The sequence below is a fragment of the Novosphingobium guangzhouense genome, from assembly GCF_002896965.1.
GTDB lineage: Bacteria > Pseudomonadota > Alphaproteobacteria > Sphingomonadales > Sphingomonadaceae > Novosphingobium > Novosphingobium guangzhouense.
In genome coordinates this window covers 225,882-278,548 of the sequence record NZ_LYMM01000040.1, presented here as the reverse complement: position 1 = coordinate 278,548, position 52,667 = coordinate 225,882, and the positions used below count along the sequence as shown (strand labels likewise).

The window sequence follows — 52,667 nt, the reverse complement described above, 5'->3', positions numbered from 1 at the left end:
GCGCCGCCGTGCTGCTGGCCGGCGCCGCCCGCGCCCGCGCCGCGCTTGACGGGCGCGACTACGTGGTGCCTGACGATGTCAAGGCGCTGGCCACTTCCGTATTGCGCCACCGCCTGCTGCTCAGTCCGGCGGCCGAAATCGAGGGCAAGCAGGTCGAGGCGCTCGTTGCGCAGCTGGTCGAGCAGACCGAAGCGCCGCGCTGATCCGGTGAAGGTCCGCATCGCCTCGATCATACCGACTGCCCGCGCCGTGGTGACGCTGGCGGCGATTGCACCGATCGCGCTGGTGATCGCGGCGGCGCGCCCGGCCTTGTGGGTGATCGCCCCGGTGGCGGCGATGGTGGTGCTGGCTCTGGTGGTGGTCGATGCCCTGCTGGGCGGCCGGGTAGCGGACTTTCGCGTTACCGTGCCGGGCGATGTCGAAGTCGGCGCCGAGGGGCGGATGGCGGGCGAAGCGTCCGTGCGATCGGGGAACCCGTCGCGCATGGACCTCGCCCTGGAATGCGATCCGCGTCTGGTGCCCGGCGGGCGGCTGGTGTTTCCGTTGTCCGCCGATGACGGCGGCTGGCGCGGTTCGGGCGGTTTCACTCCGTCACGGCGCGGCACGGGCAAGGTCACGCGCGCATGGCTGCGCTGGACCGGGCCGCTGGGCATGGGCGCGCGGCAACTGGCGGGGCCGCTGGATGAAGCCGTGCGGGTCTGGCCCAACGTTGCCGCCGTGCGTTCGCCCAGCCTGCAGACTTTCCTCAAAGATGCGCAGTACGGCTTGCTGGCCCGCCGTATCCGGGGGGAGGGGACGCAGTTCGAATCGCTGGCGGAGTACCAGCCCGGCATGGACCGCCGCCGGATCGACTGGAAATCGTCGGCTCGACACGTCCACCTCTATGCCAAGGAATACGAGGTGGAGCGCAACAACCAGATCGTCTTCGCTTTCGATTGCGGGCAGGCGATGTGCGAACCGATCGCGGATATGCCGCGCCTTGATCGCGCCGTCTCGGCCGCGCTGGCGACCGCCTTCGTGGCGCTGAAAGGGGGCGACCGCGTTTCGCTGTTCGGCTTCGCATCGCGGCCCGAGGTAGCGACGCCCTTCGTCACCGCCAGCAGCGATTTCCACCGCCTGCAGCGCGCGGCGGCGGGGCTGGAGTACCGCGCGGAAGAGCCCAACTTCACGCTTGCCCTTGCCACGCTGGCGGGGCGGTTGCAGCGGCGGTCGCTGATCGTGATCTTCTCAGACTTCTCCGATCCCACCAGCGCCGAACTGATGATCGAGAGTATCGGGCGGCTGGTGTCGCGCCACGTGGTCCTGTTCGTGACGATGACGGACGAGGAACTGGAAACGCTTTCCACCGCAGAGCCTGACGATATGGAAGTGCTGTCGATGGCGGTGGCGGCGGACGGGTTGTTGCGCCAGCGTGCGCTGGTTACCCGGCGGCTGCGGCAGATCGGCGTTGACGTGATCGAGGCGCCGTGGCGGCAGATCGGCACCCGGCTGATCGACGCCTACCTTGCCATCAAGCGCTCGGGAGCGATCGGATGAACGCCATATCGAACAGCGCCGCCAATGCTGCCATCGAAATCGCCGCGCTGCGTTCGGACCGCTTCCGGCTGGAGCGCGAGGCGGACTGGCAGCGGCTTGAGAACATCGTCGTGCGGATGGAAAAGGGGCGCCTGCGCGGCATCTCCGACGAAGACCTGCTGGCGCTGCCCGGCCTTTACCGCACCGTCGCCTCCAGCCTCTCCATCGCAAGGGAAACCTCGCTCGATGCGGCGACGCTGGGCTATCTGGAAACGCTGGTGCAGCGGGCGTGGTTCGTGGTCTATGGCCCGCGCTCCTCGTTGTGGGAATGGCTGCGCGGGTTCCTCGGCGGCGGCTGGAGCCGGGCGGTGCGCGGCATCGGCTTCGAGATCCTGATCGCGCTGCTCGTCATGGTGGCGGGCACGGTAGTCGGCTGGCTGCTCGTTTCGCACGACCCTGAATGGTACTTCGCGCTGATGGGGCGTGAAATGGCGGGCGAGCGGGTTCCCGGCGCCAGCGCCGAAGTGCTGCGCGGGACGATCTTCGGCAATACCGAGAAAGCGGGGATGAGCGTTTTTGCTGCGCAGCTGTTCAGTAACAATGCGCAAGTCTCGATCCTTGCGTTCGCGCTGGGCTTTGCGCTTGGCATCCCCTCGCTGCTGCTGCTGGTCCACAACCTTGCGGGGCTGGGGGCGATGGGCTGGGTCTATTGGAAGGCCGGGCTGCTGATTGACTTCGCGGGGTGGATCAGCATTCACGGCACGACCGAACTGTTCGCGATCCTGCTTTCCGGCGCGGCGGGGCTGCATGTCGGGCGCGCGATCGCCTTTCCCGGCAACCGTCCGGTGCTGACGGCCACGGCAGAGGCCGGACGCCGCGCGGCAGTGGTGATGGTCGGGGTGGTGCTGATGCTGGTCGTTGCCGCACTGCTCGAAGGTTTTGCGCGCCAGTTGGTGGACCAGACCCCCGCTCGTCTCACCGTGGGCGGGTTCATGCTGCTGGCGTGGAGCGCCTACTTCTTCGCTTTCCGCGGAAGGGCCGGGCGATGAAGGGGCTGCCCCGTCGTCGAAGGACGAATAAAGGCCGCGCAGGCAAGCAGCGCGTGCTGGTGACGCCCGAAGGCATCGCGCTGCCGGTCACGGTGGCGGGGCGGGGCGCGCGCGTGGGGGCGTTGATCCTCGACCTCATCATCATCTTCCTGCTGATGCTGGGCACTTCGCTGGCGCTGATGCAGATCGCGGGCGGCGCCGCGCAGATCGGCCAGATGGCGCAGGGCAAGGGTGTGGCAGCACAGGCGCTGCAGTTCCTGATCGTCGTGTGGATCGTGGCGATGTTCCTGTTCCGCAACGCCTATTTCCTCTTTTTCGAACTGGGCCCCAGAGGCGCGACGCCCGGCAAGCGGATGACCGGCATCCGCATCGCCGCGCGCGACGGCGGGCGCTTGACCGCAGAGATGGTGATCGCCCGCAATCTTCTGCGCGATATCGAGATGTTCCTGCCCATTCCGCTCATCGCCATGGCCGGGGTGGATAACGGCATGGCCTGGCTGGCGGCGGCGGGGTGGCTGGCGATCTTCCTGCTGTTCCCGCTGTTCAACCGCGACGCCCTGCGCGCGGGGGATGTGATCGCGGGCAGCTGGGTGCTCGAACGCCCGAAACAGAAGCTGCAGGCGGCGATGACCACATCCGAGGCCGGCTCCGGATCCGGCGCGGCCGAGCGTTTCCAGTTCCGCTTCGAGGAGCACGAACTGGCTGTTTACGGCGAATTCGAGCTTCAGGCACTGGAGCGCGTATTGCGCGAGGACCGGACCGATGCGGTGGAGACGGTTTACCAGACCATCGCCGAGAAAATCGGCCGCAACGACGGCTGGGGCACGGAACGGCGCTTCCTTTCGGACTACTACACCCAGTTGCGGGCGCGGCTGGAAGCGGGCATGCGGATGGGGCGGCGCAAGGCCGACAAGCACGCAGAGTAGAGCATGAACATTACCATCAGGCCCGATGACCTCACCGCCGATGCGGTGCTGGCGCTGCTCCAGTTCCATCTCGACGAGATGCACCGCTGGTCCCCGCCCGAGAGCGTCCACGCCATGCCCGCCACCCGGCTGCGCCAGCCGGACGTTACATTCTTCTCTGCCTGGGATGGCGATGTGCTGGCGGGGTGCGGCGCGATCAAGCACCTTTGCGAAGGGCACGGCGAACTCAAGTCGATGCGCGCGGCGCCCGAATATCGCGGCAAAGGCGTGGGCAAGGCACTGCTGCTGCGCCTGCTGGAAGAGGCGCGCGCGCGTGGCTATGCCCGCGTCAGCCTTGAAACCGGGCGGCCTGAGCCGTTCCATCCAGCGCACGGCCTCTACCGCGCGCATGGCTTCGTGGAGTGTCCGCCGTTCGGGGACTATGTCTCCGACGATTTCTCCATCTGCATGACGAGGGAACTGTGATGGACCTTCGCGTCGCAGCCCTTACTGATGCCGCCGCGCTGGCGCGGCTTGGCGCGGATGCCTTCGTGGCCAAGTTCGGGCACCTCTACACGCCGGATAACCTCGCCAACTTCCTTGCCGATGCACATAGCGAGGCAAAGGTGGCGAAAGAGATCGCCGACCCTGCGATGCGCGTGATGGTGGCGGAGCGGGACGGAAGGCTGCTCGGCTATTGCAAGCTGGTTATGATCTGCGGCTGGCCGGAACATGCGCGGGCGGCGACGGTGATTGAACTCAAGCAGCTCTACACCGCGCCCGAGGCGACCGGGCAGGGTATCGGCGCGGCGCTGATGGACCGGGCGATGGAGGAAGCGGCGGCATTCGGGGCAGGCGAAATCCAGCTGTCGGTCTATTCGGAGAACCCCGGCGCGCAGAAGTTCTATGCGCGCTACGGCTTCGCGAAAGTCGCCGATATCCATTTCATGGTCGGCGAACAGCGGGACGAGGAATTCCTGTTCGCGAAGCTGCTCTAGAACGTCAGAACCACTTCAACCGCCGCAGCAGGATGATCTCCACGCCAAGGATCGCGGCGCAGAGCCCGGCGATGATCCAGAAGCCGTGGGAACCCTGCTGCGAAAGTGGAATGTCGCCCACGTTGATGCCCAGCAGCCCGGTGATGAAGGTCAGCGGCAGGAATACCCCGGCGACCACTGCCAGTACATATTGCGTGCGCTGGCTGTTCGCCGCCGCACGGGCGCGGATATCGTCCTGCAGCACCACCGCCGATTCCTTGCTGATGTCCAGATCGTCGAGATAGCGGCGCAGGCGGGCGATCGATTCGGCGATCTCGCGCCGGTCATGTTCCTCGAACCAGCCGGGCGCGCCGGTAGAGATCGCCATGAGCGCTTCGTGCTGGGGCGACATGTGGCGCTTCAGGGCCAGGCAGTTGCGGCGGATCGTCACGATCTTGTCGAGCGTCTCCTCCGGGGCGTTCTCGGTCGTCTCGTCCTCAAGGTCGTCGATTACCGCGTTCATGTCGACGATGGCGTGGCTCATGCGGTCGATCAGGTGCTCGGTCAGCGCGGTGATCAGGGCACCGGCGTCTTCCGGCCCGTCGCCGCCGTCGAGGTCGTCCGCGACGAGGCGCGGCGTCTGCAGCGGGGCGCGGCGCAAGGTGACGACGCGGTGGCCATCGCTCCACAGCTGCAGCGAAAGCATGTCTTCGGGCGCGGCACCGGGGTTGAAGTTGATCCCGCGCAGTGTCGCCACCAGCGTCTGTCCTTCGCGGAAGGCGCGGGGGCGGCTGGCGTCACTGGTCAGCAGTTCGGCGGTGGGCTCTGGAATTGCGCAATGGGTTTCCAGCCATTCCTGCACGCCGGGGTGCGTGCGCAGCAGGTGAATCCACAGCACTTCGCCCTCGACGCCGGGGCTCCAGCGCTGGGCTTCCTTCCAGTCGACCACCCGCGCGCCGCCGCGCCCGTCAAGCACGCGCCCGAACAGCAGGGGGAGTTCGCAGGTATCGTCGTCAGTCAGGGGCTTGGCGCTGGCATGGACCGTCATGCAGGGGTGAATGCCCGAAATCGGCGGAAGTCTCCAGAGCGGCGCAAATCGTCTTCAATCCGCAGCCTCAAGCGCCTATAGAGGGACCATGTCTTCCGTTCGTCCATGGCGCGATATCGAGCGCCGCAAGAGCCGCCAGATCATGGTCGGCAGTGTCCCCGTCGGCGGCGATGCGCCGATTACGGTCCAGACCATGACCAACACCCTGACGTCCGACGCGAAGGCGACGATCGATCAGATCCGCCGCTGCGAGGATGCCGGGGCCGATCTGATCCGCGTCTCCTGCCCTGACGTGGAGAGCACGGCGGCCTTCCGCGAGATCGCGCGCGAGGCCCGTGTGCCGCTGATCGCGGACATCCATTTCCACTACAAGCGCGCGCTCGAAGCGGCGGATGCGGGCGCGGCCTGCCTGCGCATCAACCCCGGCAACATCGGCTCGTCAGACCGCGTGGCCGAAGTGGTGCGCGCGGCCAAAGCCAACGGCTGCGCGATCCGCATCGGCGTGAATGCGGGCAGCCTCGAAAGGCACCTGCTGGAGAAGTACGGCGAGCCTTGCCCCGAAGCGCTGGTCGAATCGGCGATGGATCACATCAAACTGCTGCAGGACCACGACTTCCACGAATACAAGGTGGCAGTGAAGGCCAGCGACGTGTTCCTGGCCGTCGCCGCCTATCAGGGGCTGGCGGACGCGGTGGACTGCCCGCTGCACCTTGGCATCACCGAGGCGGGCGGCCTGATCGGCGGCACCGTCAAGTCCTCGATCGGCATGGGCATGCTGCTCTGGTCCGGCATCGGCGACACCTTGCGCGTTTCTCTTTCGGCCGAGCCGGAAGAGGAAGTGCGCGTTGGTTTCGAGATGCTCAAGGCGCTGGGCCTGCGCACGCGCGGCGTTCGCGTGGTGTCCTGCCCCAGCTGCGCGCGTCAGGGTTTCGACGTGATCCGCACGGTGGAAGCGCTGGAAGAACGCCTGCAGCACATCAAGACGCCGCTTTCGCTTTCGGTGCTGGGCTGCGTGGTCAACGGCCCCGGCGAAGCGCGGGAAACCGACATCGGCCTTACCGGCGGCGGCAACGGCAAGCACATGGTCTACCTGTCAGGCGTGACTGATCATACCGTGCAGAGTGAAACCATGCTCGACCACATCGTCAGCCTCGTGGAAGCCAAGGCAGCCGAGATCGAGGCCGCCAATGCCGCGCAGGAAGCCGTCGCGGCAGAGTGATTTTCAGCCGGAGCTTTCGAGTTCCGCCAGCAGCCACGTTTCGAACGCCCGGATGATCGGGCGGTCGGCGTGGATCAGCGGATAGACCAGCGAGTGCAGAGTCTCCCGGATCGTGCATCCGGGTAAAGCCGCGACCAGTCTACCCTCGGCCAGTTCGCGCTGGGCAAGGCGCGTCGATTCAAGCGCGACGCCAAGGCCGTTGGCGGCGGTGGCGATCACCATGAAGCTGCGGTCGAAACGCATCGCATAGGCTGTCGGCGCGGGAACACCGGCAAGCTGCGCCCAGCGCGCCCATGTCACCCGGTTGCGATCGCCGTTGATCAGCGGCAGCGCCATGACGTCCGCCGCGCAGGTGATGGATGCCGCCATCTGCGGCGTGCAGAGCACCGTCACGTCCTCTTCCCCCAGCGGGATCGCCTTGACCGGACCGGGCAGCGGCGGGCCGTTGACGATATCCGCATCCACTTCATCGGCGGCGAAGCGTGAATAGTCGGTGCTAGCGGTGATGCGGATATCCATGCCGGGATGGTTGTCGAGGAAGGCGGGCAGGCGCGGGGTCAGCCACAAGGCCGCGAAGCTGGGAGCCGCGTGAAGACGCAGGAAACGCGCGCGTCGGGCCGAGACCTCCTCCAGCCCGCGCCGGATTTCCACGAACCCGGCAGCGACATGGCGATAGAGCGCTTCGCCGTCCGCGCTCAGCTTCACCTGCCGCAAGCTGCGGTCGAACAGGCGGGTGCCAAGGCTGTTCTCCAGCTTGGTGATCGCATGGCTGACCGCGCTGGGCGTGAGGCCAAGTTCGTCGGCGGCCTGACGGAATGAGCCCTGACGGGCAGCGGCTTCGAAGACGCTGAGAGGCTGTAACGCGATCGGCATGGGTGAATCTCAGTCACCTTATAGAGAGAAACGTCCATTTGTCATAGATGCATGTGCGATTGATAAAGCGGCAACAGATCAGAAAAAACTGACGTCGAGAGGATCGCACTAAGCGCCCGCAGACCGGGGCCAAAGGCATCTCCTCGCGTCGTGAGGAGAATTGATGACCGTTTCCGCAACCAACATGCCGGTAGAGGAGCTTTCCCGCCGTGCCTACAACATCCGTCGCCATGCGCTGAAGATGGGGCAGGTGCAGGGGCAGGGCTATGTCGGGCAGGCGCTGGGCGTCGCCGACGTGCTCGCCGTCTCGTACTTCCGCGCACTGACCTACCGCCCCGGCGAGCCGGAGTGGGAAGGTCGCGATCGCTTCCTGCTGTCCATCGGTCACTATGCCATCGCGCTTTACGCCGCGCTGATCGAGGCGGGGGTGATCCCGCTTGAGGAACTGGAAACTTACGGTTCGGATGACAGCCGCCTGCCGATGTCGGGCATGGCTTCGTACACGCCGGGCATGGAAATCTCGGGCGGTTCGCTGGGACAGGGTCTTGGCATCGCGGTCGGCATGGGCCTCGGCCTCAAGCGCAAGGGCACCGGGCAGTTCGTCTACAACCTGATGTCGGACGGTGAACTGGGCGAGGGATCGACCTGGGAAGCCGCCGCTTCCGCCGCGCACTGGAAGCTCGACAACCTCATCACGATCGTCGACTTCAACAACCAGCAAGCCGACGGTCCTTCCACGCAGGTGCTGGGCATGGGCGATATCGCCGCCAAGTTCGCCGCCTTCGGCTGGCACGCACAGTTCGTCAACGGCAATGACATGGAAGCGCTGGTCGAGGCGTTCGACAAGGCCCGCGAACTGGACGATCCGCGCCCCCGCGTGATCGTGGCCGACACTCTGATGGGGCGCGGCGTGCCGTTCCTGGAAGCCCGTGAGAAGACGCACTTCATCCGCGTCGACGAAGACGAATGGGACAAGGCCATCGATGTGCTGGACGCCGGCTACGCCGCTGCGACCGCCTGATCCTGCCCTCCGATTTACGAAAGATCCTGCCTCATGTCCGTTGAAGCACCCGCTAAACCGCGCCTGAAGACTTCGGCGATGATCGCCTCGATCGCCGCCGAGGGCCAGCGCACCGTCTCCGCCCCGTTCGGCCACGCGCTCTCGAAGCTGGCCGAGACGAAGCAGAACATCGTCGGCATGTCCGCCGACCTTGCCAAGTACACCGACCTGCACATCTTTGCGGCTAATCACCCTGACCGGTTCTACCAGATGGGTATGGCCGAACAGCTCCTGATGATGTCGGGCGCGGGTATGGCGCGCGAGGGTTTCCAGCCCTGGCTGACGACCTATGCCGTCTTCGCTGCCCGCCGCGCCTACGACTTCCTGTGTCTTGCCATCGCCGAGGAGGGGCTGGACGTGAAGGTGTGCTGTGCGCTGCCCGGCCTCACCACCGGCTACGGACCTTCTCACCAGGCGACCGAGGATCTGGCGATCTTCCGCGGCATGCCGGACCTGACCATCGTCGACCCGTGCGACGCGATCGATATCGAGCAGGCCGTGCCGCAGATCTCCGACCACAAGGGTGCTGTCTACATGCGCCTGCTGCGCGGCAAGGTGCCGGCGGTGCTTGACGAGTACGATTACAAATTCGAACTCGGCAAGGCGAAGATGCTGCGGGATGGGGCGGACGTGTTGTTCATCTCATCTGGTCTGATGACCATGCGGGCTCTGGAGGCCGCAGACCGCCTGCGTGCCGACAAGGTGGAAGCCGCCGTGCTCCACTGCCCGACGATCAAGCCGCTCGACGAAAAGACCATCATCGAAGCGGTCGCCGCGAAGCCCGGCCGCCTGGTCGTGGTGGCAGAGAACCATTCGGTGATCGGCGGCCTGGGCGAAGCGGTTGCCGCCTGCCTGCTCGGCAGCGGCACGGTGCCTTCGGGCTTCCGCCAGATCGGCCTGCCCGACAAGTTCCTTGATGCGGGCGCGCTGCCCACCCTGCACGACCGCTATGGCATCTCGACCGATCAGGTCGTGGCCCGAACCCTTTCCTGGCTGGGCTGAGTTCCTTCCGGGTCGCAACGGGAGCGCATCCCGGCCGTTCCTCCCACCGGTCGAAGATGCGCTCCCGCCAACAGAACTGAAAAGAACATAAAAGGAGAGAGGCTGTGAGTCTCGCAACCGAGATGCCGCGGGACGTTCCCGTGGTGAAGGACGAACGGCGCGAAAAGGTCTATGCCAGGATCACCTGGCGCCTGATGCCGTTCCTGTTCTTCTGCTTCTTCGCCGCGTACCTAGACCGGGTAAACGTTGGCTTCGCGAAGCTGCAGATGGCGGACGAACTGGGCCTCAGCGAATACGTCTACGGGCTTGGCGCGGGCATCTTCTTCATCGGCTATGCGCTGTTCGAGGTGCCGAGCAACCTGATCATGCACAAGGTCGGCGCGCGGCTGTGGATCGCGCGGATCATGATTACCTGGGGTATCATCTCCGGCCTGTTCGCCTTCGCGCAGACGCCGATGCACTTCTACATCCTGCGATTCCTGCTGGGCCTTGCCGAAGCCGGGTTCGCGCCGGGGGTGCTGCTCTACGTCACCTACTGGTTCCCTTCGGCCCGCCGGTCGCGCGCGATGTCGATCTTCTTCATCGCCATTCCGATCTCGGGCGTTCTGGGTTCGCCGCTGTCGGGCTGGATCATGGACACCTTCCATGGCGCCTCGGGCTGGGGCGGCTGGCGCTGGCTGTTCCTGCTCGAAGCGATCCCCGCCCTAATCGCCGGTATCGCCACGTTCTGGATGCTGCCCAACCGCCCGGCCGACGTCGACTGGCTGACCGCCGAGGACAAGCGCATGATCGCGGCCGATCTGGCCGAGGACAACCGCGAGAAGACCGCGCACATGTCGGTCCGCCAGTTCCTGGCCGACAAGCGCCTGTGGCTGCTCAGCCTGCTCTATTTCTGCATCGTCATGGGGCAGTACGCGATCTCGTTCTGGCTGCCTACGATGGTGAAGGCGGCGGGCGTCACCGATCCGCTGGAGAACGGCCTGATCAGCGCGATCCCGTTCCTGTTCGCGGTCGTCGTCATCCTTGTCCTTGCCCGCAGCGCCGACTTGCGCCGCGAGCGCCGCTTCCACCTGATGCTGCCGATGGCGATGGGCGCGATCGCCCTTGCGCTCTCGCCGCTGGCGATTGGCAACCTGCCGCTCTCGGTGCTGATCCTCTCGTTCGCGACGGCGGGCCTGCTGACCCAGACCGCGCAGTTCTGGTCGATCCCGCCTGCCTTCCTCGGCGGCGTCTGGGCGGCGGCAGGCATCGGCGCGATCAACGCGATCGGCAATGTCGCGGGCTTTGTTTCGCCATTCGTCATCGGCTGGGTGGTGGATGCCACCAAGTCGCTGTCGGCCGGGCTCTACACCATCACCGCGGTCGAACTGATCGGCGTGGCCCTGGTGCTGCTGATCCCCGCCCGTCAGGTCAATCGCTGAGGAATTTGATACAATGAGCAAGGTAGCATTCGTCGGCCTGGGCGCCATGGGCATGCCGATGGCCCTCAACCTCCTGAAAGCGGGCCATACGGTCACCGGCTTCGATTTGCGCACCGAACCGATGGAGGAACTGGTCAAGGCCGGCGGTTCCTCCGCCACCAGCGCAGCGGGCGCAGCCACGGAAGCCGACGTGCTGATGCTGATGGTGGTCAATGCCGCGCAGGCCCGCTCGGTCCTGTTCGACGGCGGCGCGCTGGCGGCGCTGCCCGAAGGCCGCGTGGTCCTGCTGACGGCCACCTGCCCGCCGATGGAAGTCGCCGCCATCGCATCGGAAGTAGAGGCGGCTGGCCGCCGCTTCGTCGATGCGCCGGTTTCGGGCGGCACGGCGGGGGCCAAGGCCGGGTCGCTGTCGATGATGGTCGCCTGTTCGGATGAGCTGTTCGCCGAGCTGAACCCGGTGCTGTCGGGTGTCGGCGGCAAGCTGTTCCATGTCGGCCAGAACGCGGGGCAGGGGTCGGCGGTGAAGGTCGTCAATCAGCTGTTGTGCGGCGTTCACATCGCCGCCGCTGCCGAAGCGCTGGCGCTGGCAAAGCAGGTCGGCGTCGATCCCGCGCTGGCGCTGGAGATACTTGGCGGATCGGCGGCGGCCAGCTGGATGCTGGGCGATCGCGGCCCGCGCATGCTGCAGGCCGAACCCGAAGTCACGAGCGCCATCGACATTTTCGTCAAGGATCTCGGCCTTGTGCTGGAGGCCGGGCGCGGTGCCAAGGCAGCGACCCCGCTGGCAGCACTGGCCCACCAGTTCTTCCTGAGCACTTCGGGACGCGGCGACGGCACCGTCGACGATAGCCAGGTGATCCGCGCCTACGACCTGCTCAACGGGGCCTGAGCGCGCAAGCTCGCCCTAACCCCTAATCCACGCTGAGACGGGCTGCCGGAACCACCGGCACGCCGCCGGGCGCGCCTCATGCGTCCGGCGAGCGGCCCGCTGCGCCTATCCGAGAGGACACTGAATTGCCCGCAGCCACACTCCCCCCGCCGCCGCCCTCGATCGAGGTCGTGCAGGTCGCCGCAAGGGATACCAAGGACCAGACATGGTCCACCGAAACCACGCCCAGGCAGTCCGAACCGCTGGAACGCGCCGGCCCGAAGACCGCCGCTGCTTCCGCTCCGGCTGATCAGCCGCATTTGCTGGGCGACTGGGCCGGTATTCGCACCTCGCTTGAGGATGTCGGCATCAAGCCCACCGTCAGCTATATCGGCTTCGTTGCGGGCAACCTCAATTCGGGCACTAGCAAGGAGGCGCAGTACGCCGGGCAGCTGGGCGCCAGCCTCGATTTCGACATGGCCAAGATCGCCGGGATCGAGGGCGGCACGTTCCGCGCCGCCGTCACCAATCGCCACGGTAACAACATCAATGACACCAACGGGCTGGACTTGCTGCAGTACCCGCAGGGCGTGTTCGGCGCCGGGCAGATCTGGCGGCTGGCGGGCCTGTGGTATCAGCAGAAGCTGGGCCCGGCGGAGATCAAGCTGGGCAAGGTGTCGATGGGCGAGGATTTCGGATCGACCACCTGCCACTTCCAGAGCCTCTACTTCTGCGGGGTCGTGCCGGGGCACACCAGCTTCAACTACTGGTACAACTTCCCCGTCACCACCTGGGGCGGCCGGGTGAAGGTGAAGGACAATCTGGGCTATACGATGGTCGGCGTTTACCAGCGCAACGACAATGTGTTCCCGCAGAACAAGGGTTTCTACATGGGCTTCAAGGGCGGCAAGGGCGCCTTCGTCGCCGTGGAGCGCGGGTTCGACGTGAAGCTGGGCGGCAATCCGAAGCTGGCGGGCACCTACAAGATCGGCGCCTTTTTCGACACATCGAAGAGTGACAATCTCGTCTACGATGAAAACGGTGGTTTCGCCGAACTGACGGGCGACCCGCTGGCACGTGAACGCGGCCGGGCCAGCATCTACGCCGTTGCGCGCCAGCAGCTGCTTGCCGCCGATTCCGAAGGGGCCGGCGGGCTGGAGGCTTTCTTCAACTTCGTCGGCGCGGATCATCGCACCAACAAGCTGGTCAATGTAATCACCGCCGGGGTCACCTATTCGGGCCTGATTCCCGGCCGCCCCAAGGACCAGATCGGCCTTGCCGTGGGCCGGTCGCGGATCAACCGCAACTTGCGCGACCTGCAGCTGGCCCGCAACGAGGCGCTGGGCGAAGACCTGGAGCCGCGCAGGAACGAATACGCGATCGAGGCGAACTATTCGATCGCGCTGATGCCTGGGCTCAGCCTCCGCCCGAACCTTCAGTGGTACATCAATCCGGGCGGCCGTCAGGGCGCGAAGAACGTGCTTGTCGCGGGTACAGGGATCTTCGCCAACTTCTGAGGCCGCAAGTGCCGTGGCTCATTGCGGGGGAACGTAGCACGCAGGAAGTTCGGCGTGGTCGGCATCGCGCTGAAATCCAGCGAGACGGGCCTGATGCAACCGCATGGGCAGCTCAAAGAAAAAGCCCCGCCGGATCGCTCCGGCGGGGCTTTTCTTTGGCCGTCAGGCGCGAGGCCTATTCGGCCTCATCACCCTTCAGCAGATAATCGCCGGCGTCGGCGTCGGTGCCGTGGGTCTCGCCCTCGACTGCCGCCAGCGGGCTGTCGCCCAGATCGTCGGCCGGATCGCGCGCCAGTTCGGCCTTGTGCTCTTCCTCGGCCGTGTTGGCGAGGATCATGGCCTCCTGCATGCGGCGGGTTGCCGCACGAAGGGCCGCGTCACGGCTGGAAGCCGCCACGCGCACGCGGTTCATGCCTGCACCAGTACCGGCCGGGATCAGGCGACCGACGATGACGTTCTCCTTGAGACCGATCAGCGAGTCCTTCTTGCCCTCGACCGCCGCCTGCGTGAGCACGCGGGTGGTTTCCTGGAACGACGCCGCCGAGATGAACGAGCGGGTCTGCAACGAGGCCTTGGTGATGCCCAGCAGCACCGGCTTGCCCACCGCAGGGCGCTTGCCCTCGGGAAGCTTGCCGTTGATCTCGGCCATTTCCTCGTAGTCGACCTGCTCGGCCGCCAGCAGCGTGGTGTCGCCGCCGTCAGTGATCTCGACCTTCTGCAGCATTTGGCGAACGATCACCTCGATGTGCTTGTCGTTGATCTTCACGCCCTGCAAGCGGTAGACTTCCTGGATTTCCGCAACCAGATATTCCGCCAGCGCTTCCACGCCGAGGACTTCCAGGATGTCGTGCGGATCGGGCGAGCCCGAAACCAGGTTGTCGCCCTTCTTGACCCAGTCGCCTTCCTGAACGTCGACGACCTTCGACTTCGGGATCAGGTACTCCACCGGATCACCCTCTTCCGGGATGATCGCGATCTTGCGCTTGGCCTTGTAGTCACGGACGAATTCGACGCGGCCGGAAACCTTGGCGATGACCGCGTTGTCCTTCGGCTTGCGAGCTTCGAACAGTTCGGCAACGCGCGGCAGACCACCGGTGATGTCGCGGGTCTTGGCAGCTTCGCGGCTGGCACGTGCGACGATGTCGCCCGCTTCGACCATCTGGCCGTCCTCGACCGAGAGCGTGGTGCCCGGAGCCAGCATGTAGCGGGCCGATTCGCCGCTCGCGTCGTCGAGAAGGGTGATGCGCGGACGCAGGTCTTCCTTCTTCTTGGCGCGGGCTGTCGAACGGTCCTCGGTGACGACGCGGCTGGTCATGCCGGTGGCGTCATCGACGTGCTCGGTCAGGGTGCGGGTGTCGATCAGGTCCTGATACTTGATGATACCCGAAGTCTCGGTGATGATCGGCAGGGTGAACGGATCCCACTCGGCCAGGCGTTCGCCCTGTTCGACCTTGGCGCCGTTCTTGTGCAGCAGCACCGTACCGTAAGGGACGCGGTGCAGTGCACGTTCGCGGCCTTCGGTGTCGAACAGCACGATCTCGCCGTTGCGAGCCAGCGACAGGGTACGGCCACGCTTGTCCACGATCGTCGGGATGTCGCGGTATTCGACATGGCCCGCGCTGATCGCTTCGAGGTGCGAGGTTTCGTTCAACTGCGCCGCACCGCCGATGTGGAAGGTACGCATGGTCAGCTGCGTGCCCGGTTCACCGATCGACTGCGCTGCGATGACGCCGACGGCTTCACCGATATTCACCGGCGTACCGCGAGCAAGGTCACGGCCGTAGCAGGTGCCGCAGACGCCTTGGGTAGCTTCGCAGATCAGCGGCGAACGGATACGCGCCGACTGCAGGCCCGTCACTTCGATCGCAGCCACGGCGGCTTCGTCGAGGAGTTGGCCCTTGGTCGCGATGACGTTGCCTTCCTTGTCGACGATGTCTTCGGCCAGGGTACGGCCCAAGATACGCTCGGCAAGCGAGGCGATCACCGAACCACCCTGCACGATCGAGCGCATTTCCAGCGCACGGTCGGTGCCGCAGTCATCGACAACGACGACGCAGTCCTGCGACACGTCGACCAGACGGCGGGTCAGGTAACCCGAGTTTGCCGTCTTGAGCGCCGTATCCGCCAGGCCCTTACGAGCACCGTGGGTCGAGTTGAAGTATTCAAGAACGGTCAGACCTTCCTTGAAGTTCGAGATGATCGGCGTTTCGATGATCTCGCCCGACGGCTTGGCCATGAGGCCGCGCATACCGGCAAGCTGCTTCATCTGCGCCGGGCTACCACGCGCACCCGAGTGGCTCATCATGTAGATCGAGTTGATCTGTGCCATGCGGCCGGTTTCGGGGTCGATCGGCTGGGCCTTGATCTCGTCCATCATGGCGTTCGCCACCTGGTCGCCGCAGCGGCTCCAGGCGTCGATCACCTTGTTGTACTTCTCCTGCTGGGTGATCAGACCGTCCTGGTACTGCTGCTCGTAGTCGGCAACCAGTTCCTTGGTCTCGTTCACGAGGGCTTCCTTCGAGTCCGGGATGATCATGTCATCCTTGCCGAAGGAGATGCCTGCCTTGAACGCGTTGCGGAAGCCCAGCGACATGATCGCGTCGGCGAACAGCACCGTGTCCTTCTGGCCGGTGTGACGGTAGACCTGATCGATGACGTCACCGATTTCCTTCTTGGTGAGAAGGCGGTTGACGACGTCGAAGGGCACCGTGTGCGACTTGGGCAGGCATTCGCCCAGCAGCATGCGGCCCGGCGTGGTTTCGAAGCGCTTCATGTACTGCTGACCGTTCTCGTCGGTCTGCGGCACGCGGGCTTCGATCTTCGAGTGCAGGGTCACCGCACCGACGTGCAGCGCCTGATGCACTTCGGCCATGTCGGCGAACTTCATGCCTTCGCCCGGCTCGCCGGTGCGATCCAGCGAGAGGTAGTAGAGGCCCAGGATCATGTCCTGCGAAGGCACGATGATCGGCTTGCCGTTTGCGGGCGAGAGGATGTTGTTGGTCGACATCATCAGCACGCGCGCTTCGAGCTGGGCTTCCAGCGAGAGCGGAACGTGGACGGCCATCTGGTCACCGTCGAAGTCGGCGTTGAAGGCCGAGCAGACGAGCGGGTGCAGCTGGATCGCCTTGCCTTCGATGAGGACCGGCTCGAACGCCTGGATGCCCAGACGGTGCAGCGTCGGCGCGCGGTTCAGCATGACCGGGTGCTCGCGAATGACTTCGTCGAGGATGTCCCAGACTTCCTTGCGTTCCTTTTCGACCCACTTCTTGGCCTGCTTCAGGGTCATCGAAAGACCCTTGGCGTCCAGACGGGCGTAGATGAACGGCTTGAACAGTTCGAGCGCCATCTTCTTGGGCAGGCCGCACTGGTGCAGCTTGAGTTCCGGGCCGGTCACGATGACCGAACGGCCCGAATAGTCGACGCGCTTGCCGAGCAGGTTCTGACGGAAGCGGCCCTGCTTGCCCTTGAGCATGTCGGACAGCGACTTCAGCGGACGCTTGTTGGCGCCGGTGATGACGCGGCCGCGGCGGCCGTTGTCGAACAGGGCGTCGACGGCTTCCTGCAGCATGCGCTTTTCGTTGCGCACGATGATGTCCGGCGCGCGCAGTTCGATCAGGCGCTTCAGGCGGTTGTTGCGGTTGATGACGCGGCGATACAGGTCGTTGAGGTCCGAAGTCGCGAAGCGGCCACCGTCCAGCGGCACCAGCGGGCGCAGTTCGGGCGGGATGACCGGCACGACGTCGAGGATCATCCACTCGGGGCGGTTGCCCGAATCGATGAACGATTCCACGACCTTGAGACGCTTGATGATCTTCTTGGGCTTGAGTTCCGACTTTGTCGTCTCAAGTTCCTGAAGCAGATCCGCGCGCTCCTGTTCGAGGTCGAGGTTCATCAGCATGTGCTTGACGGCCTCGGCGCCGATGCCGGCCGAGAAGGCGTCTTCGCCATACTCGTCCTGCGCGTCGAGCATCTCGTCTTCGGTCAGCAGCTGGTACTTCTCGAGCGGGGTCAGGCCCGGCTCGATGACGATGTAGCTCTCGAAGTACAGGACGCGCTCAAGCAGCTTGAGCTGCATGTCGAGCAGTAGGCCGATGCGCGAAGGCAGCGACTTGAGGAACCAGATGTGCGCGACCGGCGCGGCCAGTTCGATGTGGCCCATGCGCTCGCGGCGCACCTTGGTGACGGTGACTTCGACGCCGCACTTTTCGCAGACGACGCCCTTGTACTTCATGCGCTTGTACTTGCCGCACAGGCACTCGTAGTCCTTCACGGGGCCGAAGATGCGGGCGCAGAACAGGCCGTCACGCTCGGGCTTGAACGTGCGGTAGTTGATGGTTTCCGGCTTCTTGATTTCGCCGAAGGACCAGGAGCGGATGCGCTCGGGGCTCGCCAGTCCGATCTGGATCTGGTCGAACGTCTCGGGCTTGGCCATCTGGTTCGTGAACTTGGTCAGGTCGTTCATAGTTTTATCCCTCTAGAGGGTGAATTCTTGTCTGGGCGGGGAGGAGTGGGCGAGGCCGAAGCCCCGCCCTTGCATCCTTATTCCGCCGCCAGCGCCACGCCGTCGTCGTCCTCGTCGTTATCGAGCGAGGAGAGTTCGACGTTGAGACCCAGCGAGCGCATTTCCTTGACGAGAACGTTGAAGCTCTCGGGAATGCCGGCCTCGAAGGTATCGTCGCCCTTGACGATCGCTTCGTAGACCTTGGTGCGGCCGACAACGTCGTCCGACTTCACCGTCAGCATTTCCTGCAGGGTATACGCCGCGCCGTAGGCCTGGAGAGCCCAGACCTCCATCTCACCGAAGCGCTGGCCACCGAACTGCGCCTTACCACCCAGCGGCTGCTGAGTGACGAGAGAGTACGGACCGATCGAACGGGCGTGGATCTTGTCGTCGACAAGGTGGTGCAGCTTGAGCACGTACTTCATGCCCACGGTCACCTTGCGGTCGAACTTGTCGCCGGTGCGGCCGTCGAACAGGTTCACCTGGCCCGATTCATCGAGCCCGGCAAGCTTGAGCATGTCGGACACGTCCTTCTCGACCGCGCCGTCGAACACCGGCGAGCCCATCGGCACGCCCTTGCGGACGGAGTCGGCGAACTCGACGATCTGGTCGTCCGTGCGGCTTGCGATGTCTTCGGCGTAGTTGTCGCCGTAGATTTCGGTGAGCAGTTCGCGCACGGCCTCGGGCGGCTGCCCTGCGACCGGGTTCGGGTTGGCCACGCGCCATGCGTCCAGAGCTTCGCCGATGCGCTTGCCCAGGCCGCGCGCGGCCCAGCCAAGGTGTGTTTCGAAGATCTGACCCACGTTCATGCGCGAAGGCACGCCCAGCGGGTTCATGACGAAGTCGACGGGGGTGCCGTCTTCGAGGAAGGGCATGTCTTCCAGCGGCAGGATGCGGCTGATGATGCCCTTGTTGCCGTGACGGCCGGCCATCTTGTCGCCCGGCTGCAGCTTGCGCTTCACCGCGACGAAGACCTTGACCATCTTCAGGACGCCCGGAGCCAGCTCATCGCCGCGCTCCAGCTTTTCCTTGCGGTCCTCGAACTTCTCCTGGATCGCCTTGACGGTCAGGTCGTACTGGGTCTTGACCGCTTCGAGCTGGCCCTGAACGTGGTCGTCGGCGACCGCGAACTTCCACCACTCGTGACGCTCTACCTCGTCCAGCACTTCGTCGGTGATCTCGACGCCCTTCTTGAGGCCCTTGGGCGCGGCAGTCGCGACCTGGCCGAGGAGCATGTCCTTCAGACGGTTGTAAGTGGCGCGGTTGAGGATCGCACGTTCGTCCTCACGGTCCTTGGCGAGGCGTTCGATTTCCTCGTTCTGGATCGCGCGGGTACGGTCGTCGACTTCGATACCGTGGCGGTTGAAGACGCGCACATCGACGATGGTGCCCGAAACACCCGGCGGCAGGCGCAGCGAGGTGTCGCGAACGTCCGAAGCCTTTTCACCGAAGATGGCGCGCAGAAGCTTCTCTTCCGGCGTCATCGGGCTTTCGCCCTTCGGAGTGATCTTGCCGACGAGGATATCACCCGGATGCACTTCGGCGCCCACGTAGACGATGCCCGCTTCGTCGAGGTTGCGCAGGGCTTCCTCGCCGACGTTCGGGATATCGCGGGTGATGTCTTCCGGCCCCAGCTTGGTGTCGCGGGCCATCACTTCGAACTCGTCGATGTGGATCGACGTGAACACGTCGTCCTTCACGATGCGCTCGGAGATCAGGATGGAGTCTTCGTAGTTGTAGCCGTTCCAGGGCATGAACGCGACGAGCACGTTGCGGCCCAGCGCCAGTTCACCGAATTCGGTCGAGGGACCGTCTGCGATGATCGTGCCGGCTTCGACCAGCTCGCCAACCTTCACCAGCGGACGCTGGTTAATGCAGGTGGACTGGTTGGAACGTTCGAACTTCTGGAGGCGATAGATGTCGACGCCCGACTTGCCGGGTTCGATATCGCCCGAAGCGCGGATGACGATACGGGTCGCGTCGACCTGGTCGACGATGCCCGCGCGCAGGGCCGAGATCGCAGCGCCCGAATCGCGCGCGACGGTCTCTTCCATGCCGGTGCCGACGTAAGGCGCGTCGGCCTTAACGAGCGGCACGGCCTGACGCTGCATGTTCGAGCCCATGAGGGCGCGGTTGGCGTCGTCGTTTTCGAGGAACGGAATGAGCGAGGCTGCGACCGAGACGAGCTGCTTGGGCGAAACGTCCATCAGCGTGATCTGGTCGCGCGGGCTCATCACGAATTCGCCGTTCTGGCGAGCCGAGACGAGTTCTTCCACGAACGAGCCGTCAGTGTTCAGCTCAGCCGAAGCCTGCGCAACGGTGTGCTTCTGCTCTTCCATTGCCGAAAGGTAGACGACGTCCTTCGTCACCTTGCCCTCGTTGACCTTGCGGTACGGGGTTTCGATGAAGCCGTACTTGTTGACGCGTGCGAAGGTCGACAGCGAGTTGATCAGACCGATGTTCGGGCCTTCCGGCGTTTCGATCGGGCAGATGCGGCCGTAGTGGGTCGGGTGAACGTCGCGGACTTCGAAGCCGGCGCGCTCACGGGTCAGACCGCCCGGCCCAAGTGCCGAAACGCGGCGCTTGTGGGTGACTTCCGACAGCGGGTTGGTCTGGTCCATGAACTGCGAGAGCTGCGAGGAACCGAAGAACTCGCGAACGGCGGCCACGGCAGGCTTGGCGTTGATGAGGTCGTTCGGCATGACCGTCGACACGTCCACCGACGACATGCGCTCCTTCACGGCGCGCTCCATGCGCAGCAGGCCGACGCGGTACTGGTTTTCCAGAAGCTCGCCCACCGAACGCACGCGGCGGTTGCCGAGGTTGTCGATGTCGTCGATTTCGCCCTTGCCGTCCTTCAGGCCGACAAGCTCCTTCACCACGGCGAGGATGTCCTCGACGCGCAAAGTGGTGACGGTGTCCTCGGCATCAAGGCCAAGGCGCATGTTCATCTTGACGCGGCCCACGGCCGACAGATCATAGCGGTCAGCGTCGAAGAACAGACCGTCGAACAGAGCTTCGGCGGTTTCCTTCGTCGGCGGCTCGCCCGGACGCATGACCTTGTAGATCGCCTCCAGGCCCATGTCGCGACCTTCGGCCTTGTCGGCCTTCATGGTGTTGCGGATCCAGGGGCCGGTGTTGATCTCGTCGATGTCGAGCAGGTCGATCTGGTCGAAGCCCGCCGCGTCAAGCGCTTCGAGGTTTTCCGGCGTCACTTCGTCGCCGGCTTCGATGTAGATGCGGCCGGTCGACTCGTCGATCAGGTCCTTGGCGGAATAGCGGCCGAAGATTTCCTCGGTCGGCAGCAGCAGTTCTTCCAGACCGTCCTTCTGCGCCTTGTTGGCGGCGCGGGGGCTGATCTTGGTGCCGGCGGGGAACACGACTTCGCCCGATTTCGCATCGACGATGTCGAAGGTCGGCTTCGCACCGCGCCATGCCTCGGCTGCGTAAGGCAGCTGCCAGCCGCCGGTGCCGCGCTTCCACGACATGGTGGCGTAGAAGTGATCGAGGATCGCTTCGCTGTCGAGGCCTAGGGCATAGAGCAGCGAAGTGACGGGCAGCTTGCGCTTGCGGTCGATACGGACGTTGACGATGTCCTTGGCGTCGAACTCGAAGTCCAGCCAGGAACCGCGGTACGGGATCACGCGGGCAGCGAAGAGGTACTTGCCCGAAGCGTGAGTCTTGCCACGGTCATGGTCGAACAGGACGCCCGGCGAACGGTGCATCTGCGAGACGATGACGCGCTCGGTGCCGTTGATGAAGAAGGTGCCGTTCTCCGTCATCAGGGGCATGTCGCCCATGTAGACGTCCTGCTCCTTGATATCGAGCACCGAACGGGTTTCGGTTTCGGCATCGACTTCGAACACGATCAGGCGCAGCGTGACCTTCATCGGCGCGGCATACGTGATGCCGCGCTGGCGGCATTCGGTCACGTCGTACTTGGGGTCTTCCAGCTCGTAGTGGACGAAGTCCAGTTCGCTGGTGCCCGCGAAGTCGCGGATCGGGAACACCGAGCGCAGGGTCTTCTCGAGGCCCGAAACGTAGCCGATCGACGGGTCCGAGCGCAGGAACTGCTCGTAGCTTTCGCGCTGGACTTCGATCAGGTTGGGCATCTGGACGACTTCGTGGATGTCGCCGAAGATCTTGCGGATGCGCTTCTTTGCAGTGCGCACCAGCGGGGTGGTGTCGATGGGCTTGGTGGCCATGAGCTGGTCTTTGCCTCTTCGTGTGAGGGCCGAGTCGAAAAGACCACGACCTTCGTAAAAATTCGTCGTCGCGAGTGACGGTCACCTGCCCGAAAGCAGGCCATCCGGAACGCAAGAAAGGCCGCTCGGCACGCGGATTCCCTTGGATTGGGTTTCCATGCGGCCTGCAGCCTTCCACGTCGGATGAAATCCCGATCGCCTCCTTCCTTGGCGTGTCCCCGCGCATGGACATGCCTTGCTCGAAGCGGTCGAGCGAACGCGCCATATAGAAGTCGGCTTAAAGGGTGTCAAACGGCAAGGAGGCAATGCGCCCGCGTTAATCTGGCGTAAATCGGGGAAAGCTGCGAGACGCTCTCGCAGCGCGGCGCAAGCTTCGGTTCGTCGTATTCCAGAACTCGGCCCGCCCCGTATTCCGCAGTTGCGAACGGTCTTTCCAGCGTTGAGCGCATTGTTTTCTGCATGAGAAACATTGCTGTCCCCCGCTCGCCCGGCGCCCTGACTGCGATTGCCGCCGTCCTCGCGCTTTCCGCAATCCCGGCCTTTGCGCAGGAGATGGAGCCGCCGCAGGACAATGCATCGGCGCAAGCCGCACCGCCTGCGGTGACGCCGACGCTCACGCTGCCGCCCGAATCCATTGCGCCGACGAACGTTCTGAGCGGCTCCGAGACGACCGCCGGCACATCTCCGCAGCCTTCGTCCCCTACGACGCAGCAGACGGTCTTGCTGCCAGACGTGCCGCCTCCGGCGACGCCTTCCGAAGCGGCGGCTCCGGCCCGCAGCGGGCCAAGTCAAGCGGCAGCGCCCCGCGCCGAGGCTGGGCCGACGATGGCCCCAGAACAAACCTTGGCCGCGCAGCCCAACGTGCCGACTGCGCAGAACAGCGGATCGTCAGCCAATGGCGCCTTGGCGCAAGGTTCGGTGCCACCCGCCGCACCTGCCCCCGCGCGTGACGTAAGCGCTCCGACGGCTCAGCCATCAGTGGCCCCGGCACCGGTGGCCAGTACCGCCGACCGGTTTCCGATAGCGGAGGTCGCCGGAATTCTGGCCGCGCTGGGAGTGGCGGCACTTGGTATCTTTGCGATGCGTCGCCGTCGCAGCGAGCCGGTCTATGAAGAAGCCGATTACCCTCCCCCTTCGCTTGAACCGGCGCGCACTCCAGCGGCCGCAGCAGAGGCGGCGGTGCCGGTAGTTCGTGAACCGAGCCACGCAACGTCGGCGACGGCCGGGAATTCCGCCACCGCCATCCTGGCGGCATCGCCTTTGCCGCAGAGCCCTGAGGAGCGTTACGAGCTGCTCGATGCCATGGCGGCTGCCGCTCCGGACGAAGGCAACCCCTTCACGTCGCGCAAGGGACGGTTGCGCCGCGCGCGGCTCCAGCTTCAGCATCGCGAACATGAGGAGGCCAGCGGTCGGACAAGGCCATTCGATTTCCGTACTTACAGGCCCACAGTGAAGGATGCCGTGTCATCAGAGCCTGCAGCGCGCCGGGAAACTGCTGAAGTCTGAATTTCGAGAAGGCTTGCCAGCCGGCTGTCACGCCCGGTGGCCAGCCTGCGACGGGGAGGGGCGGTTCCGCAAGGGCCGCCCCTTTTCATATCCTGTCCCCGTGCAGAGCAGCTTGACTTCGCTGCGCCGATCCGCCATTGGCCCGCTCCGACTGATGGGGTGATTCCCGTCTGTCATCCGTCCGAGACCGCTGCCGAGGGTTACCCTCTTAATCTGCAGCCTAGACGGGGACAAGGAAATCACCCGGCCTGCACTCCTTAGGAGAGTGGCGCCAACTTCGTGTAAGGACCTTAGTGTCTGGCACGAAACTCCTTCCCCTTCGACGGACTCGCCCGAGGTGCTTTGGCACCCTGGACAATACGTAGCCGGCTACGGGGGCTCGCCTTTCGTAGCCATTGTGAAGGAGTATGGCATGGATCGTTCGCAGAAAGCCGAATCGGTCGCCTCGCTCAACGCGGTTTTCGCAGAGGCCGGCGCGGTGGTCGTCACCCGCAACCTCGGCATGACGGTGGCTCAGTCCACCGCCCTGCGCGGAAAGATGCGTGATGCAGGCGCGACCTACAAGGTTGCGAAGAACCGTCTTGCCAAGCTTGCTATCGCGGACACCGACTACGTCGGTATCGGCGACTTCCTGACCGGCCCGACCGCGATCGCCTCTTCGGTGGATCCTGTCGCAGCTGCAAAGGCCGTTGTCGACTTCGCCAAGACGACCGACAAGATCGAGATCGTCGGCGGCGCGATGGGTTCGCAGGTTCTGACCCCCGAAGGTGTCAAGGCTCTCGCCTCGATGCCCTCGCTCGACGAACTGCGCGCCAAGCTCATCGGCCTTGTTCAGGCTCCGGCGACGAAGATCGCCCAGCTGCAGACCGCTCCGGCGGCAAAGCTGGCCCGCGTTTTCGCTGCCTACGCCGACAAGGCTGCTTGAGCTTAAGCCCCAAGCGATTTCTAGTCGGGTTCGCCCGGCAGCTCGGAAATCGCGGAAGGCCAAGCCAAAGCAACACGTTTCTTACGATTTATTCCACCGCCGGGCATGAGGCCCACGGTGGACCACAGATCAGGAGTTATAATCATGGCCGATATCGCCAAGCTTGTTGAAGAACTGTCGCAGCTCACCGTTCTGGAAGCCGCTGACCTCGCCAAGGCCCTCGAAGAAGCATGGGGCGTTTCCGCCGCTGCTGCTGTTGCTGTTGCTGCTCCGGCAGCTGGTGGCGACGCTGGCGCCGCTGCTGAAGAAAAGACCGAATTCGACGTGATCCTCACCGGCGACGGTGGCAAGAAGATCAACGTCATCAAGGAAGTCCGCGCCATCACCGGTCTGGGCCTGGCTGAAGCCAAGGCTCTGGTCGAAGGCGCTCCGAAGCCCGTCAAGGAAGGCGCTTCGAAGGCTGAAGCCGAAGAAATCAAGAAGAAGATCGAAGAAGCCGGCGGCACCGTCGAGCTCAAGTAATCTTCTTCCCGGTTCGCCCTCCATCAGGAAGCGGGCCGAGTTGATAACGGAAAGGGCGGTGCCGCAAGGCGCCGCCCTTTTTGCATGCAAGTCCTGTAATCGTGCGTTCAGCTTTCGGAGGGCAGCTTCGGGCTCGCAAAGGGTCGAGTCACGAAGGAGAACATCCCCAATGCGAATGCCCCCCAGAACGTATCTTGTCGGTGCCGCCGTGCTCGCCCTGCTTGCTGCCGGAGCGGCAGAAGCTGCCGGCACGCAGTCTCACACGATGAAGGTCGATGCACCCGACGGCACCGTCGTCCACGTCCGGTATAGCGGCGATGTGGCGCCCCAAGTCCAGTTCTTGCCCGCCGACGCCCAGCAGCAGGTGTCGCAGCAAGCCGACATGCCGGTTATGGCTGATCCTTTCGCGCATATGGCGCAGGTTTCTGCAATGATGGACGCGCAGATGAATGCGATGATGCAGCGCGCGGCGCTCATGCAAGCGCAGGTTGCGCAGGTTCACAGCCAGATGCAGCAACATGCGGTGGCGGCAGACGCGGGCGCGGCGTCTATTCCCGGCCTCATGATGGTTGGTGACGTCCCCAAGGGGGCTCGCGTAAGTTATTATTCGTCCAGTACGGACGCCAATGGCTGCACCCGCTCGGTTTCCTACAGTTCGGACGGTTCCGGCGCGCAGCCGAAGATGACGCAGGCCGCATCCGACGGCTGCGATGCGGCAAAGGCTCCCTCACAGGCAATTCCAGCCAAGGCTGAGGCCCCGGCAGAGCAGGCGCCGCCGCCCGGCCGCAAGGTCTGATCTCCAACGCCAACTCCCGCGGCGTCCACGCCCCCGGACGTCGATCGGCAGGGCCTTGCGCACGGGAGCGCGCAAGGCCCTTTCGCTTATCTAGCTTTGATGAAGTACACTTGTCGGGCTGACCCACAGGGTGCGCGGTTTGCGGTGCGCGATCAGCCATTGGTCGCTGCGGCACTGCAGGCGGTCGAGGTAAAAGCCGTTGTGATCGATTCCCGCAGCGCTCGTCACCAGCCAGTAAGTCCGCGCGGTGGCCTCATCCGGTCCGCCGAACTCGACATGGCAGGTGGTCAGGTGGTGGCTGACGAAACCGGGCGCGCCATTTGCGGGCGGGGGGATCACCGATGGCGCAGTCATCCAGGCGTGGATCGCTTCGCGCCCCGTTATCGTCTGATGCGCCAGTTCCAGCACGCCGTCCGTCGTAAAGCATTCGGCATAGGTGCGGGCCTTGCGGGCGTCCCCAGCCTGCGTGCAGCGGGCCAGATGCTGCTGGATCTCGGCAAGGGCATGAACCTGAGCGGGGGTCACTTCAGCGTTTCGAGGTAATCAATGATGGCCTTTCGCTTCTGCGCGTCCGGCACGGGAAGCACCATTCGGGTGCCGGGAACCATCTTCATGGGCCCCTGCAGCCAGGTGTCCAGGCTCTGACGATCCCAGGTGATGCCTGAATTCTTCAGCGCCGGGCTGAATGCGAAGCCCTCTACCGCGCCGGCTTTTGATCCGACGACACCATGCAGCGTCGGACCGATACCGTTCTGCCCGGCCTGCGTCGAGTGGCAGGAACGGCAGGTGGCAAAGGCCATCGGCGCCGGGTCTGTCACAGCGTCAGTCGTCGCAGCAGCGCCGGGGAGAGCGGCCGATCCGTTGGCGGACGCGGCGGATGTCTGCTCCGGTGCCTTGTCTCCGCAGCCTGCTAGCGTTGCGGTAAGGGCGAAGACGCCGATGATCGCGATCTGCTTCATGCGGGCGGGGTTAATACATCGGCCCGGTCCTTTAAAGGCCCGGATGAAATCGCTTCCCCTCTTCACGGGCAGCATCTATCGCGCAGTCGATGCGGGAGAGTACAAGAAACCACCCCTTGCGCGACGAATTGCGCGCGACCCTGCGGCTTGCCGGGCCGCTGGCGCTTGCCAACATGCTGCAGATGGCGGTTTTCGCCGTCGACGTGATCTTCGTGGCGCGATTGGGCCAAGAGGCGCTTGCGGCATCCAGCCTTGCCGTGGCGATCATCGCGGTGGTGATGATGGGGCTCAACGGCGTTACCGGGGCCGTGGCTCCGCTGATCGCGGCGGAGATCGGACGCAAACGCAATTCGGTACGCGAAGTGCGCCGCTCGGTACGCATGGCGTTGTGGCTGGCGATCGCGCTGGGTCTGGGCGCGGTTATGATCTGCTTCTTCGGAGAGTGGATCATGCTGTTGACGGGGCAGAATCCAAGGGTTTCCGCTCTTGCGGGGCACTTCATCCGGGTCGCCTCGCTGGCGCTGGTGCCGATGGCTATCGCCAACGTGCTGCGCACTTTCGTGTCCGCTCTGGGCAGGCCAATGTTCGCCACGGTGATCACGGCCTTGTCGATCCTCGTCAACGTGCTGGGCAACTATGCCCTTGTGTTCGGCAACCTGGGCATGCCCGCGCTGGGGCTTACCGGCTCTGCTTTGGCGAGTGCGATCACCACCAGCACGACCGCGCTGGCCTATGTCGCGGTGATCCGCGCCAATCGCAACTTCCGCCGCTATCACATCTTTGGACGGTTCTGGCGGCCCGAATGGCAACGGCTGGTGCAGATGCTGCGGCTTGGCCTGCCTATTTCCGCGACGCTCATTGCCGAAGGCGGGTTATTTTCCGGCGCGGCGTTCCTGATGGGCCTGGTGGGAGAGACCGAACTGGCTGCCCATACCGTCGCGCTGCAGATCGCTGCCTTCGCTTTTCAGGTGCCTTTCGGAATCGGACAGGCGGCGACGATTCGCGTCGGCTATCATTATGGAGCGGGCAACCGCGCGGCGATCGGCCATGCGGGCTGGGCGGCGCTGGGCATCGGCATCGCCTTCGTGTGCCTTTCCGCGCTGGCGATGCTGGCAATTCCCCGCACGATCATTGCCGCTTATGTCGATATCTCGGACCCGGCGAATGCGGCGATGGTGGTGCTGGCGGTGAAGTACCTGTTCGTGGCGGCGGTCTTCCAACTGACCGACGGCATTCAAGCCATAGCCGCGGGAGTGCTGCGCGGGGTACAGGACACGCGCATTCCCGCCGTGATCGCCATCGTCGGCTACTGGCTGGCGGGCTTCGCGACCTCGGTTGCGCTGGGCCTGTTCACGTCGCTGAGAGGCGTCGGCGTGTGGATCGGGCTGGCTGTGGGGCTGACCGTCGCGGCGATCTTGCTGCTCGGCCGTTGGCACTGGCGCGGGCGGTTCGGCCTTGTGCCGGAGCAGCCTGCCCCTATCTCCGCGACTGCTGCATCTGCGCCGGTCGCCTCGCTGTCATAAGACGATCACCTTGGCGGCGCACCAGTTCGCCGAGCGGTTATCGATGGGGCGAATTTTTTCTGCCACGGCCCCATTGACGGCCCCATGGCACCGGACCATATCTCCGCCGTTGGCACTCTCCATTGCTGAGTGCCAAGCCAAGTTTCTATTCGTTGGATCTAGGGAGACACCCAATGACTTTCCGCCCGCTGCACGACCGTGTTCTCGTGCGCCGCGTCGAAGCCGAGGAAAAGACCGCCGGCGGCATCATCATCCCCGACAGCGCCAAGGAGAAGCCCGCTGAAGGCGAAATCGTCTCGGTCGGCACCGGCACCCGCGCCGAAAACGGCACCGTGACCCCGCTCGACGTCAAGGTCGGCGACCGCGTTCTGTTCGGCAAGTGGTCGGGCACCGAAGTCAAGGTCGGCGGCGAAGACCTGCTGATCATGAAGGAATCGGACATCCTCGGCGTGATCGCCTGAGCATCCGACCCCACCATCTGATTTACTGAAGGAATTCAAAATGGCAGCCAAGGACGTAAAGTTCTCGCGCGACGCTCGTGAGCGCATCCTCGCCGGTGTCGACACCCTCGCCAACGCCGTCAAGGTGACCCTGGGCCCCAAGGGCCGCAACGTCGTGATCGAGAAGAGCTTCGGCGCTCCCCGTATCACCAAGGACGGTGTTTCGGTCGCGAAGGAAATCGAACTCAAGGACAAGTTCGAGAACATGGGCGCGCAGATGCTGCGCGAAGTGGCCTCGAAGGCCAACGACAAGGCCGGTGACGGCACCACCACCGCGACCGTTCTTGCCCAGGCGATCGTTCGCGAAGGCATGAAGTCGGTTGCCGCCGGCACCAACCCGATGGACCTCAAGCGCGGCATCGACCTCGCTGTCAGCAAGGTCATCGAAAACCTCGCTGCCCGTTCGACCCCGGTTGCCGGTTCGTCGGAAATCGCACAGGTCGGCATCATCTCGGCCAACGGCGACATCGAAGTCGGTGAAAAGATTGCCGAAGCGATGGAAAAGGTCGGCAAGGAAGGCGTGATCACCGTCGAGGAAGCCAAGGGTCTCGAATTCGAACTCGACGTTGTCGAGGGCATGCAGTTCGACCGCGGCTACCTGTCGCCCTACTTCGTCACCAACCCCGAGAAGATGACGGTCGAGCTCGAAAATCCGTACATCCTCATCCACGAAAAGAAGCTGTCGTCGCTGCAGGCGCTGCTTCCGATCCTGGAAGCGGTTGTCCAGTCGGGTCGTCCGCTCCTGATCATCGCGGAAGATATCGAGGGTGAGGCTCTGGCCACGCTCGTCGTCAACAAGCTTCGTGGTGGCCTCAAGATCGCAGCCGTCAAGGCTCCTGGCTTCGGCGACCGTCGCAAGGCGATGCTGGGCGATATCGCCACGCTGACCGCTGGCGAGATGATCTCGGAAGACCTCGGCATCAAGCTTGAGAGCGTCACGCTCGGCATGCTGGGCCAGGCAAAGAAGGTCACCATCGACAAGGACAACACCACGATCGTCGACGGTTCGGGTTCGGCCGACGACATCAAGGGCCGCGTCGAGCAGATCCGTGCGCAGATCGAAGTCACCACTTCGGACTACGACCGTGAAAAGCTGCAGGAGCGCCTTGCAAAGCTGGCCGGCGGCGTTGCCGTCATCAAGGTTGGCGGTGCGACCGAAGTCGAAGTGAAGGAGCGCAAGGACCGCGTGGACGACGCTCTCCACGCAACCCGCGCTGCCGTTGAAGAAGGCATCGTTCCCGGTGGCGGCACCGCGCTGCTCTATGCAACGCGCGCCCTCGAAGGCCTGACCGGTGCCAACGAAGACCAGACCCGCGGTATCGACATCGTCCGCAAGGCGATCACCGCTCCGGTCAAGCAGATCGCAGAGAACGCCGGCAATGACGGCGCTGTCGTTGCGGGCAAGCTGCTCGACCAGTCGGACGAAGGCATCGGCTTCAACGCCGCCACTGACGTCTACGAAAACCTGAAGGCCGCCGGCGTCATCGATCCGACCAAGGTCGTGCGCACCGCGCTGCAGGATGCTTCGTCGGTTGCCGGCCTGCTGATCACGACCGAAGCCGCGATCGTCGAGCGTGCAGACGACAAGCCCGCAATGCCGGCGATGCCCGGCGGCATGGGCGGCATGGGCGACATGGGCTTCTAAGAAGCTCCTGACCCAGCGTCACTACATCGAAGGGGCCGGGAGAGCGATCTCCCGGCCCCTTTTGCTTGAGCAACGCCGTTCAACCAGCATTCGCAAATTTCGTTCATCTACGTGAAAGGAAAGTGCGCATTTTGGGAATCGCCGCAAACGCAATGCAACTCGTCGCTGGACTCTGGCGTTTCGTCGCTGACGCGTTAACCGTTTAGGAACATGGACGAAGGTAGGGTGTGGGCTGCATGACCGGGGCAGACCGACTTTTCGCGCGGTGCCGTCAAGGCGCCGAACGCATTTTAGCCGCTGCGACTGTGCTTGCAGCTGTTGCGCTGCCGCATGTTGCGCAGGCAGAGCAGATGGATCCGCTTTCCCGCCCCACTGAACAGGTGGTGCAGGTTCAGAACAGCTTCGATGACCTGTTCGGCACCGAGCAGCGCGGGCCGCGGACTTACAGTTCGCCTTTCGGCCAGCAACTGGCCGCCGTCGCCAATGCCTCGCAAGGGCGGATCGGTGTGGCGGCGATGGATCTTACCACCGGCCGCATGGTCGATGTACTGGGCGACCAGCGCTTCCCGATGGCCAGCACCAGCAAGATCGCTATCGCCGCAACTTTCCTCGAAGGCGTGGACAAGGGCAAGTGGAGCCTGTCGAGTGAGTTTCCACTCATGGTTCCTGTCGGCTCCGCGCCGTTTTCCAGCGCAATCGCGCCGGTGCGCCCGGGCGAATACATGCCCGCATCGCGCCTGCTTGAACTGATGATCACGCGGTCGAACAATTACGCGACCGACGCTCTGCTCAAGGTCATCGGCGGCCCCAAGGCGGTCAACGCCTGGATAGAGCGCGCCGGGATCGACGACTGGCATATCGACCGCGATATCGCGACCCTGGTGCGCGACGATGGTGCAATTGATCCCGCTCGCGTTGTCGACAAGCGTGACAGCGCGACGCCCAAGGCCATGGTGAATCTGCTTTCGGGGATCTATCAGGGTAAATGGCTGAGCCCGTCGAGCCGCAACGTTCTGCTTGGCGCAATGAGCCGGTGCCTGACCGGAAAGCGCCGCATTCCGGCGGGCCTGCCAACCGATGTGAAGGTGTCGCACAAGACCGGCTCGCTCAACAACACCTCCAGCGACGTGGGGATCATCCAGACCCCCGATGGCCGCGTCTTCGCGGTTGCCATCTACGTCACCGGGCAAGGCGGACGTCCGGGGCGTGAGACACGGATCGCCAGCATCGCGCGCACGATCTACAACGGCTATCAGGCCGAAGGCCCCAACTTTCCACGCAGCGCCTCGGCGCGCTGACTTTCCGGCTTAACGGGAACACAAAAAAGGGGCCGTGAAGGCCCCTTTTCCATTTCGGCGATCCGAAAGGATCAGTTGGTGTGCGGATTGCCGTCGGTGTGATCGTCGAGTTCCTTGGCGACGTCGTTCGCGGCCTTTTCGGCATCTGCGGCAATATCGTCGGTGGTCTTCTCAGCGCTCTTGGCGGCATCCTTGGCTGCATCGGCGGTATCGTCTGCGGCCTGCGAAGCGGTTGTGCCAGCATCGCCGAGTGCGTCGCCCACGTCGGATGCGGCGTCGGAAAGGTCGTCACCGGCCGACGAAGCGGCTTCGCTGGCGGCGTCCTGAGTCTTTTCCGAGCATGCGGCCAGCGACATGGCGGCCACGGCTGCAGCGGCAGCGAAAACGATCTTGCGCATATATACTATCCCTCTTTCTGCGAGTTACCCCGTCGGCGTAAGCGCCGCGTGAGCCTCATTTCGGTGGGCTCAGGCCCGTGGGTATAAGGCCCGCCGCAGCGTTTCAAGCGCCCGGCGAAAACACCTGCGGACATGAACGGTTCCTGTGCGGTGAAGAAATGAGTGCTGCTGACGGCGCCGTATCGCGCTGCTAGGAGTGATTTCATGGATTCCAAGCAGCACCTCTATCTCGTCGACGGCTCGGCCTACATCTTCCGCGCCTATCACCGCCTGCCGCCGCTCACCAACCCGGAAGGGACGCCAGTGGGCGCGGTTTATGGCTACACGACGATGCTGTGGAAGTTGGCCGAGGATCTCAACAAGGCTGACGGGCCCACGCATCTGGCGGTGATTCTCGACGCGGGCAGCCATTCGTTCCGCAACGATATCTACGAGGACTACAAGGCCAACCGCCCGCCGCCGCCCGAAGACCTTGTTCCCCAGTTCCCGCTGATCCGCGACGCCACGCGCGCCTTCTCGTTGCCCTGCATCGAGGAAGTGGGGTTCGAGGCGGACGATCTGATCGCCTCCTACGCCCGCGCGGCCACCGCGCAGGGCTGGGACGTGACCATCGTGTCCTCGGATAAGGATCTGATGCAGCTGGTCGGTAAATGCGGCATCGGTGGCGGCTGCGTCGACATGCTGGACACCATGAAGAACCAGCGCATCGACATTCCCGAAGTGGTAGAGAAGTTCGGCGTTCCGCCTGAAAAGGTGGGCGACGTGCTCGCGCTGATGGGCGATGCGGTGGACAACGTGCCCGGCGTCTACGGCGTCGGCCCCAAGACCGCGACGAAGCTGATTCAGGACTACGGCGACCTCGAATCCGCGCTAGCCGCCGCGCCGCAGATGAAGAAGTCCAAGCTGCAGGAGCGCCTGATCGAACAGGCCGAACAGGCGCGGCTGTCCAAGGTGCTGGTGACGCTGAAGGAAGACTGCACTCTCCCGATGGCGCTGGAAGACTTCAAGCTCGACGCGGTCCCGCCCGAGCCGCTGGGCGCGTTCCTTTCGACCCATGGCTTCACCAGCCTGCTCAAGCGCCTTGACGGCGGGCACGGAAGCCCCGAGCGCGCAACGCAGCTGAACCCGGCGAAGGCCGCCACTGCTGCCGCCAGCCCAGCCGAAGGCGCGGCACGTCAGCCGTTGCCTGAATGGCCCGCGATCGACCGCGATGCCTACAAGTGCGTCACCACCGAAGCCGAACTCGACGAATGGGTCGCGAAGGCCTTCGCTGCGCGTCTGGTGGCGGTGGACACCGAAACCTCGATGCTCGATTCGATGCGCGCCGATCTGGCGGGCATCAGCCTTGCCGTTGGCCCGAACGATGCCTGCTACATCCCGCTGGGCCATGGCGGCAGCGATATGTTCGCGGAAAAGCCCGTTCAGGTGTCGTTGAGTGCCGCTGTGTCGCGCCTGAAGCCCCTGCTGGAAAGCGATGCAGTGCTCAAGGTCGGGCAGAACATCAAGTATGATCTCAACGTGCTGGCGCGCCACGGCATCGCGGTCAGCCCGATTGACGACACGATGATCGTCAGCTTCTGCCTTGATGCGGGACGCCAGATCGAAGGGATCGGCGGCGGTCACGGGATGGACGAGCTGGCGCAGCGCCACCTTGGCCATACCACGCTGACGTTCAAGGAAATCTGCGGCACCGGCAAGAAGGCAATCCCCTTTGGCGAAGTCCCGCTCGACCGCGCCACCCAGTACGCGGCGGAGGACGCCGACGTGACCTGGCGCCTGCATAGCCAGCTGAAGCCGCGCCTCTCCTACAAAGGCGGCACCCGCATCTACGAGCGTGTCGACCGCCCGCTGATCCCGGTCGTTGCCCAGATGGAGCGATACGGCGTCAAGGTTGATCGTGAGAAACTGTCCGGCCTTTCCAGCCAGTTCGCCGAAGCCATCGGCGCGCTGGAAAAGGAGATCTTCGAGAAGGTCGGTCAGGAATTCACGATCGGCAGTCCCAAGCAACTGGGCGACATCTTGTTCGACAAGCTTGGCTACAAGGGCGGCAAAAAGGGCAAGAGCGGCCAGTATTCCACCGACCAGTCGGTGCTGGAAAAGCTGGCGGGCGAGGGTGAGGTGGTCGCCACCAAGGTGCTGGAATGGCGTCAACTGTCCAAGCTGCGCTCTACCTATACAGAGGCGCTGCAGGCTGCGATCAACCCGGAGACCGGCCGCGTCCACACCAGTTACAGCCTGGTTGGCGCACAGACCGGGCGGCTTTCCTCTACCGATCCGAACCTGCAGAACATCCCGATCCGCACCGAGATCGGGCGCCAGATCCGCGACTGTTTCGTGGCAGAACCCGGCAATGTCCTGCTGGCGGCGGACTATTCGCAGATCGAGCTGCGCCTTGCTGCGCACATGGCCGATGTGCCCAGCCTCAAGGAAGCCTTCGCTGCCGGAGAGGATATTCACGCCCGTACCGCGATGGAGATGTTCGGCACGGTCGATCGCGATACGCGTGGGCGGGCCAAGACGATCAACTTCGCCATCCTTTACGGCATTTCGCGCTGGGGTCTGGCGGGGCGTCTGGGGACGTCTTCGGATGAGGCGCAGGCGATGATCGATCGCTATTTCGAGCGTTTCCCCGGCATCCAGCGCTACATTCACGAGACGCTGGAGAGCGTGCGGACCAAGGGCTATTCGGAAACCCTGTTCGGTCGCAAGACGTGGTTCCCCCGTATTTCCTCCAAGAACCAGGCCGAGCGGCAGGGTTCGGAGCGCGCGGCGATCAATGCGCCGATCCAGGGCACCAGCGCCGATATCATCAAGCGGGCGATGGTGCGCATGACCCCGGCGCTGGTCGAGGCCGGCCTGCCGAACGTGCGTATGCTGTTGCAGGTCCACGACGAACTGGTCTTCGAACTGCCTGAAGGCGACGTCGCGGCGGCATCGCCGGTGATCCGGCGGATCATGGCTGAAGCGGCGCTGCCTGCGGTGACGCTGGACGTGCCGCTGGGGATCGAGATCGGCCACGGCGCCAGCTGGGGCGCAGCGCACTAAGTCTTCGATTGGCTGAGCGGGATCAGGGGTAGCCCGTAGATCCCGCTCACACTGAGCTTGTCGAAGGGTAGGTTCTCGGCGCGCCGACCGCCTGATGCGACCGCTTGCGAAACTGTTGCATTGCAGCATAGTTTGCTTCGCATGATCGACTTCATCGAGAGCCACATCGCTGGCCTTCCGAACTGGGCCGAACGGCCCGTGGTCGCCATCATTGCCGCGCTGATCGGCGTGGTCTTTGCGCTGGTGGCGCATACGGTGCTGTTCCGCGTGCTTTTGCGCGTGGCGCGGGGCAGCGCCAGCGACGCGGATGACCTTGTCGTCAACCGGCTGGAGCGGCCGACGCGGTGGGCCTTCATTGCCATCGGCTTGGTGATGGCCGCGCGTGAGGCTCCGGCTCTGGAGGCGGTGTGGGAGCGGTTCGCGCCCTTCGTCATGCCGCTGCTGACCGGCTGGGTGGCCATCGCCATCCTTCATGCTTTCATCGAAGCGATGATCGTGCGGGCCGACATCACGGTGGAGAACAACCGCAACGCTCGCCGCCGCCGTACCCGGCTGGGCATCATGAGCCGGCTGGGCACGTTCCTGATCGTGTTCCTGACTATATCGGGCATGCTGGCGTCGATCCCCGGCGTGAAGGAGATCGGGGTCACCCTGATGGCATCGGCTGGTCTTGCCGCGCTGGCGGTCGGTGCCGCTGCGCAGCCCGCGCTCAAGGCGCTGATCGCGGGTATCCAGATGGCGATGACCGAGCCGATTTCCATCGACGACGTCATCATCCTCGACGGCGAATGGGGCCGGATCGAGGATATCCGCACCACTTACGTCGTCGTGCGGCTGTGGGACGATCGCCGCCTTGTGGTTCCGTCCAACCGCTTTCTGGAGGATACCTTCCAGAACTGGACCAAAAGCACCTCGCAGTTGCTGGGCACCGTGTTTCTCTATCTCGACCACGCCGTCGATATCGCACCGATCCGCGAGGAATATACCCGCCAGATCAAGGCCCACCGCCTGTTCGACGGGCGTGCGCAGATCCTGCAGGTCACCGATTGCCGAGACGCCACGCTGGAAGTGCGCCTGCTGATGAGCGCCAAGGACGGACCGACGCTGTTCGACCTGCGCTGCGAGATCCGCGAAGGCATGATGGACTGGATCCGCCGCGAGATGCCCGATGCGCTGGCCCGCCGCCGCCAGTTGCAGGTTGCCCCGATGGAGCTGGCCGCCGCCCCTTCGATGGTGGAAGCGATGGGCAAGGGCATCCTGAACTGAGGTGCTACCTGTCGCAAGGTGACAGGTTTACACACGTTACACGGTCCAGAGGGAAAAGGTGCACCTTGGGGGCGTTCCGGGGCCGAAAGTGTCACCTTGCGTGCCGGAAGTGTCACCTTGCAGGGCAAATGTGTCACCTTAGGCGACGGATGTGTCACCTTGAGTGTCACCTTGCGGGGGCGGAGGTGTAACCTTGTGAAACCGCCGTTCCTGCCGCAGCTCTTCGGCCCAGGCCAGCCCTTCGTTCCAGACTTGCGCGAATTGCGGGCCAAGCCGCGCGCGCAGGCGATAGGCCGACTGGCGCGACATGCCCACTTCGCGCGCGGCGGCGGCGACTTCTCCGGTTCGGGCCAGTGCCGTGACGAAGGCGTGTATCTTCGTTCTGGTCCAGCGATAGTCGGCGTTGGTCCGTCGAGGGGGCTGCGGTGCATGAATCTGGGTCATGCCGGTAAGATTATGATGCGCAGGCACCTGTAGGAAAACGGTTTCGGGGACCGGCATGGCCCGTGCTCGGTATATCCCCCAGGCAAAGGCAGGGCTGACCCGGTTTGAGGGGCGTGCCTTCGCGATCTACTCTGAAGCGAAATCGAATGCCATGTGGGCAGGCGACAGGGAGCCGGTTCATGCACATGCCCTCCAACCCGGAGCGCCGTTTTCCATCCCGGCAGGTTGGTTTTGCCGCCTTATTCGGGGGCATCGCATCCGCAGCCATGGCATTTTCGACGCCTTGCCGGGCCGAAGAGCCGACCGCCACGCCATCGCCAGAGCAGGAAAAAGTTGCCGAGGATCCGACGAAGATCGCTACCAAGGTCGGGGTGTCCTATGCGGACGAACTTTCCGCTTCGGGCTCTGTAGCGATCGGCCCGAAGTTGAAGTTCAACGGGCGCGTGGCGAAGTCGGGTCAATGGTCCCTTGGCGCGTCCTACCTGTTGCCGGTGGCGATCGTCACGTTTTCGGCGGCCAGCAGTGAGCTGGAATCGGGCGTTCACCAGACGCGATATTCGCTGGGCGGGTTCGTGCCGCTGCGCAACCTTGGGCTCAAGACCGGGAAGTGGCAGATATTCGTGCCCTTCGGGTACACTTATACCAAGGGCAAGCAGGCCGTGACGGACCTTGACGTGCAGGACGGCATTCCCATCGAGGTCAGCAGCAACAGCGGCTATGTCGGCCTTTTCGTGCTGCGTCCCCTGACAGAGCGGCTCACGGCCATGGGCGGGGGTAATTACACCAAGGGAACGCACGGCTTTTCGGGCGTGGCAGCTGCGGCGGGCCTGTCCTATCACCTGACGGGGAAGGACACGGTGGCCGTCCGGGCCAGTTACGTAGACAACACCTTCGGCGGCCGCCAGCGCATCGGCGTGTCCTATCAGCACGAATTCTAGCCCGAATGCTAAAAAGCCCGGTCGGTATCGACCGGGCTTTTGCGTCACGGCATTGTTTCCTTCCCGCCCCGCCGCAAGCGGAGCGGGCGCAAGGCGTCAGTGCTTGCGGTCCCTTGTGCTTTCCACCATGCCGGGGGCGATGAAGCCGATCGGCGTCACTTCCATGGCGCGCTTTTTCAATTCGCCCTTCATGCGCTGGTATTCGGCTTCCATTTCCTCGGTCACGGTGGCGCGGCTGTCTTCAAGGGCTTCCTCGAAGTCCTGCATGGTCACAGCTTCCACTTCGGCGCCGCGCTTGCGGATGGCGATCAGGCCGGCGCGGCGGACCACGTCTTCCAGATCCGCCCCGGTGAAGCGCTGCGTGCGGTCCGCGATTTCGCCCAGGCGCACGTCCTCGGCCAGCGGCATGCGGCTGGTGTGGATGCCTAGGATGTGTTCGCGGCCCGGTGCGTCGGGGGTGCCGACGTAGACCAGTTCGTCGAAGCGACCGGGGCGCAGGAGGGCGGGGTCGACCAGTGCCGGGCGGTTGGTGGCGCCGACAAGGACGACCGATTGCAGTTCCTCCATCCCGTCCATCTCGGCAAGGATGGTGTTGACCACGCGGGCGGTGACTTGCGGTTCCCCGCCGCCTCCGCCCATCCCGCGGGCGGGGACGAGGCTGTCGATCTCGTCGATGAAGATCACGCAAGGGGCCACCTGTCGTGCGCGGGCAAAGAGGCGGGCGATCTGCTGTTCGCTTTCGCCATACCACTTGGAGAGCAGGTCTGACGACTTGATCGAGATGAAGTTCGCCTCCGCCTCTTTCGCCACGGCCTTGGCCAGCAGGGTCTTGCCGGTGCCGGGCGGACCGTAGAGCAGGAAGCCCTTGGCCGGGCGGATGCCCAGCTTGTGGAACGCTTCCGGGTTCTTCAGCGGCAGTTCGATGCCTTCCTTCAGCTTGATCTGCGCATCGTCCAGACCGCCGATATCGGCCCAGCCGATGTTTGGCACCTGCACCATGACTTCACGCATGGCAGACGGCTGGACGCGCTTCAGGGCCTCTACGAAGTCTTCCCGGTAGACGCGGATGGTTTCCAGCACTTCGGCAGGGATCGTGCGCGCTTCAAGGTCCAGCTTGGGCATGATCCGGCGCACTGCCTCGATCGCGGCCTCACGCGTCAGGGCGGCAAGGTCGGCGCCGACGAAGCCGTGCGTGGTGCGGGCAAGTTCGTTAAGATCCACACGCTCGCTCAGCGGCATGCCGCGGGTGTGGATGCCCAGGATCTCGCGGCGGCCCTTTTCGTCGGGCACGCCGATGACGATTTCGCGGTCGAACCGGCCGGGGCGGCGCAGGGCCTCATCGATGGCGTCAGGCCGGTTGGTGGCGGCGATGACGACCACGTGCGCGCGGCTGTCGATCCCATCCATCAGCGTGAGCAACTGGGCGACGAGGCGCTTTTCCGCCTCGCCATGGACCTGGTCGCGCTTGGGGGCGATCGAATCGATCTCGTCGATGAAGACGATGGCGGGAGCCGCCTTGGTCGCTTCCTCGAACACTTCGCGCAGGTGCTTTTCGCTTTCGCCATAGCCCGAGCCCATGATTTCCGGGCCGTTGATGGAGAAGAACTGCGCCTCGCTTTCGTTGGCGACGGCTTGCGCAAGGCGCGTCTTGCCGGTTCCCGGCGGGCCGTGCAGCAGCACGCCCTTGGGCGGAGCGACGCCAAGGCGGGTGAACAGCTCCGGATAGCGCAGCGGCAGTTCCACCATTTCGCGCAACTGGCGAATGGTGTCGGTCATGCCGCCGACGTCGTCGTAATTGACGTCGCCCCGGGCATCGTGCGCCTCTTCGAAAGTCTCGCGCAGTTCCACCTCGGTGTTCTCGTCGATGTGGACGATACCGCGCGGGGTGGTGGAGACGACGTTGAGGCGGATCTGCGTCAGCGCATAGGCGGGGGCGTTGAACATACGGCGCAGCTGGGGCGGGATGTCCGCGACCTGCTGCTGGCCGGTGGTGGCAACAAGGTCACCCTGCACCATCGGGCGCTGGAAGAAGTTGCGCTTCAATGCGGCAGAGGGGCCTTGCAGGCGCATGTCCTTCTGCGCGGGCGCGAAGACGACGCGCTGCGCGGGGCGCGAATCGGTCTTGCGCACGGTCACGTGGTCGCCGGAGCCGACCTCGGCATTGCCGCGCTGCAGACCGTCGAGGCGGATGACGGAAAGCCCCTCGTCCTCCTCGAACGCCAGCACGGCGCGGGCCACGGTGACGGCCTTGCCGGTGATTTCGAGTACGTCGCCTTCAAGCGCGCCGATCTCTGAAAGCGAGGCGCGGGAAAGGCGGGCGATGCCCTGGCCGCTCTCTTCCTGACGAGCGGCAGCGACCTGCAGCCTGACGGTGCGGTCTTCGGTCTTGATGTCGGTATCCGCCATGTGCGGGGTTTTCCTTCCTCGATCCCGATCCCGGCCATCTGCTGATCTGCCGGGCGGTGACGGATAACTGGGTATCACCACCGGGGATTTCAAACCAACCCCTGCGCCGAGCACGTGTTCCTCCGGAACGCTGCTCTTTTCGCGCATTACACGGACAAGAAAAAAGGCCCGGTCGTTACCGACCAGGCCGTAGAAGTTTTGGGAGAGGATGCCTGAAAGGCACTGTCTATATGCCTGTGACTCGGGTTTTGTGCAAGTGCGAAAAGGATAGGACGCATTGCGAAACCTGCAACAAAGGTTGCAAAATGTTGCAGTACCGTTTCCCGAATGAACGGAATGTCAGGATTTCACCCATGTATGATAATTGACCGCGATTCAGTTTTCGCTTTACCTATACGAGAGATCGCAACGCCGGAGCGATGCCCTGCAATCCTTTGCCTGCTGCGCCGCGATAATTACTTACCGTGCTGAGTATATTGGCTTTCCGCCCTTGCGAACCGGCCATGCGAAAGCGGCGCCGGACCCTTTCGGGGCGGCGCCGCAGTGCTTTTCTGTCCGACGGATCAGTGAGCGAGGAGCAGCGCCGGCGCGCTTTTCTCGGTCAGGAAGAATTCGGTCACGCCGCCGAACAGGAACTCACGGACGCGATTCTTGCCGTAGGCGCCCATCACCAGCAGGTCGGTGCCGGCGACAGCCGCCGCCAGCGTCTCCTGAGTCGACGAGCGGCGCTCATGCTCTTCCAGTTCGGCGTTGATGCCGTGGCGCGACAGGTAGCGCAGGGCGTCGGCGGCGGGGAAGCCGCCTTCCTTCTCCACCACGCAGACCAGCTTCACCGACGAACACTGCGCCAGCAGCGGAGCGGCAGCGCGCAGCGCGGCGGCCGCCTGTTCGCCGCCGTCCCAGCCGATGCAGGCGGTGCCGACCGGGATGGCAAGCGGGGTTTCGGCCAGCGCCAGCACCGGCGCACGGGCGCGCAGCGCAAGATCTCCGGCCAGCCCGCCCGAGCGCGACACGACGATGAGATCGGCCAGGCGCGCGGCATAAGCGAAGGCGGTGACGGGATCGTCCTCGCAGCGGATAACCTCGAACGGAATGCCCGCCCCTGCCAGCCGCGCCTCGGCAGCGGTGGCGATCTCGTCATCCGTGGCCAGCGCCTTGTCGAGCGCTTCGGTCAGCACGTAGCTGCCGCCCATCGGGTCCATCGCGATGTACCGCGAGACCGGCGTATCGACGAGCACGGTGACATGGCCGTTTTCGCGGCGCGCGATGTCCACGGCGGTTTGCAGGCGGGCATCGTTGCCCGGCTTGCGGTCGGCATTGACGAGTATAGAGCGCATGGTCTTTCTCCCTCTTTGCCCCGCCAGCCTAACCCGGTGACAGCGCAGCTTCCATGACCGGAATCAAAACGTTCTGTTGCTGTCCAAAGAACGTTTTGCGCCGCGCGGGGTTGCAGGTCCGGCGCCTGTTCAGCGCGCGCTATCGATAGCAAGCCCGCGCGCGCGTTCGAACAGGTCGAGGATCACCGGATCGCGTTCACGCGTGCGGATGGCGGCTTCGAAATGGACGTGGTGGCGCGGGCGCGGCAGGATTTCGTGCAGGTGTCCGGCGGCAAGGCGTTCGCGCACCATGGTTTCGGGCAGCACGGCCGCGCCTTGTCCGCTGGCGACGATCTCTATCAGGGTGCGCACGTTGTTGCAGGTGTGCAGCGCGCGCGGGACGATGCCGTGGGCCTCCAGCGTCTGGTGCGTCACCGCATGCAGCGGGGAATGGTCCGGCAATGACCAGACCGGCAAGGGCCGTGCGAAGCCGCCCGCCCCGGCCACTTCGGCCCCCGCTGCCCAGACCAGCTGGACCGAGCCGATCGGCGCGGTGCGCATTCCGGGGCTCGCCACCGGCCCGGCTAGGAACACGATATCGCGCGTGCCTGTCAGCAGTTGCTGGAGCAGGGGGGCGGTCAGGTCGATCTCGATTTCCATTGCCACGCCGGGGCGCTCGCGCTCGATCGCCTGGATGAAGGCGGGCACGCAGCTGGCCGCCGCGATCTCTCCCGAGCCGATGCGCACGGCGGCGGTGGCACCTGCAAAGTCGCTCGCCTCCAGCAGCACCTGTTCAAGCCCGTGGTAGAGCGGCTCGCTGGCCTTCACCAGACGCCGTCCGCGTGCGGACAGCACCATGCGTCGCCCTTCGCGCTGGAACAGGGGGACGCCCAGCTGTTCCTCGATCTCGCGCACACGAGCCGAGATCGCGGGCTGCGTGGTGTTGAGACGCGCGGCGGCAGCGGCGAACGTGCCGAGCCGATCGATCCACATCAGCGTTTCGAGATGGAACAGAGCGATGCGTTTCATAATTATTGCATATCGGAACTGATAAAAAACAATCGCTATTCGTGATGGGAGAAGCTGTCTAGCCTCCCACCGACACAACAAAGAGGATGGCCCTCGATGAAGAAGATCTATCCCAGCGCGCAGGCCGCGCTGGAAGGCGTGCTCAAGGACGGCCTGCTGATCGCCAGCGGCGGTTTCGGCCTATGCGGCATTCCCGAGCGCCTGCTTGATGCGATCCGCGATGCGGGCGTGAAGGATCTCACCTTCGCGTCCAACAATGCCGGTATCGACAACGAAGGCATCGGCAAGCTGCTGCGCACCAAACAGGTGAAGAAGATGATCTCGTCCTACGTGGGCGAGAACAAGGAGTTCGAACGCCAGTTCCTGGCCGGAGAGCTTGAGGTGGAGTTCTGTCCGCAGGGCACCCTGGCAGAGCGCATGCGCGCAGGCGGGGCAGGCATCCCCGGCTTCTACACCAAGACCGGCGTCGGCACGCAAGTGGCCGAAGGCAAGGAAGTGAAGCAGTTCCGGGGTGAGGATTACATCCTCGAGGAAGGCATCTTCGCGGACCTTTCCATCGTCAAGGCTTGGAAGGCGGACGAAACCGGCAACGTCGTGTTCCGCAAGACCGCGCGTAATTTCAACGTGCCTGCGGCCACTTGCGGCAAGGTCTGCGTGGTCGAGGTGGAAGAGATCGTCCCAACCGGCAGCCTCGATCCCGACGCGATCCACCTGCCCGGCGTCTTCGTCCAGCGCATCGTGCTGGGCGCGCCTTACGACAAGAAGATCGAGTTCACGACCACACGTGAAAGGGAAGCTGCCTGATGGCCCAGGAATCCAAAGGCTGGAACCGCAATGAAATGGCCGCCCGCGCGGCGAAGGAACTGCAGGACGGGTTCTATGTGAACCTTGGCATCGGCATCCCGACGCTGGTGGCCAATTATGTGCCGGACGACATCACCGTCACCTTGCAGAGCGAGAACGGGATGCTGGGCATCGGTCCGTTCCCTTACGCGGACGAGGTCGATCCCGACCTGATCAACGCGGGCAAGCAGACCATCAGCGAACTGCCGCACTCTGCCTATTTCGACAGCGCCACCAGCTTCGGCATGATCCGCGGCGGGCACATCGACCTGACCGTGCTGGGCGCCATGGAAGTGGCCGAGAACGGCGATATCGCCAACTGGATGATCCCCGGCAAGATGATCAAGGGCATGGGCGGCGCGATGGACCTTGTCGCGGGCGTCAAGAAGATCATCGTGGTGATGGAGCATACCTCCAAGAACGGCGATCCCAAGTTCATCCCCGCCTGCACCCTGCCGCTGACGGGACGCAACGTGGTGGACATGGTGATCACCGACCTCGCCGTGTTCCAGCGCCCGGACCACGACAGCCCGTTCAGGTTGGTCGAACTCGCTCCCGGCGTCACGGCCGAAGAAGTCGCGGCCAAGACGACGGCGCATTACGTCAGCTGATCCGGCAAATTCCTCCCCGGACTTGTCTCGGGGAGGAAATCGCGCCCTCTCGCCAGCGCTTCCACTTCGCGTTATCCCTCGCGCACTCTTCGCAAGGGACCATCCATGACATACACCCTCATCACCGCGAACCGGAACTATTCAAGCTGGTCGCTGCGCCCGTGGGTGCTGATGAAGGCGCTGGCCATTCCGTTCGAGGATGAGCTTGAGCCTTTCACCATGCCGGTGAACTATGATGCGTTCCGCAGCTTCTCGCCCACCGGGCAGGTGCCCGCGCTGATCGACGAGGAACGCACCGTCTGGGATTCGCTGGGCATCACGCTCTATCTGGCGGACCGCCATCCCACCGTCTGGCCCAAGGCGCCGGACGCGCGCGCTTTCGCCCAGAGCGCGGTGTGCGAAATGCATGCCGGTTTCCCCGCCTTGCGCAGCGCCTGCACGATGAACGTGGGCGTGCGGGTCAAGCCCCGCCCGATGAGCGGCGCGCTGGTGCGCGAGGTCTACCGGGTGCGCGAACTGTTCGAGGACGGGCTGGATCGGTTCGGTGGGCCATGGCTGGCCGGGGCAGAGTTCACCGCCGTCGATGCGTTCTATGCGCCGGTGGCTTTCCGCATCCGCACGTATGGCCTTGATGTCGGTGGCGGTCAGGCGTGGGTCGATGCCATGCTGGCGCACCCGGCCATGCAGCAGTGGGAAACCGAAGCCCTTGCCGAAACCTGGCGCGAGGAAAGCCACGAGGCCGAGATCGCCGAGGCCGGAGAGATCATTGCCGACTATCGGGTGAGCGCCTGAACCCCTTCCTTCTGTCCGCTCCCCGGCGGATCGCCCCCACGGCCTTGCGGGCGTCATTCGGGCATCCCATAACCCTTGCGCAATCAACCGGGAGAATTTCCAATGGCCGATATCGCCTCCATCCCTCTCACCCGCATCGACGGCAAGGCCGATACGCTTGGCGAGCACGCCGGCAAGGTGCTGCTGGTCGTCAACGTCGCGTCCAAGTGCGGCCTCACCCCGCAGTACGAAGGGCTTGAGGCGATCTACGGTGAATACAAGGACAAGGGCTTCGAGGTTCTGGGCTTCCCCGCCAACGATTTCGGCGCGCAGGAACCCGGCACGCATGAGGAAATCGCCGAGTTCTGCTCGGTCAACTATGGCGTGTCGTTCCCGCTCTTCGCCAAGGCCGACGTCACCGGCGATGCCAAGCAGCCGCTCTACGCCGCGCTGACCGACGCGGTGCCGACCAAGCAGGGCGACGTCGAAGGTATGAAGGAGAAGTTCCGCGGCTACGGCATGACCCCGAACGAAGACCCGGAGGTGCTGTGGAACTTCGAGAAGTTCCTGATTGCGCGCGACGGTTCGGTGGCGGGTCGGTTCGCTCCCGGCACCGCGCCGCAGGACCCGCTGCTGGTCGGCGCGATCGAGGCTGAACTGGCAAAGTGACGTTGTTGGCAAAGTGACACCGGGGTCGCGTCCGGCCCCACGCAGGGGCCGGGCGCACCGCTATCACTCCGCTCCCGTGGCGACGGGGCGGCCGGGGTCGGCGATCCATTCGCTCCACGATCCGGGGTAAAGCTGCCCGACGGGCAGCCCCGCCACGGCCATGGCCAGCGCGTTGTGGCATGCGGTCACGCCCGATCCGCATTGCAGGATCGCCGGCGCATTCCCCAGCAAGGCGCTGAAATCGGCGGCAAGTTCGGCCGCCGGGCGAAAGTGTCCGGCGGCGTCCAGATTGTCGCGGAAGAACCGGTTGCGTGCGCCTGGAATATGCCCGGCGACGGGGTCCAGCGGGTTGGGGGTTCCGGCAAAGCGCGCAGGATCGCGGGCGTCCAGCACTTGCGCTGTCGGCTGTGCGATGTTGCCCAGCACTTTCGCCGCGCTTACCGGTTCGGGCACCAGCGGTTCGCCCGGCTCGAAATCGCCGGATGTGGCGCCGGGCGACAGCCCGTGATCAAGCGGCAGGCCGGCTTCGACCCATGCGGGCTTGCCCCCGTCCAGTACGGCGACCGGGGCGTGGCCGAGCCAGCGCAGCAGCCACCAGAGGCGAGCGGCCCAGGCGCCGCCGTTGCTGTCATAAGCGACGACCTGCTGGCCCTTGCGCAACCCCTGCGCGCGCAGCCATGCGACGATGGCGACGCGGGCGGGCAGGGGGTGGCGACCGTTCGATCCGTCGGGCGGAGAAGCAAGATCTTCGTCGAGGTGAGCGTAACGCGCACCCGGAATATGACCCTTCGCGTAGATTTCCGGCCCCTTGTCCGGGTTGCCAAGTTCGAATTCGCAGTCGAATACCAGCACGTTTTCGCCGGCAGCGAGCATGTCCCTGAGCGCGTCGACCGTGATCAACGTTTCGTATGCCATCGTCTTCCTTGCCCTTTGGCCACTGGAACTATGTTCTGGTGAGCAACGGCAGATGGACGAGGTAGCGCTATTTGTCGATTACTTAGGTGGATCTGCCCATATATTTTATTGCGGTGCACAACGCGCCAAACATGTGAATGCGTTCCCACAGCAGTGCGCGGGTTCTGGCCATATTGTGGACGTGCCCCATGCGCGGGCAGACGAACAGGTCGATGCTGGTGGCCGACGGGTAGGCGCGCGGTTCGGCGCGCGGATCGGGAACAAGGTCGCGCTCGCCCATCGCGGTCAGCACGGGAACGGTGATCGCTGCGGCTTCCGAAGCGACGATGCCCGGCGTCAGCGTGGACCGCGCGGCGCGTTGCGGCGTGCGGCGCGCATACCAGGGAGGTGAGGGGGCGTCGGCCAGCTCTGTCTGATCCTGCCCCTGATCCCGACTTTGGCCGTAGCGGGCGATCCCTTCGTAATGGGCAAGATCCTGTTCGACCACGTCAAGCGGCACGTCATCGTGATGGAAGCCCCAGGCCAGCGCTTCCCACGCCGCCTGTGCGGCAGCGTCCCCCGCCTGCGCGAGAAGGGCGGCATTGAGCGGTTCGCGGCATTCCTCAAGCCGGGCATCGCGCGGATACCAGGCGACGGTGACGGGGCGGCCCCCCGGCGGAGTTGCGGGATGAGCATGGATGGCGCTGAAGCCGAGCACGCCGATGCCGTCGAAGCTGCGATGGCGGGCCTGCTGGTATATCAGCAGCGCGGCGCCCAGCGCCTGCCCGATGCCGATCACGCAGGCTGGACTGACGGGTGGATAGCCGGGGGCGAGCACGCCATTGGCCAGCCGCAGCAAGATCTCGCACTGTGCGGCATGGGCAACCGCGGCAAGCACGGCATAGCCAAGGTCTTCGGGGTCGATATCGCCGGTGCCGTCGCATCCCGGCCAGTCCAGCGCCGCGAAGATCCACCCGCGCGCGGCGTGGAACGCCGCCTGTGCGCCTGCGTCCCTTGCCGGACCCGGCAATGCGCAGGTGTAATAGCCGCGCGCATAGCTGCTGCTTGGCAGGGCAAGGCACAGCACGGGGCTTTCGGGAAGCGCTGCGGCATCGGGCAGCACCACCGTTGCGCGCACTGCGGCGCTACGGCCAAGACCCGCCGCATCGCTGACATCGATGGTGATCTCGACCTGTCGCACGCTGCTTGTCCCTCCCCTCTCGCCTCTCTCGTTGCGCGCGTTGTCGCCCCGATTGACGGGCTTGCGCAATCCCATATCCTCGATGGCACGAGACCGATCGTCCAAGTGATCGGCGGGAGAGCAAGATGCTAGCTACCGGCAAGATGGGCCATGCGGCGATGACGCTGTCCGAACTTCTCGGCGAATTGCGCCTGTCCGGGCGGACCTGGTGCTATGGCGATCTGGCGGAACGCGCGGGTTTCGCGGTGGCGGGGGGCGATGCGGTGTTCGTCCACGCGGTAATCCATGGCAGTGTGCGGCTGGCCTGTGCCAGTGGCGCGATGGCGCAGTTGGGGCCGGGGGAGGTGGCGCTGGTGCTTTCGGGAGAAGCCCATGCCTTGCGGACCGGCATCGATGCCGTGGCCGCGACGCATGACGTCTTGCGCCGGGACGAGGATACCGATCTGCCGCTCACCCGCCGCTTCGGCGAAGGACGCGTCGCCGCACGGGTGCTGAGCGCGCGGTTGCAGGCAAGCTGGCCGGACGGCGTCGGGCGCGCGGGCCTTCCGGCGGTGCTGCGGGGCGCAGAAACGGTCCTGCGCGCCGATGCGTGGGCGCAGGCAGGCATGGGCGCGGGTGCGACGGCGCTGCTTACCCGGCTGGCCGAAGCGCTGATGATTGCGGCCTTGCGCGCGGACCCGGCTTGCCGGGGCATCCTGTCCGGCGAAGCGCGCGATGCGGTTGCAGAGGCCATGCAACTGATCGCGGCAAATCCGGCGCATCCCTGGACCGTCGCCTCTCTGGCGCGGGCCGTGGGGATGGGGCGTTCCAACTTTGCCGCGCTGTTTTCCGGCGTGGCGGGCAAGGCACCGATGGAAGTCGTGGCCGAACATCGCATGGAACACGCCGCCTCCCTGTTGCGACTGGGGCGCATGAAAGTGGCCGAGATCGCCGAACTGGCCGGATATGGCTCCGAAGCCGCATTCAGCCGCCGGTTCAGTCGCCATTTCGGCACCACGCCCAGCCGTATGCGCGAAGCGGCGCGGCAAGCGCGGGAGGCCGCCGCGCCGTCGCCTGCGTTCAGAGCGATGCTGGCAGACGCGCGGCAGACCGGCGGGCGTGTCGGTCCTGGCCCTTCGGCGGCACAGTCTCCTGCCGCCGGGGCGGCACCGATCGGGAGTATCGCAAGGGGGCGCGTGCTGGCCACAAGGACGCGTTCCGGCTGACCGGGTGATCGGCTGGGACAAGCGAATGCGCGTCGCCGGGGCGGATTTTGCGCTGCCTTGGGCTGCTGACGCTTCTGCGTGCGGCGATTCCCGGTAAGCCTGCGCGCAAACCTTCAGGAGAGAATGCATGACTTACCGTGTTGCCATTGTTACCGGGGCTGCGGCCGGGATCGGCGCGGCCTGCTCCAAGCGGCTGGCGCAGGACGGTATCGCGGTGGGCGTGCTCGATCTTGATGAGGAACGCTGCGCGGAGACGGTGCAGGCGATCAGGGATGCGGGGGGCACTTCCATCGCGCTGGGCGCCGATATCTCCAGCCGCGAACAGGCCGCAGCCGCTGTGGCGAAGTGCCGCGATGCGCTGGGGCCGATCTCGATCCTGGTCAACAACGCGGGCGTCACCGACTTCACCCCGTTCGAGGAACTGACCGACGAACGCTGGGACTTCGTCTATGCCATCAACGTGCGCGGGCCGATGGTGATGACCCAGCTGGTGATCAAGGACATGAAGGACGCAGGGTGGGGGCGCATCGTCAACGTCTCGTCCTCTTCCGCGCAGACGGGCGCGCTCAACATGATCTGCTATTCCTCGTCCAAGGGTGCGGTGGTGACGATGACGCGCTCGATGGCGCAGGAATTCGGGCCTTACGGAATCACCGTGAACAACATCCCGCCGGGCTCGGTGATGGGCACGATCATGTCGGAAGCCAACCGCGAACGCTTCCAGATCCCGACTGAAGTTCTGCTCCAGACCATTCCGGTGCGCCGCATGGGCGAACCCGCCGATATCGCCAATGCCTGCGCCTGGCTGTGCCACGAGGCTTCGGGCTATGTCACCGGCCAGACCATCGGCGTCAACGGCGGCCGCGTGGTGAGCTGAGACGCGCGCAAAAACGCGAAGGGGCCGGACAGCTTGCGCTGCCGGCCCCTGTTCACATGGGAGAGTGAACTGTGCGTGGTGCTCAGGCCTCGACCTTGGGCTTCGATTCCTCGTAGCGCTCGATCGCTTCCAGCACGATGCGGGCGGCATCGGCGGCATTGCCCCATGTGCCTACGCGCACCCACTTTTCCTTCTCCAGATCCTTGTAGTGGGTGAAGAAGTGTTCAACCTGCTGGTAGACGATGTCGGGCAGGTCTTCCTTCTCGTTCACGTGCGAATAGTACGGGAAGGTCGAATTGATCGGCACGCACAGCAGCTTCTCGTCGCCGCCGTGTTCGTCCTCAAGGTTGAGAACGGCGATCGGGCGCACCTTCACCACGCAGCCCGGAATGAAGGGCGAACGGGCAACGACCAGCGCATCGAGCGGGTCACCATCGGGCGAAAGGGTGTGCGGCACGAAGCCGTAGTTGGCCGGGTAGCGCATCGGCGTGTGCAGGATGCGATCGACGAAGAGCGCACCGGAAGCCTTGTCGAATTCGTACTTTACCGGCTCGCCGCCGACCGGAACTTCGATGATGACGTTCAGGCTTTCCGGCGCGTTGTCGCCAACGGGAATCATGTCGATGCGCATAATTGTCCTTCTTTAGTACGGGCGCGGCCTTTTACGTGCCGGGAGCATCACGATGCGGGGGCTTAGCGTCGCCTTTATTGCGTCGCAACAGCCATTTCAGACGATCAGCCCCGGTTTGTGGACGAAATCGCAGTCCCGACATGCCCTTAGGACATGTACGGGGACTGCGAATCTTTTACCGGCCGTTACTTCGTGCGGGCGGTCAGCAGCTTGTCGAGCCCGTTGGTCTTGCCCGGCGTGGTGCTTTCCAGCCAGGGGTGACGCAGGCCGCCGTGATAATCGATCGCGATCGTCTGATAGCGGTCGCCGCGCTTGACCAGCAGGCTGATCGGCGTCTTCGCGGTCTTGGCGGCGGTGATCGCGTCCTTGATCACGTCAGCCGAATAGGCGCGGCCGCCCACGGCGACGATCTTCGTCGAATTGACGATACCTGCGTTGTACGCGGGGCCGTCCCACAAGGTTGCGGTGACATCGCCGTCCTTGTTCAGCGTGACGCCCAGCGAATACGTGAGGTCCAGCGTCTTGCGTTCTTCGGCGATGCCCTTTTCGTAAGGGTTGGGCTTGTCCTTGAACACCAGCTTGTAGCCGGCCATCTGCACGCCGTTCAGCGGCGCGGGCTGGTTGGTGTCGTAAAGGCGGGTGCGCAGGAAGCTGGCCCAGTCATAGGCGTAGACGCCGTTCAGCACCTTCACCACTTCGTCGAAGTCATAGGTAACTTCGCCCCAGTCGCCGTCGCGCACGCCGAAGAAGGCCTTGGCGAAATCGTCGAGGCCCTTGGCGCCCTTCGTGCCCTTGCGGATGATCTGGTCAGCTTCCAGCCAGGTCAGCGCGCCTTCGACGTAATAGTCTTCCGAGCGGGTCAGCGAGGTATAGGGCAGCGGGCGGCGGCGCATCAGCTGCGGCGCGTTGACGGTATCCTCGACCGAGCGCCACGAGCGGCCCGGCGTGCCTTCCGCATACTTGGCGGCAGCGGTTGCGAACATCGCCATGACCATGTCGCGCGACTGTACGCCCGAACGCGCGGCCAGCACATAGCCCCAGAACTGCGTCTGGCCTTCGTAGACCCACAGCATCGTGTTCTGCATCGGCTGCTGGTAATCCGGCGTCCACGCATCGGCCCCGCGGCGGAACTTGCCGTTCCAGCTGTGGACGAATTCGTGCGCGATGACGTTGCGGTCCCAGTCCATCTTGTCCCATTCGGTCCAGGACGTGGGTTCCTGCTGGTTTTCGCTGGAGCGATGGTGCTCCAGCCCGATGCCGCCCATGCGGTCGGTCAGGGCAAGCAGGAAATCGTAATGGTCGAAGTGCTTGGACCCGAAGGTGGTCGTCGCCTCGTTCACGAGGTTGCGGTAGGTCTGCAGGTGGTCGGGCGCGATCTTCAGCAGGTCCGGCTCGTCCGCGACCACGTCCATGAACACGTTCTGGCCCAGATCCCAGCGCTGTGCGTGGACACCGGCGAAGATCGGCGAATCGACCAGCCGCTCGAAATCGATGGCGTTCCAGCTGACGGTGTCGCCAGAGCGGCTGAAACCGTCGAGCGCGGTGAAGACCTGCCAGCCCTTGGGGAAGGTCACGGTCGGCTTGTACGTGATGCCGCGCGTGTAATAGCCCGCCGGGTAAAGGCTCATCTTTTCCCACTGCAGGTTGAGCATTTCCTGCGTCATCGTGATGCGCCCCTCGCTCGACTGCAGGGGCGATGTGTGGACGAACTTTGCGGTGACGGTCCTGGTGCCTTCGGGCAGCGCAAGGCGGAAGGCGTTGACGGCCACGGTGTCACGCACCCACGCGATCTCCTTGCCGTCCGCGAAGAAGTGAATGTCGGCCAGCAGGCCGTAAGGGCCGGTTTCCGAATGGTTGCCGGGCAGCCAGCCCGCCTGCAGCAGGATCAGGTCGCGCGCCCCTGCGGCAACCGGAATGGTCTGGGTGACGCGGTAGACGCCGCGCGAAATGTCGCTTGCATCGATGTTCAGGCCGATGGTGCCCGCATAGGGCACGTCCTTGGCGGCAGGCATGGCCGGCGGCAGCGGCGGGGCCATGGGGGTGGAGCGGGTGGCATCCTGAGCAAAGGCCGAAGTCGACAGCAGCAGGGAGGTGAGGAGGGTCGCGCCCATGAGCAGATTCTTCATTGCGCAGGTCTTTGCGCTTGTTGCCGCATTTGGCAACCATCCAATCCGCTGAAATTGGCGGGGCCACTTTTCGTGCGCGAACAATCCCGCTAAGCGCGCGCGATGAGCAATGCACCTTCCACGCCTCAGGCGATCCGCGGAACCCAGGACATTTTCGGCGCCG

44 protein-coding genes and 1 pseudogene (1 of these 45 only partly in view) are annotated in these 52,667 nt (G+C 64.6%); 30 read left to right on the top strand and 15 right to left on the bottom strand.

Annotation, left to right across the window (positions count from 1 at the left end):
* The 6 genes and pseudogenes from A8V01_RS15660 to A8V01_RS15635 all read left to right on the top strand — a co-directional run.
* A pseudogene (locus A8V01_RS15660) lies at positions 1 to 203 on the top strand (AAA family ATPase); the annotation flags it as partial.
* Between the two features lie 4 nt (positions 204 to 207).
* Positions 208 to 1,536: a DUF58 domain-containing protein gene (locus A8V01_RS15655; RefSeq protein ID WP_103096748.1), complete on the top strand. Its 1,329-nt coding sequence runs from the start codon at positions 208 to 210 to the stop codon at positions 1,534 to 1,536.
* Positions 1,533 to 2,564, top strand: coding sequence for a stage II sporulation protein M (locus A8V01_RS15650; RefSeq protein ID WP_103096747.1), 1,032 nt, complete (start codon positions 1,533 to 1,535; stop codon positions 2,562 to 2,564). Before A8V01_RS15655 ends, A8V01_RS15650 begins: the two co-directional genes overlap by 4 nt.
* Positions 2,561 to 3,490, top strand: a complete 930-nt coding sequence (locus tag A8V01_RS15645) for an RDD family protein (RefSeq protein ID WP_103096746.1) — start codon at positions 2,561 to 2,563, stop codon at positions 3,488 to 3,490. Before A8V01_RS15650 ends, A8V01_RS15645 begins: the two co-directional genes overlap by 4 nt.
* 3 nt (positions 3,491 to 3,493) lie before the next feature.
* Positions 3,494 to 3,955: a GNAT family N-acetyltransferase gene (locus A8V01_RS15640; RefSeq protein ID WP_103096745.1), complete on the top strand. Its 462-nt coding sequence runs from the start codon at positions 3,494 to 3,496 to the stop codon at positions 3,953 to 3,955.
* Positions 3,955 to 4,467 (top strand): GNAT family N-acetyltransferase, encoded by a 513-nt coding sequence (locus tag A8V01_RS15635; protein ID WP_103096744.1) that lies wholly within the window; start codon positions 3,955 to 3,957, stop codon positions 4,465 to 4,467. The genes A8V01_RS15640 and A8V01_RS15635 overlap by 1 nt, the downstream gene beginning before the upstream one ends.
* 4 nt (positions 4,468 to 4,471) lie before the next feature.
* Here A8V01_RS15635 and A8V01_RS15630 read toward each other — a convergent pair whose 3' ends face one another.
* Positions 4,472 to 5,494: a zinc transporter ZntB gene (locus tag A8V01_RS15630; RefSeq protein ID WP_103096743.1), complete on the bottom strand. Its 1,023-nt coding sequence runs from the start codon at positions 5,492 to 5,494 to the stop codon at positions 4,472 to 4,474.
* A gap of 88 nt (positions 5,495 to 5,582) precedes the next feature.
* Here A8V01_RS15630 and ispG point away from each other — a divergent pair, with 88 nt between their 5' ends.
* The gene (gene ispG, locus A8V01_RS15625; protein ID WP_103096742.1) at positions 5,583 to 6,713 is read left to right on the top strand and encodes a flavodoxin-dependent (E)-4-hydroxy-3-methylbut-2-enyl-diphosphate synthase; all 1,131 of its coding nucleotides are present in this window, start codon (positions 5,583 to 5,585) and stop codon (positions 6,711 to 6,713) included.
* Between the two features lie 3 nt (positions 6,714 to 6,716).
* Here ispG and A8V01_RS15620 read toward each other — a convergent pair whose 3' ends face one another.
* Positions 6,717 to 7,586 (bottom strand): LysR substrate-binding domain-containing protein, encoded by an 870-nt coding sequence (locus A8V01_RS15620; protein WP_103096741.1) that lies wholly within the window; start codon positions 7,584 to 7,586, stop codon positions 6,717 to 6,719.
* A 163-nt stretch (positions 7,587 to 7,749) separates the two neighbouring features.
* Here A8V01_RS15620 and A8V01_RS15615 point away from each other — a divergent pair, with 163 nt between their 5' ends.
* From A8V01_RS15615 to A8V01_RS15595, 5 genes are all read left to right on the top strand, one after another.
* Complete coding sequence (locus A8V01_RS15615; protein ID WP_103096740.1) at positions 7,750 to 8,607, top strand: transketolase; 858 nt, start codon at positions 7,750 to 7,752, stop codon at positions 8,605 to 8,607.
* Positions 8,608 to 8,640: 33 nt separating this feature from the next.
* A complete protein-coding gene (locus A8V01_RS15610) occupies positions 8,641 to 9,648 on the top strand; it encodes a transketolase family protein (protein ID WP_103096739.1) in 1,008 nt (335 codons plus the stop codon).
* A 104-nt stretch (positions 9,649 to 9,752) separates the two neighbouring features.
* A complete protein-coding gene (locus A8V01_RS15605) occupies positions 9,753 to 11,069 on the top strand; it encodes an MFS transporter (protein ID WP_245892576.1) in 1,317 nt (438 codons plus the stop codon).
* Between the two features lie 13 nt (positions 11,070 to 11,082).
* A complete protein-coding gene (locus A8V01_RS15600) occupies positions 11,083 to 11,958 on the top strand; it encodes an NAD(P)-dependent oxidoreductase (RefSeq protein WP_103096737.1) in 876 nt (291 codons plus the stop codon).
* Between the two features lie 125 nt (positions 11,959 to 12,083).
* The gene (locus tag A8V01_RS15595) at positions 12,084 to 13,454 is read left to right on the top strand and encodes a carbohydrate porin (RefSeq protein WP_146037282.1); all 1,371 of its coding nucleotides are present in this window, start codon (positions 12,084 to 12,086) and stop codon (positions 13,452 to 13,454) included.
* Positions 13,455 to 13,629: 175 nt separating this feature from the next.
* On the opposite strand, the gene rpoC is transcribed toward A8V01_RS15595, so the two are convergent.
* Positions 13,630 to 17,916, bottom strand: coding sequence for a DNA-directed RNA polymerase subunit beta' (gene rpoC, locus A8V01_RS15590; RefSeq protein ID WP_103096735.1), 4,287 nt, complete (start codon positions 17,914 to 17,916; stop codon positions 13,630 to 13,632).
* A 77-nt stretch (positions 17,917 to 17,993) separates the two neighbouring features.
* The gene (gene rpoB, locus A8V01_RS15585) at positions 17,994 to 22,160 is read right to left on the bottom strand and encodes a DNA-directed RNA polymerase subunit beta (protein ID WP_103096734.1); all 4,167 of its coding nucleotides are present in this window, start codon (positions 22,158 to 22,160) and stop codon (positions 17,994 to 17,996) included.
* 459 nt (positions 22,161 to 22,619) lie between these two features.
* On the opposite strand from rpoB, the gene A8V01_RS15580 reads away from it, so the two are divergent.
* From A8V01_RS15580 to A8V01_RS15565, 4 genes are all read left to right on the top strand, one after another.
* The gene (locus A8V01_RS15580) at positions 22,620 to 23,666 is read left to right on the top strand and encodes a hypothetical protein (protein ID WP_103096733.1); all 1,047 of its coding nucleotides are present in this window, start codon (positions 22,620 to 22,622) and stop codon (positions 23,664 to 23,666) included.
* A gap of 412 nt (positions 23,667 to 24,078) precedes the next feature.
* Positions 24,079 to 24,591 (top strand): 50S ribosomal protein L10, encoded by a 513-nt coding sequence (gene rplJ / locus A8V01_RS15575; RefSeq protein WP_103096732.1) that lies wholly within the window; start codon positions 24,079 to 24,081, stop codon positions 24,589 to 24,591.
* A gap of 144 nt (positions 24,592 to 24,735) precedes the next feature.
* Positions 24,736 to 25,113, top strand: coding sequence for a 50S ribosomal protein L7/L12 (rplL, locus tag A8V01_RS15570; RefSeq protein ID WP_103096731.1), 378 nt, complete (start codon positions 24,736 to 24,738; stop codon positions 25,111 to 25,113).
* Positions 25,114 to 25,282: 169 nt separating this feature from the next.
* The gene (locus A8V01_RS15565) at positions 25,283 to 25,909 is read left to right on the top strand and encodes a hypothetical protein (protein ID WP_103096730.1); all 627 of its coding nucleotides are present in this window, start codon (positions 25,283 to 25,285) and stop codon (positions 25,907 to 25,909) included.
* A gap of 90 nt (positions 25,910 to 25,999) precedes the next feature.
* On the opposite strand, the gene A8V01_RS15560 is transcribed toward A8V01_RS15565, so the two are convergent.
* Positions 26,000 to 26,434: a nuclear transport factor 2 family protein gene (locus A8V01_RS15560; RefSeq protein ID WP_103096729.1), complete on the bottom strand. Its 435-nt coding sequence runs from the start codon at positions 26,432 to 26,434 to the stop codon at positions 26,000 to 26,002.
* The gene (locus A8V01_RS15555) at positions 26,431 to 26,868 is read right to left on the bottom strand and encodes a c-type cytochrome (RefSeq protein WP_103096728.1); all 438 of its coding nucleotides are present in this window, start codon (positions 26,866 to 26,868) and stop codon (positions 26,431 to 26,433) included. The genes A8V01_RS15560 and A8V01_RS15555 overlap by 4 nt, the downstream gene beginning before the upstream one ends.
* Positions 26,869 to 26,957: 89 nt before the next feature.
* On the opposite strand from A8V01_RS15555, the gene A8V01_RS15550 reads away from it, so the two are divergent.
* The 4 genes from A8V01_RS15550 (at position 26,958) to A8V01_RS15535 (ending at position 31,834) form a co-directional block, all read left to right on the top strand.
* Positions 26,958 to 28,391 (top strand): MATE family efflux transporter, encoded by a 1,434-nt coding sequence (locus tag A8V01_RS15550; protein ID WP_103096727.1) that lies wholly within the window; start codon positions 26,958 to 26,960, stop codon positions 28,389 to 28,391.
* A gap of 173 nt (positions 28,392 to 28,564) precedes the next feature.
* Positions 28,565 to 28,852 (top strand): co-chaperone GroES, encoded by a 288-nt coding sequence (gene groES, locus A8V01_RS15545; protein ID WP_103096726.1) that lies wholly within the window; start codon positions 28,565 to 28,567, stop codon positions 28,850 to 28,852.
* A gap of 40 nt (positions 28,853 to 28,892) precedes the next feature.
* Entirely contained in the window at positions 28,893 to 30,536 is a 1,644-nt protein-coding gene (gene groL, locus A8V01_RS15540) for a chaperonin GroEL (protein ID WP_103096725.1), read from the top strand.
* A 350-nt stretch (positions 30,537 to 30,886) separates the two neighbouring features.
* Complete coding sequence (locus tag A8V01_RS15535; RefSeq protein WP_245892574.1) at positions 30,887 to 31,834, top strand: serine hydrolase; 948 nt, start codon at positions 30,887 to 30,889, stop codon at positions 31,832 to 31,834.
* A 71-nt stretch (positions 31,835 to 31,905) separates the two neighbouring features.
* Here A8V01_RS15535 and A8V01_RS15530 read toward each other — a convergent pair whose 3' ends face one another.
* Complete coding sequence (locus A8V01_RS15530; protein WP_103096723.1) at positions 31,906 to 32,232, bottom strand: hypothetical protein; 327 nt, start codon at positions 32,230 to 32,232, stop codon at positions 31,906 to 31,908.
* 204 nt (positions 32,233 to 32,436) lie between these two features.
* Here A8V01_RS15530 and polA point away from each other — a divergent pair, with 204 nt between their 5' ends.
* Both polA and A8V01_RS15520 read left to right on the top strand, forming a co-directional pair.
* Positions 32,437 to 35,277 carry a DNA polymerase I gene (gene polA, locus A8V01_RS15525; protein ID WP_103096722.1) on the top strand — a complete coding sequence of 947 codons (2,841 nt, stop codon included), beginning with the start codon at positions 32,437 to 32,439 and terminating at the stop codon, positions 35,275 to 35,277.
* Positions 35,278 to 35,418: 141 nt separating this feature from the next.
* Positions 35,419 to 36,543, top strand: a complete 1,125-nt coding sequence (locus A8V01_RS15520; RefSeq protein WP_103096721.1) for a mechanosensitive ion channel family protein — start codon at positions 35,419 to 35,421, stop codon at positions 36,541 to 36,543.
* Between the two features lie 138 nt (positions 36,544 to 36,681).
* Here the strand turns inward: A8V01_RS15520 and A8V01_RS15515 are convergent, their stop codons facing one another.
* Positions 36,682 to 37,044: a hypothetical protein gene (locus tag A8V01_RS15515; RefSeq protein ID WP_103096720.1), complete on the bottom strand. Its 363-nt coding sequence runs from the start codon at positions 37,042 to 37,044 to the stop codon at positions 36,682 to 36,684.
* A gap of 122 nt (positions 37,045 to 37,166) precedes the next feature.
* Between A8V01_RS15515 and A8V01_RS15510 the strand changes: the two genes are divergently transcribed.
* On the top strand, positions 37,167 to 37,925 hold the full coding sequence (locus A8V01_RS15510; RefSeq protein WP_146037281.1) for a hypothetical protein: 759 nt from the start codon (positions 37,167 to 37,169) through the stop codon (positions 37,923 to 37,925).
* Positions 37,926 to 38,021: 96 nt separating this feature from the next.
* Here A8V01_RS15510 and A8V01_RS15505 read toward each other — a convergent pair whose 3' ends face one another.
* The 3 genes from A8V01_RS15505 to A8V01_RS15495 form a co-directional block, all read right to left on the bottom strand.
* On the bottom strand, positions 38,022 to 40,331 hold the full coding sequence (locus A8V01_RS15505) for a CDC48 family AAA ATPase (protein ID WP_103096718.1): 2,310 nt from the start codon (positions 40,329 to 40,331) through the stop codon (positions 38,022 to 38,024).
* Positions 40,332 to 40,894: 563 nt separating this feature from the next.
* The gene (locus tag A8V01_RS15500; protein WP_103096717.1) at positions 40,895 to 41,668 is read right to left on the bottom strand and encodes a universal stress protein; all 774 of its coding nucleotides are present in this window, start codon (positions 41,666 to 41,668) and stop codon (positions 40,895 to 40,897) included.
* Positions 41,669 to 41,797: 129 nt separating this feature from the next.
* Complete coding sequence (locus A8V01_RS15495) at positions 41,798 to 42,676, bottom strand: LysR family transcriptional regulator (RefSeq protein ID WP_103096716.1); 879 nt, start codon at positions 42,674 to 42,676, stop codon at positions 41,798 to 41,800.
* 96 nt (positions 42,677 to 42,772) lie between these two features.
* Between A8V01_RS15495 and A8V01_RS15490 the strand changes: the two genes are divergently transcribed.
* From A8V01_RS15490 to A8V01_RS15475, 4 genes are all read left to right on the top strand, one after another.
* Positions 42,773 to 43,480 (top strand): CoA transferase subunit A, encoded by a 708-nt coding sequence (locus A8V01_RS15490; protein WP_103096715.1) that lies wholly within the window; start codon positions 42,773 to 42,775, stop codon positions 43,478 to 43,480.
* Positions 43,480 to 44,130 (top strand): CoA transferase subunit B, encoded by a 651-nt coding sequence (locus A8V01_RS15485; RefSeq protein ID WP_103096714.1) that lies wholly within the window; start codon positions 43,480 to 43,482, stop codon positions 44,128 to 44,130. Before A8V01_RS15490 ends, A8V01_RS15485 begins: the two co-directional genes overlap by 1 nt.
* Positions 44,131 to 44,235: 105 nt before the next feature.
* Positions 44,236 to 44,922, top strand: coding sequence for a glutathione S-transferase family protein (locus tag A8V01_RS15480; RefSeq protein ID WP_103096713.1), 687 nt, complete (start codon positions 44,236 to 44,238; stop codon positions 44,920 to 44,922).
* A 102-nt stretch (positions 44,923 to 45,024) separates the two neighbouring features.
* Positions 45,025 to 45,570 (top strand): glutathione peroxidase, encoded by a 546-nt coding sequence (locus A8V01_RS15475; RefSeq protein WP_103096712.1) that lies wholly within the window; start codon positions 45,025 to 45,027, stop codon positions 45,568 to 45,570.
* 63 nt (positions 45,571 to 45,633) lie between these two features.
* Here the strand turns inward: A8V01_RS15475 and A8V01_RS15470 are convergent, their stop codons facing one another.
* A complete protein-coding gene (locus A8V01_RS15470; protein ID WP_103096711.1) occupies positions 45,634 to 46,485 on the bottom strand; it encodes a sulfurtransferase in 852 nt (283 codons plus the stop codon).
* 82 nt (positions 46,486 to 46,567) lie between these two features.
* Positions 46,568 to 47,665 (bottom strand): hypothetical protein, encoded by a 1,098-nt coding sequence (locus A8V01_RS15465; protein ID WP_146037280.1) that lies wholly within the window; start codon positions 47,663 to 47,665, stop codon positions 46,568 to 46,570.
* 125 nt (positions 47,666 to 47,790) lie between these two features.
* Between A8V01_RS15465 and A8V01_RS15460 the strand changes: the two genes are divergently transcribed.
* Together A8V01_RS15460 and A8V01_RS15455 are read left to right on the top strand one after the other, a co-directional pair.
* Positions 47,791 to 48,870, top strand: coding sequence for an AraC family transcriptional regulator (locus tag A8V01_RS15460; protein ID WP_103096709.1), 1,080 nt, complete (start codon positions 47,791 to 47,793; stop codon positions 48,868 to 48,870).
* A 127-nt stretch (positions 48,871 to 48,997) separates the two neighbouring features.
* On the top strand, positions 48,998 to 49,747 hold the full coding sequence (locus tag A8V01_RS15455; protein ID WP_103096708.1) for an SDR family NAD(P)-dependent oxidoreductase: 750 nt from the start codon (positions 48,998 to 49,000) through the stop codon (positions 49,745 to 49,747).
* 82 nt (positions 49,748 to 49,829) lie between these two features.
* Here the strand turns inward: A8V01_RS15455 and ppa are convergent, their stop codons facing one another.
* Both ppa and A8V01_RS15445 read right to left on the bottom strand, forming a co-directional pair.
* Positions 49,830 to 50,378 carry an inorganic diphosphatase gene (gene ppa, locus A8V01_RS15450; RefSeq protein WP_103096707.1) on the bottom strand — a complete coding sequence of 183 codons (549 nt, stop codon included), beginning with the start codon at positions 50,376 to 50,378 and terminating at the stop codon, positions 49,830 to 49,832.
* Positions 50,379 to 50,563: 185 nt separating this feature from the next.
* The gene (locus tag A8V01_RS15445) at positions 50,564 to 52,504 is read right to left on the bottom strand and encodes a M61 family metallopeptidase (RefSeq protein ID WP_103096706.1); all 1,941 of its coding nucleotides are present in this window, start codon (positions 52,502 to 52,504) and stop codon (positions 50,564 to 50,566) included.
* Positions 52,505 to 52,606: 102 nt separating this feature from the next.
* Between A8V01_RS15445 and hisS the strand changes: the two genes are divergently transcribed.
* On the top strand, positions 52,607 to 52,667 hold the 5' portion of the coding sequence (gene hisS / locus A8V01_RS15440; RefSeq protein WP_103096705.1) for a histidine--tRNA ligase. It continues 1,193 nt past the right edge of the window; the window shows 61 of its 1,254 coding nt (coding positions 1-61); the start codon lies at positions 52,607 to 52,609; the stop codon falls past the right edge of the window.

What these genes read in the sequence shown, in the direction of transcription:
- rpoB (WP_103096734.1), bottom strand. Translation starts at nt 22,160, where the DNA reads ATGGCCACCAAGCCCATCGACACCACCCCGCTGGTGCGCACTGCAAAG.
- A8V01_RS15520 (WP_103096721.1), top strand. Translation starts at nt 35,419, where the DNA reads ATGATCGACTTCATCGAGAGCCACATCGCTGGCCTTCCGAACTGGGCC.
- A8V01_RS15500 (WP_103096717.1), bottom strand. Translation starts at nt 41,668, where the DNA reads ATGCGCTCTATACTCGTCAATGCCGACCGCAAGCCGGGCAACGATGCC.
- A8V01_RS15640 (WP_103096745.1), top strand. Translation starts at nt 3,494, where the DNA reads ATGAACATTACCATCAGGCCCGATGACCTCACCGCCGATGCGGTGCTG.
- A8V01_RS15510 (WP_146037281.1), top strand. Translation starts at nt 37,167, where the DNA reads ATGCACATGCCCTCCAACCCGGAGCGCCGTTTTCCATCCCGGCAGGTT.
- rplL (WP_103096731.1), top strand. Translation starts at nt 24,736, where the DNA reads ATGGCCGATATCGCCAAGCTTGTTGAAGAACTGTCGCAGCTCACCGTT.
- A8V01_RS15555 (WP_103096728.1), bottom strand. Translation starts at nt 26,868, where the DNA reads ATGAAGCAGATCGCGATCATCGGCGTCTTCGCCCTTACCGCAACGCTA.
- groES (WP_103096726.1), top strand. Translation starts at nt 28,565, where the DNA reads ATGACTTTCCGCCCGCTGCACGACCGTGTTCTCGTGCGCCGCGTCGAA.
- A8V01_RS15650 (WP_103096747.1), top strand. Translation starts at nt 1,533, where the DNA reads ATGAACGCCATATCGAACAGCGCCGCCAATGCTGCCATCGAAATCGCC.
- A8V01_RS15580 (WP_103096733.1), top strand. Translation starts at nt 22,620, where the DNA reads ATGAGAAACATTGCTGTCCCCCGCTCGCCCGGCGCCCTGACTGCGATT.
- A8V01_RS15505 (WP_103096718.1), bottom strand. Translation starts at nt 40,331, where the DNA reads ATGGCGGATACCGACATCAAGACCGAAGACCGCACCGTCAGGCTGCAG.
- A8V01_RS15460 (WP_103096709.1), top strand. Translation starts at nt 47,791, where the DNA reads ATGCTAGCTACCGGCAAGATGGGCCATGCGGCGATGACGCTGTCCGAA.
- A8V01_RS15615 (WP_103096740.1), top strand. Translation starts at nt 7,750, where the DNA reads ATGACCGTTTCCGCAACCAACATGCCGGTAGAGGAGCTTTCCCGCCGT.
- A8V01_RS15490 (WP_103096715.1), top strand. Translation starts at nt 42,773, where the DNA reads ATGAAGAAGATCTATCCCAGCGCGCAGGCCGCGCTGGAAGGCGTGCTC.
- A8V01_RS15480 (WP_103096713.1), top strand. Translation starts at nt 44,236, where the DNA reads ATGACATACACCCTCATCACCGCGAACCGGAACTATTCAAGCTGGTCG.
- A8V01_RS15495 (WP_103096716.1), bottom strand. Translation starts at nt 42,676, where the DNA reads ATGAAACGCATCGCTCTGTTCCATCTCGAAACGCTGATGTGGATCGAT.
- A8V01_RS15485 (WP_103096714.1), top strand. Translation starts at nt 43,480, where the DNA reads ATGGCCCAGGAATCCAAAGGCTGGAACCGCAATGAAATGGCCGCCCGC.
- A8V01_RS15515 (WP_103096720.1), bottom strand. Translation starts at nt 37,044, where the DNA reads ATGCCGGTCCCCGAAACCGTTTTCCTACAGGTGCCTGCGCATCATAAT.
- A8V01_RS15565 (WP_103096730.1), top strand. Translation starts at nt 25,283, where the DNA reads ATGCGAATGCCCCCCAGAACGTATCTTGTCGGTGCCGCCGTGCTCGCC.
- A8V01_RS15535 (WP_245892574.1), top strand. Translation starts at nt 30,887, where the DNA reads ATGGATCCGCTTTCCCGCCCCACTGAACAGGTGGTGCAGGTTCAGAAC.
- A8V01_RS15635 (WP_103096744.1), top strand. Translation starts at nt 3,955, where the DNA reads ATGGACCTTCGCGTCGCAGCCCTTACTGATGCCGCCGCGCTGGCGCGG.
- A8V01_RS15610 (WP_103096739.1), top strand. Translation starts at nt 8,641, where the DNA reads ATGTCCGTTGAAGCACCCGCTAAACCGCGCCTGAAGACTTCGGCGATG.
- A8V01_RS15530 (WP_103096723.1), bottom strand. Translation starts at nt 32,232, where the DNA reads ATGCGCAAGATCGTTTTCGCTGCCGCTGCAGCCGTGGCCGCCATGTCG.
- A8V01_RS15445 (WP_103096706.1), bottom strand. Translation starts at nt 52,504, where the DNA reads ATGAAGAATCTGCTCATGGGCGCGACCCTCCTCACCTCCCTGCTGCTG.
- A8V01_RS15550 (WP_103096727.1), top strand. Translation starts at nt 26,958, where the DNA reads ATGCGGGAGAGTACAAGAAACCACCCCTTGCGCGACGAATTGCGCGCG.
- ppa (WP_103096707.1), bottom strand. Translation starts at nt 50,378, where the DNA reads ATGCGCATCGACATGATTCCCGTTGGCGACAACGCGCCGGAAAGCCTG.
- ispG (WP_103096742.1), top strand. Translation starts at nt 5,583, where the DNA reads ATGTCTTCCGTTCGTCCATGGCGCGATATCGAGCGCCGCAAGAGCCGC.
- rpoC (WP_103096735.1), bottom strand. Translation starts at nt 17,916, where the DNA reads ATGAACGACCTGACCAAGTTCACGAACCAGATGGCCAAGCCCGAGACG.
- A8V01_RS15470 (WP_103096711.1), bottom strand. Translation starts at nt 46,485, where the DNA reads ATGGCATACGAAACGTTGATCACGGTCGACGCGCTCAGGGACATGCTC.
- A8V01_RS15600 (WP_103096737.1), top strand. Translation starts at nt 11,083, where the DNA reads ATGAGCAAGGTAGCATTCGTCGGCCTGGGCGCCATGGGCATGCCGATG.
- A8V01_RS15630 (WP_103096743.1), bottom strand. Translation starts at nt 5,494, where the DNA reads ATGACGGTCCATGCCAGCGCCAAGCCCCTGACTGACGACGATACCTGC.
- A8V01_RS15475 (WP_103096712.1), top strand. Translation starts at nt 45,025, where the DNA reads ATGGCCGATATCGCCTCCATCCCTCTCACCCGCATCGACGGCAAGGCC.
- A8V01_RS15645 (WP_103096746.1), top strand. Translation starts at nt 2,561, where the DNA reads ATGAAGGGGCTGCCCCGTCGTCGAAGGACGAATAAAGGCCGCGCAGGC.
- A8V01_RS15455 (WP_103096708.1), top strand. Translation starts at nt 48,998, where the DNA reads ATGACTTACCGTGTTGCCATTGTTACCGGGGCTGCGGCCGGGATCGGC.
- polA (WP_103096722.1), top strand. Translation starts at nt 32,437, where the DNA reads ATGGATTCCAAGCAGCACCTCTATCTCGTCGACGGCTCGGCCTACATC.
- rplJ (WP_103096732.1), top strand. Translation starts at nt 24,079, where the DNA reads ATGGATCGTTCGCAGAAAGCCGAATCGGTCGCCTCGCTCAACGCGGTT.
- A8V01_RS15620 (WP_103096741.1), bottom strand. Translation starts at nt 7,586, where the DNA reads ATGCCGATCGCGTTACAGCCTCTCAGCGTCTTCGAAGCCGCTGCCCGT.
- groL (WP_103096725.1), top strand. Translation starts at nt 28,893, where the DNA reads ATGGCAGCCAAGGACGTAAAGTTCTCGCGCGACGCTCGTGAGCGCATC.